Source organism: Peribacillus sp. FSL R5-0717 (assembly GCF_038002945.1).
In the GTDB taxonomy this organism is placed as follows: Bacteria; Bacillota; Bacilli; order Bacillales; family DSM-1321; genus Peribacillus; species Peribacillus frigoritolerans.
In genome coordinates this window covers 115344-160966 of sequence record NZ_JBBOOF010000002.1, presented here as the reverse complement: position 1 = coordinate 160966, position 45623 = coordinate 115344, and the positions used below count along the sequence as shown (strand labels likewise).

At 36.3% G+C, this 45623-nt stretch carries 39 protein-coding genes (1 of these 39 only partly in view); 8 read left to right on the top strand and 31 right to left on the bottom strand.

Annotated elements, in window-relative coordinates; translation table 11 throughout:
- Positions 1-41 precede the first annotated feature (41 nt).
- The 7 genes from NYE65_RS26580 to NYE65_RS26550 form a co-directional block, all read right to left on the bottom strand.
- A complete protein-coding gene (locus NYE65_RS26580; RefSeq protein WP_340860596.1) occupies positions 42-782 on the bottom strand; it encodes an MBL fold metallo-hydrolase in 741 nt (246 codons plus the stop codon).
- 331 nt (positions 783-1113) lie between these two features.
- A complete protein-coding gene (locus tag NYE65_RS26575; protein WP_264640789.1) occupies positions 1114-1710 on the bottom strand; it encodes a TetR/AcrR family transcriptional regulator in 597 nt (198 codons plus the stop codon).
- Positions 1711-1782: 72 nt separating this feature from the next.
- Positions 1783-3249 carry an FAD-dependent oxidoreductase gene (locus NYE65_RS26570; protein WP_328178708.1) on the bottom strand — a complete coding sequence of 489 codons (1467 nt, stop codon included), beginning with the start codon at positions 3247-3249 and terminating at the stop codon, positions 1783-1785.
- Positions 3250-3697: 448 nt separating this feature from the next.
- On the bottom strand, positions 3698-4231 hold the full coding sequence (locus tag NYE65_RS26565) for a GNAT family N-acetyltransferase (protein WP_340862264.1): 534 nt from the start codon (positions 4229-4231) through the stop codon (positions 3698-3700).
- Between the two features lie 1585 nt (positions 4232-5816).
- Complete coding sequence (locus tag NYE65_RS26560; RefSeq protein WP_328176485.1) at positions 5817-6323, bottom strand: hypothetical protein; 507 nt, start codon at positions 6321-6323, stop codon at positions 5817-5819.
- Between the two features lie 523 nt (positions 6324-6846).
- Positions 6847-7104, bottom strand: a complete 258-nt coding sequence (locus NYE65_RS26555) for a hypothetical protein (RefSeq protein ID WP_328176484.1) — start codon at positions 7102-7104, stop codon at positions 6847-6849.
- Positions 7105-7408: 304 nt separating this feature from the next.
- A complete protein-coding gene (locus NYE65_RS26550) occupies positions 7409-8902 on the bottom strand; it encodes an ATP-binding protein (RefSeq protein ID WP_340862262.1) in 1494 nt (497 codons plus the stop codon).
- Positions 8903-9300: 398 nt separating this feature from the next.
- Here NYE65_RS26550 and NYE65_RS26545 point away from each other — a divergent pair, with 398 nt between their 5' ends.
- The gene (locus tag NYE65_RS26545; RefSeq protein ID WP_328176482.1) at positions 9301-9558 is read left to right on the top strand and encodes a DUF2533 family protein; all 258 of its coding nucleotides are present in this window, start codon (positions 9301-9303) and stop codon (positions 9556-9558) included.
- A gap of 134 nt (positions 9559-9692) precedes the next feature.
- Here NYE65_RS26545 and NYE65_RS26540 read toward each other — a convergent pair whose 3' ends face one another.
- From NYE65_RS26540 to NYE65_RS26455, 18 genes are all read right to left on the bottom strand, one after another.
- On the bottom strand, positions 9693-9881 hold the full coding sequence (locus NYE65_RS26540; protein ID WP_328176481.1) for a hypothetical protein: 189 nt from the start codon (positions 9879-9881) through the stop codon (positions 9693-9695).
- A 559-nt stretch (positions 9882-10440) separates the two neighbouring features.
- Complete coding sequence (locus tag NYE65_RS26535; protein WP_340862261.1) at positions 10441-11256, bottom strand: DUF2268 domain-containing putative Zn-dependent protease; 816 nt, start codon at positions 11254-11256, stop codon at positions 10441-10443.
- A 79-nt stretch (positions 11257-11335) separates the two neighbouring features.
- Positions 11336-11845 (bottom strand): GNAT family N-acetyltransferase, encoded by a 510-nt coding sequence (locus NYE65_RS26530; RefSeq protein WP_340862260.1) that lies wholly within the window; start codon positions 11843-11845, stop codon positions 11336-11338.
- A 175-nt stretch (positions 11846-12020) separates the two neighbouring features.
- Positions 12021-12455, bottom strand: a complete 435-nt coding sequence (locus NYE65_RS26525) for an SMI1/KNR4 family protein (protein WP_340862259.1) — start codon at positions 12453-12455, stop codon at positions 12021-12023.
- Positions 12456-12573: 118 nt separating this feature from the next.
- The gene (locus tag NYE65_RS26520; protein WP_340862257.1) at positions 12574-12918 is read right to left on the bottom strand and encodes a hypothetical protein; all 345 of its coding nucleotides are present in this window, start codon (positions 12916-12918) and stop codon (positions 12574-12576) included.
- Between the two features lie 199 nt (positions 12919-13117).
- Positions 13118-13480 carry a cupin gene (locus NYE65_RS26515; protein WP_340862256.1) on the bottom strand — a complete coding sequence of 121 codons (363 nt, stop codon included), beginning with the start codon at positions 13478-13480 and terminating at the stop codon, positions 13118-13120.
- Between the two features lie 226 nt (positions 13481-13706).
- Positions 13707-15191, bottom strand: a complete 1485-nt coding sequence (locus NYE65_RS26510; RefSeq protein WP_340862255.1) for a UDP-N-acetylmuramoyl-L-alanyl-D-glutamate--2,6-diaminopimelate ligase — start codon at positions 15189-15191, stop codon at positions 13707-13709.
- Positions 15192-15366: 175 nt separating this feature from the next.
- Positions 15367-16278 (bottom strand): DUF4240 domain-containing protein, encoded by a 912-nt coding sequence (locus tag NYE65_RS26505; protein WP_340862254.1) that lies wholly within the window; start codon positions 16276-16278, stop codon positions 15367-15369.
- Positions 16279-16491: 213 nt separating this feature from the next.
- Positions 16492-17358 carry an Imm26 family immunity protein gene (locus tag NYE65_RS26500; RefSeq protein WP_340862253.1) on the bottom strand — a complete coding sequence of 289 codons (867 nt, stop codon included), beginning with the start codon at positions 17356-17358 and terminating at the stop codon, positions 16492-16494.
- Between the two features lie 201 nt (positions 17359-17559).
- Positions 17560-18195: a hypothetical protein gene (locus tag NYE65_RS26495; RefSeq protein ID WP_340862252.1), complete on the bottom strand. Its 636-nt coding sequence runs from the start codon at positions 18193-18195 to the stop codon at positions 17560-17562.
- Positions 18196-18587: 392 nt separating this feature from the next.
- Positions 18588-19208, bottom strand: coding sequence for a recombinase family protein (locus NYE65_RS26490; RefSeq protein ID WP_340862251.1), 621 nt, complete (start codon positions 19206-19208; stop codon positions 18588-18590).
- An 831-nt stretch (positions 19209-20039) separates the two neighbouring features.
- Positions 20040-20351: a hypothetical protein gene (locus NYE65_RS26485; RefSeq protein ID WP_340862250.1), complete on the bottom strand. Its 312-nt coding sequence runs from the start codon at positions 20349-20351 to the stop codon at positions 20040-20042.
- On the bottom strand, positions 20348-20542 hold the full coding sequence (locus tag NYE65_RS26480) for a hypothetical protein (RefSeq protein WP_340862249.1): 195 nt from the start codon (positions 20540-20542) through the stop codon (positions 20348-20350). The genes NYE65_RS26485 and NYE65_RS26480 overlap by 4 nt, the downstream gene beginning before the upstream one ends.
- A gap of 347 nt (positions 20543-20889) precedes the next feature.
- Positions 20890-21879: a ferredoxin--NADP reductase 2 gene (yumC, locus tag NYE65_RS26475; RefSeq protein WP_340862248.1), complete on the bottom strand. Its 990-nt coding sequence runs from the start codon at positions 21877-21879 to the stop codon at positions 20890-20892.
- A gap of 146 nt (positions 21880-22025) precedes the next feature.
- A complete protein-coding gene (locus NYE65_RS26470) occupies positions 22026-23174 on the bottom strand; it encodes an aromatic ring-hydroxylating oxygenase subunit alpha (RefSeq protein WP_340862247.1) in 1149 nt (382 codons plus the stop codon).
- A gap of 75 nt (positions 23175-23249) precedes the next feature.
- Positions 23250-24401, bottom strand: coding sequence for an N-methyl-L-tryptophan oxidase (gene solA, locus NYE65_RS26465; RefSeq protein WP_340862246.1), 1152 nt, complete (start codon positions 24399-24401; stop codon positions 23250-23252).
- A 26-nt stretch (positions 24402-24427) separates the two neighbouring features.
- Positions 24428-26860, bottom strand: coding sequence for a GcvT family protein (locus tag NYE65_RS26460; RefSeq protein WP_340862245.1), 2433 nt, complete (start codon positions 26858-26860; stop codon positions 24428-24430).
- A 1092-nt stretch (positions 26861-27952) separates the two neighbouring features.
- Positions 27953-28606, bottom strand: a complete 654-nt coding sequence (locus NYE65_RS26455; protein WP_251432904.1) for a TetR/AcrR family transcriptional regulator — start codon at positions 28604-28606, stop codon at positions 27953-27955.
- A 668-nt stretch (positions 28607-29274) separates the two neighbouring features.
- Between NYE65_RS26455 and NYE65_RS26450 the strand changes: the two genes are divergently transcribed.
- Positions 29275-30801 carry a glycine betaine uptake BCCT transporter gene (locus NYE65_RS26450; protein WP_328176415.1) on the top strand — a complete coding sequence of 509 codons (1527 nt, stop codon included), beginning with the start codon at positions 29275-29277 and terminating at the stop codon, positions 30799-30801.
- Positions 30802-30948: 147 nt separating this feature from the next.
- Here the strand turns inward: NYE65_RS26450 and NYE65_RS26445 are convergent, their stop codons facing one another.
- From NYE65_RS26445 to betB, 3 genes are all read right to left on the bottom strand, one after another.
- A complete protein-coding gene (locus tag NYE65_RS26445; protein ID WP_048883413.1) occupies positions 30949-31362 on the bottom strand; it encodes a hypothetical protein in 414 nt (137 codons plus the stop codon).
- Positions 31363-31557: 195 nt separating this feature from the next.
- A complete protein-coding gene (locus NYE65_RS26440; protein ID WP_340862244.1) occupies positions 31558-32796 on the bottom strand; it encodes an iron-containing alcohol dehydrogenase in 1239 nt (412 codons plus the stop codon).
- A 53-nt stretch (positions 32797-32849) separates the two neighbouring features.
- Positions 32850-34343 (bottom strand): betaine-aldehyde dehydrogenase, encoded by a 1494-nt coding sequence (gene betB / locus NYE65_RS26435; protein WP_328176487.1) that lies wholly within the window; start codon positions 34341-34343, stop codon positions 32850-32852.
- Between the two features lie 200 nt (positions 34344-34543).
- Between betB and cudC the strand changes: the two genes are divergently transcribed.
- From cudC to NYE65_RS26405, 6 genes are all read left to right on the top strand, one after another.
- A complete protein-coding gene (gene cudC, locus NYE65_RS26430; RefSeq protein WP_328176417.1) occupies positions 34544-35119 on the top strand; it encodes a choline uptake/conversion transcriptional regulator CudC in 576 nt (191 codons plus the stop codon).
- A 626-nt stretch (positions 35120-35745) separates the two neighbouring features.
- Positions 35746-37500, top strand: a complete 1755-nt coding sequence (locus NYE65_RS26425; RefSeq protein WP_328176419.1) for a sodium:solute symporter family protein — start codon at positions 35746-35748, stop codon at positions 37498-37500.
- 56 nt (positions 37501-37556) lie between these two features.
- Entirely contained in the window at positions 37557-38024 is a 468-nt protein-coding gene (locus NYE65_RS26420; RefSeq protein WP_328176420.1) for a DUF1641 domain-containing protein, read from the top strand.
- 37 nt (positions 38025-38061) lie between these two features.
- Entirely contained in the window at positions 38062-39240 is a 1179-nt protein-coding gene (locus NYE65_RS26415) for an NAD(P)/FAD-dependent oxidoreductase (RefSeq protein ID WP_340862243.1), read from the top strand.
- A 302-nt stretch (positions 39241-39542) separates the two neighbouring features.
- A complete protein-coding gene (gene katA / locus NYE65_RS26410) occupies positions 39543-41000 on the top strand; it encodes a catalase KatA (protein WP_328176422.1) in 1458 nt (485 codons plus the stop codon).
- Between the two features lie 149 nt (positions 41001-41149).
- The gene (locus tag NYE65_RS26405) at positions 41150-41617 is read left to right on the top strand and encodes a Fur family transcriptional regulator (RefSeq protein ID WP_328176423.1); all 468 of its coding nucleotides are present in this window, start codon (positions 41150-41152) and stop codon (positions 41615-41617) included.
- 1261 nt (positions 41618-42878) lie between these two features.
- Here NYE65_RS26405 and NYE65_RS26400 read toward each other — a convergent pair.
- From NYE65_RS26400 to rpiB, 3 genes are all read right to left on the bottom strand, one after another.
- On the bottom strand, positions 42879-44405 hold the full coding sequence (locus NYE65_RS26400; protein WP_328176424.1) for a glycine betaine uptake BCCT transporter: 1527 nt from the start codon (positions 44403-44405) through the stop codon (positions 42879-42881).
- A gap of 307 nt (positions 44406-44712) precedes the next feature.
- Positions 44713-45381: a ribulose-phosphate 3-epimerase gene (gene rpe, locus NYE65_RS26395; protein ID WP_328176425.1), complete on the bottom strand. Its 669-nt coding sequence runs from the start codon at positions 45379-45381 to the stop codon at positions 44713-44715.
- A gap of 147 nt (positions 45382-45528) precedes the next feature.
- Positions 45529-45623, bottom strand: partial view of a ribose 5-phosphate isomerase B gene (gene rpiB / locus NYE65_RS26390; protein ID WP_328176426.1) — the final stretch only. It continues 346 nt past the right edge of the window; the window shows 95 of its 441 coding nt (coding positions 347-441); its start codon lies off the right edge, out of view; the stop codon is at positions 45529-45531.

Sequence of the window (45623 nt, the reverse complement as noted above, 5' to 3'; positions counted from 1 at the left end):
AAAAAGCGATCTCTCTTAATGAAGAATCGCTTCTGATAGTTCTATAAGTTTTTAATGATATTTTCAATTTGGGTATGAACCTTATTATTACATACTCCCCCGTGGTAGCAAATTACAGATTCAATATCGTACCTTAAAAATTTATCTAAAGAAGAAATCGCAGTGTCCATATCGAGTGTTGTTTGCTCAACGGGTCCTCTTAGATTCCCATCTATACAAATCATTGCATCAGCAGCAACAAGAACTCTACTTTTTTTCAAATAAAGGCTAATATGTCCAGGGGTATGTCCAGGAGTAAATAGAACTTTTATCCCACCGAAATAGGGTAGTTCTTGACCGTCCGATAAAGTAGTATCAATTTTAGCTTTTGGAGGATTTTTACAAAGTTCAAGCATTATTCTTGATTGGTCCTCTGGTAGAGAGTCCAAAATCTTAGCCATACTTTTAGGGTTCGTTTTAATAAGAGAAATTTCCCCTTCTATGTATGGCTTATCAAGTTCATGAGCGAATACTTCAATACTTCCTTTAGTTGCCTTTATGATTTCTGGCACACTTCCAATATGGTCAATATCTTGATGTGTTAATATAACTGCTTTTAATTTATCTAATGATAAACCTATTCTGTCCATTGCTGAGATTATTTGCTTATATTGTCCTGGCATTCCTGTATCTATCAAAATAGCTTCTTTATCATCCCAGAGAAGCGTCGGGTGTATGACTGCTTTCCCTCCAAACGCTTCAGCTTCTAACTCAAGCATTTCAACTCCATTAGCTATTCTCATTAAATTCCCTCCAAAATTATTAATTAATTGCATATCTAAATAACTGTTTAGTTTAATTTACCAATTAACTAAGGAGGTTTCAATAACAAATATTTAATCATAACACATAAAATATTTTTTGTCAATATTTTTATTTGTTGCACTATAGAACTATCCTGCCCCGATAGTTGCATAAAGAAAAAGCTGCCTTAAAGACAGCTCCGATCTTTAGCTAACGCACCCGTTAGAAAAGCGAAACTTCTTCAAGAATCGCGCCCTTTAATGGAATAACTGATAAGCTCTATTGGTCGGTATTGTGGGACAAGAAAACATATTATTTACTACATAACACCTAAAAGGGGGTAATCAACCGCAACAACATATCCACCTTCGGAATCCGGTAGTCATCAATCCCGTTCGAATTGATGACCATGATACCAGAAAGGATTGTCAGATAATAGGCGATAAGCTCTCTGGGATCATCTGCTACCAATTCTCCGACTTGCTGACCCTCTTGAAATAAAGGAAGCAGTACATCAATAAAACTATCCATCGAATACAGTTCAAGCAACTGCTTCACCTTCTCAGGCACACCGTCTGACGTACGCGCTTGGTGGATAAGCATGAAGTATGGAGCGCCGCTTTCGTCGAGAATTTCCGTTGTCAACGCCCTGATTTTTTCAATCGTTGTACCTGGCAGTTTATATACGCTTCGTATGGCCTCCTCTGTTTCAGCCATTGCCTCTTCAACGAGCGACACGAACAATTCGTCTTTCGATTTGAAGTAATGATAAAGCAGCCCCTTGCTGATGCCTGCGGTTTCTGCTATCATACTCATCTTTGCACTTATGATACCTTTACGGGCAAAAACCTGGATGGCCGCCGAATTAATTTGCTCTCTTCGTTCATCGCGTATTTGATGCAATTGATCGTCGTTTAATGGTGCCAATGTTGAGCGCTCCTCCATAAGACAATATAGTTATTTTACAGTATATCAAATAGATCTTTAAATTCGCTAATGCTACTGCTCAAACGGCGTTTCCGAGAATCGCGGTAGCATTTCTTCCAAAATCGCCTCGACGGATCGTTCGTCTTCCACCTTAATCATAGAGAGTAGGCTCATGCCTTCATCCGAAGAGGATAGAACTTGGACCGCCGTCTGTGGGTTGAAGATGTGACGGGGTGATATAGATAACGTATTCACACCCCAGTAGAGCCCGTAAAGTCGCCAATCAGGCTTGCTTGTAGCTTGCTTGAGAAACAGCTCCATATATTCCCGGCTGAAGGCATTCCCCATGTTTGAATCCGTGCCTTTATATTCGACGCCTTCCCACCGAAGATCAGCCGTACAGTTCAGCCAGAAGGCCGGCTCAATTGCTTCTTTAATTCGACGAAGCACGCCTTGCTCCCAATCAAACCGGTCTTCCCCACGTCGTTCCAGCAAACAAGCCTCCAGTATTTCGGCTGCCATCGCAACCACGGTCATACCTTGGCCGAAGATCGGATCGTAGATACAGTAAGCATCTCCCAAAACCAGTAAGCCTGCAGGCCAACGGGACATCTGTTCGTAACGATGGCAGTACAATTCTGGAACACGGAACCCTCTGGGAGAGGTGATCGGATCAAAGTCGTGTACGATTTCCGATATGATCGGACTTGGAAGTTGCTCCAAGGCCAGCTCGAATTCGGCTGCATCCGTTGGAGGATATTTCCCTCCTGGACGGTAAAGCAACACTTCAGCAGTCTGGTCTTCGATAAAGGAGAATACGCCCGTGTAAGTACCGCTGGCAGGCTGCCCCTGGAGGTTGATGACATCCCATTTATCAATCAAATGAGTCAAATGAGAAGGCACTTTATAACGTCGGGTACTGTACCCAAGGAAAACTTTTAGCAGATCTGGTTCTGGAACCTTGTAATTCAAATCCTTAAGCCATCCCGAAAGTTTCGAGGAACGTCCGCTTGTATCAATAACCAGATCAGCTGTCAGGGCTTCCTCGTGCTTGGAGTGATCGCGACCTCTAACTTGAACGCCAGTAACAGCTGTCCGATCAGGGGTCGTTAATAGCCCAATCACGTTGTGCTTGGATAGAAAGCGCACGTTTGGAATAGCCTTAACTCGTTGGCGAATGACCCACTCCAGAACAGCTCGACTGAATTTAAGATCGTTCCGGTCATACTTCATTTCTAAACTCCCGTGCTGGTTCATGAAAAAAACGTCTTTGTTCAGAGATGAAGGGGTACCTTGCTCTACCAAGTCATGCTCAAATCCCGGAAAGAGGCGTTCAGTGATCGTTTTCCCACGAGTGGTGAAGCGATGCGGATGGAATGCCTGTGGAGTCCCAGAACGGACGTCTGGCCCTGATGGAAAATCATCTTTCTCAACAATTAGTACCTCGTCGTAATGATTGGAGAGTATACGTGCAGTCATTAATCCTCCCATACCTCCACCAATGACGATGGCCTTACCTTTATTAAAAAAAGTTGTCATGATATCCCACTCCTTATTTTTGACTGACTCAGTCAGTCAATTTATGTTATTATATGGCTGCCCTTAATTCGTTGACAACAGTTTTTTTATACTATACTAATAAGATCATCGCAAAGGACTTGGTAACTAAAGTCTTTGAAACATTATCGGGACCTGTAGCCAGCATTACTTCTGATAAGGCCCTCCCTTTTTTGCTATCTATACTCTTTAAGCATAGCTGCCCTTTAACCTAAATATTCCAAATAAAAAAACTGCCAAAATGACAGCTTTTTTCTTAAACTAAGAAGTTGATAGTTCAACAAGCCTTGTTCCATAATCTGGCCCAATTGTTGAATAAAGATCAAACAGCGACTCTTCAACTAAACTGCCCCTTTAGTTCATTAAGCAAAAAGGCCACCAAATGGCAGCCCCAGATCTCAACTACCGAACCTCATAGTTGAAGAATTTTCTATTTGGAATTTATGTAATAAACCAGATTATCAGTCCATTCACCAAATTCAAAAATAAATCCTTTTCTTATGCATTCAAACTCCATTCCTACATTCTCTGCTAACTTATAAGAAGGTGTGTTATCAACGTTTATATGAGCCTCAATTCGGTGGAAATTCAAGTCTTTAAAGGCGATATTAAGGGCTTCTTTTACTGCCTCTTTACAGTAACCATTTCTCCAATATTGATTATGTATAGTGTAACCTATCCTACCCCATTGAAAGTCATTTCTCTCTAAGGTGGAGAAGTCTATCGTTCCAAGATGTGTACCGTCTTCTTTCCTAAAGACACCAAAAACATATGCTATATCATTCACTGCTAATTCTTGATGTTTTTCCACTAAGTTGGTAAACCATTCCTCTGTACATTCACTCATATCAATCTTCCCTTGATCATACCTGTGTTGAGATGGAAGCCAATTTTTAAAATCATCTTCTTTTAATGGTCTTATTACTAATCTTTCCGTTTCTGAAATGCAGTCAAATTTGTTCAAATAAAACAACCTTTCTATTTAGGTCTTTTCTTAACTCTTAAAATCTCTCCATTTCAAAAAAAATCCAATTATTAACTATTCGCCTTAATAGTAATAATCCCTTTTTGCAACGTATTCAATCTTCAACTAACCTGCCCCTTTAGTTCCATAAGAAAAAGCTGCCTTAAAGACAGCTCTGATCTTCAGCTAACGCATCGTTCATTAGGGATAAAACCTCATCCTCCTGTTAAAATCTCTATAAAAATAATGGTAAAAACAAAAGCTATCAAAGAAAGTAAAACTCTATTAAATAAATGAATAGGCATTAGACGTTCCTTTAGCTTAAAGTATCCATTTAACACGACGATTAGTATAGCAAAATGAATAATCATTGCTATTAAATCAGTGTAAGTAAAGGGCTTGCTTATGTAACTATCTGAGTAAAACCCTGTTAGGATTATTACAGTAAAAAGAATAAATTGGATTCCAAAATATTTAATAAGATTCAATCTGCATAAGCTCCTTCTCAATTTCACATTGTGTTTCACCATTATTGTAGCTGTAAGAAATAACTTTGGGAAACAGTACATATCGAGAAAACTTCTTCAACTAACCTGCCCCTATAGTTGCATAAGAAAAGAGCTGCCTTATAGACAGCTCTGATCTCAACTAACGCACCCGTTGTGGAATAAGAAATATTACGTATTAGACCTATACTGTACAAGAAAAAGGGAGATAAATATATCGGGGAAGTTATTATCCCTAATTCCCACCAATAATTCTTACTACATCAGTAAAATCAAAAATTTTAGATGAAATATCAGATAATCCAAATGATATGTATACAAGACTTATGGCAATTACACCTAAGAGTACCAATAAACTAATTTTAAAATACATGTCGAATTTATTTCCCATTAGTTTCCTCCAACTTTTTAGACCAATTATACAAGTTTATTAATTTGTATCGCATAAATTTTCTTTTCGTAGTACATCAAATGTTACTTCTAGGGCAGGTTCTAAAATTAAATTTGTTTGAAATAAGGTTCCATCCATTTCAAAAATAATTGCTCTACTCATTGAAAGTTCGTAACGATTATTGCTAATGAAGCCCATACAAGAAAAAGGATTGCAGTAAGATGCGGGGATACCTCCTCTTGGATAGCTTTTATTAATGAAAATATAAAACTATATCCAAAAATGAAAAATAAAATTACATATAAGAAAAACAATATATACATTCCTTTCTAAAAATAGGCTACTGAACTTTGTCTTACGACCCAGAATATTTTACCATATATTTTTCAACTCTTTCCCACTGAACAAGTAAAAATCCACACTAGAGTCATTTAACAATTCCATAACACAATGTTACAATAACACAAATTTATAGTGTGAATTTTGAGTACACTCATAGTAGACAATTAAGAATGCTAATTTAAGTGGATTTTGTTTGTAAAATTTAAGTTGTATAATTCCCTTGATCCATTTTTAAATTTCAGATGTACTTTATCTGACATAAAAACACCCCTTTAGAGGATATTATCCAAAGGGGTAAAACGGTGTAACTTTATTATAAACATCGTGACCTTATTTCAAAGTCACATCATTTTCCCTTTAATTCAGCTAAATAGTGTCTTACGGCACTTTCAACAAGTTCATAAACCGTCCTATCATGAATGATTGCTTGTATTTTTAGTTCCTTCATAAGTTCAACATCCATATCGAATGAAGAACGTTTTCTTATAACATTGGTTCGTTCTATGGTTGGTGCTGATTGTTCGTTCGCTTGTTTGACCTGTTCTTTACCACGTTTTATGCTAACGTTAGAACGTTGGTTGGTATCGTTAATAGGTTCTTTATTTACATTAGTTGAAACGTTCGCCTTTGCTTTTCCTGCTGTTGCAAAGTCATAAATAAGCTGCTCTTGTACCGTTTCCTCGTCACCTTCACCAACGAAATACCAGCCTTTTTCGCCTGAATTTCTATACTCATAACCAGCTTTTTTCAATGCTTTTCTTAGTAATTTTTCTGAAAGATGAACATCAGCCTTTTTGGCAATATTCGCTGGTGTATCAGTTTTAATTAACTCCAAGATTTCCCCGATTTTCATTTAGTGCGCTCACGGGAAAACCAATACTTTGTTTTGATATTTCGATAAGTCCCAATGTCTTTGATCAGATCGGCAATAAGATCATAACCGCAATATGTGTGCCTCATCGTGCTAAATTCATCTAATGTGACATAATCATCACTCTTTAATTCAACGTGACACTCTCCACAACAAATCGCCATATCAACACCTCCAAAAAGTATATTGATATATTCGTCGAAACTTGGTGGCTATCCTTCTTTCGTACAAAAAAACAGGTCTATTGACGGTCCTTTAATGTTTGTTAGTTTTTCAAAGTTATCTGGACCTAATTGTACGAAGACACAAAGATAAGTACATTGGGGACATGAATTTGAGTACATAGAGTTATTAATCCACTCAAAACCGCACCAATTCAATCTCTAAACTGTTTTGAGATACAAAATCGAGTACATTATAAACAATACAGTCATACAAATTTATCTGTAAACAAAAAGGGGAAGGCAATATCTATACCCTCCCCTTTTTCGAACAACATATATTATTATTCACTTTTCTTAGCTCGTGAGAATAAAGGTCTCTCCCACCATGATTCAGGGAGTTTTTTTATTACTTTCACAAAAACATCTACTGTATAATCTTCTTCATCCGTAGTAGGATAGTGTACAATATCAACTACTTCGCACAATTTTAAACCTACCTGAACTTTTTCACCAATTCGCACATATAGATTGTTATAAGAATAACTATTTATATTTTCTTTAATTTCTCCTAATTGACCTTCAATATATTTAACTAACATTTTATAGCACCCTTCTCTTTTTACTCATCTTATTTTCAGTATTGATTTTCCTCTTCTAAAGCCACTTTCCTTCACACTTTTTTGAAAATTACTCCATTTATTCTAAAATAAACTTATCTTTCTGTTGCTTTGGAATAAAGTTTGATCAAAATGGATTCTTTTCCAACAGATTTAAGTTTCGATTTTATAAAAAAGTTTGATCATTTTCTACCTGTGTTGCTCTACAATCGCTCCCTATTGTGGAAGATCATTTCTATATTGATCGTTATTAAAGACACGCGCCTTTTTTGACAAATAGGAAACTTTACTTCTTACTAGAATGCAAAATATTAAGACATTCCTTCAGAACAGCTTCATTATTAAAAATAATGAGATGAAGTTTTTTTCTAGCTCTAGTTACCATCTGAAAAAGCATTTTTGTTGGATGGTAATAAGGCTCAGATCTCCATCCCTGAGTAGATAGCTTACTATCTTGTCCATAGAAAAAATGTTGATCTAAAACAGCAACTACCTTATCAAACTCCTGACCAATAATTTGATGTGAACTTTCGTCTCCACCAATGTGAAATTCATCATATGGGTTACTAGAATATCTAGTAGGAGTGAAATTTATTATTTTCCACCCCTGACTTTTAAGTATTTCCATTTCTTTTATTACACCACGAGAAGTTGTAAAGTATGAGACATCAATATTAGGATACTCTTGATTTGGATTTCGACTGCGTAAATTAAACAAATTTTTTATAAATGATGCTATTTCTTGGTTAGTTCTAATTTTCTCTGTTAATTTGAAATGTTTAGGAGAAACTTGCTCCTTAATATATTGAGGTATATTTCTCTTGATTTCCCAACTAGCAAGACATTGCTGAAAATCATACGAGAAAATGTACATTGCATTGGTTTCCTTAGCCTTTAATAATATTTCATCTATTTCATCCGTACCTATTCGTTGAGTTTCATCTAAAATTATAAGGTCATAATCATTAAAATTATAATTTTTAAGATAATGGCTTTGTGTAATTTTCCATGAATAATTATTTTTTAGTTTTATGTGGCCATTATTTAAAGCACCACAGTGAAAAATGAGAACCCTTTTTGACCTATTACGATATTCCTTCGCAATATCATAAATTAAAAGGGTTTTTCCAGTGCCTGCGTTCCCTTCAATCGAGATAAAGCATGGTTCAGTTTCCCTATTTAACTTTAAAATACTTTTTTTTATGTTCTCTTGATGGTCAGTTAAAAAATACTTATTATTAATAAATTTTTCAGTTGAATTAAAGGGTGAAACTAAGTAATTCGAAGGGTCGAAATGCTTATGTATATCTTCAATTTCAATTAACTTTTGTTCCCAAAGTTCAGATATTAAAAAAGAAATTTCAACTTCAGTCAGCTTTTCACTTTCATCTAAGTAAAATAACTTCTTCTCCTCAGCAACATACGTGAAATTCAGTACCTTTTTATCTAAGAATCCAAGGTAATATTTATTTTTTATGAGCTGCTCCTTGATCTTATCTCCAGTATCCTCTTTTTTTAGTTCAATATTAATAATATTATTATCTCCAAATCTTAAGAGATCGAATTCCTTTCCTATCTGATTTATTGTGTAACCTACATAAAATCTTTCTAGAATATTAACCTCTTTTATCTTACCTAGAAGCTCTGTCACTAGTGATCTTAAATCCTCTAATTCGCTCTTTTTAATCTTGATGTCAAAATGGCTAATATACGAATTGAAGACTTCCGGTGTTAAATTTCTATTTGCATTTAGTAATGATAATAAATTTATGGGTTTCAACGTATTTTTTCCTTTCAATTTGGTGTTACCTAAAGGTTATCGGCAAGGTTTAAACCTTGCTTCATCTTCAGGTAGATTTACACTAACATTTTCCTTTATATGGGTAACTAATCTCATAGCCATGTACTTTTACCCAAGGTAAATTTTATCAATCTTTTTTATAAATTATCGAACTTTTTTACAAATTATCAAACTTTATTTTAAATCAACATTAGTCAATGCCAGGAGATGATAACAAACAAAAAAAGGCCTGGTATTCCAGACCTCTTTCATAATCACATCCGATGCGTGAATCAACTACCTTTTGGATTTATCTTTTATAGTTTTTGCTATTGCTAAAAAAATGATGGTGTTAATATAGAAGTAGCTATTAGAAAAAATTATAGGAGTGAAGGATAATGAGTGTACATAAAGCCCTTACGTTACATGCTCAAAAACAAAATCTACTTTTTACTGAATTTTCCCTATTAGACCAACAACGTGAAGATTATATTCAAGAAGCTATAGAATTATGTAAGGCTGAAAAGGATTTTACAACAGACCATATTAATCAAATCACTATGCAAATCAATGTTCTTGCAAACCAAAGGCTAATACCTACTCGTAAATTAGTTACCCCAGAAATGGTTCATTCATATGTGGAGTCATTAAAGTAAAATAATTTACTGATCTCTTAGTCGTAAGAAAAAGCACCGAATATCGGTGTTAACCCTCGACCTCCTAATCAAATATTAAAGATAATTTATAACCCCCAGAAATGAGGGTTCTTTTCTTTTGAGCATGATCTCGCTCATTTCTTTTCCTTCTTTTCCATTTTATGCAGGATGATAGAGCAAATAATCGTATAGACTGCCAATATCAAAAAATAATAACCTGGATAATCCTCATATTTTTCAATCGCTGAAAATGTATATATTGCATAAAGCACAATTGGAATAAACAATAATAATCGGAGTTTCCACAAATACTTGCCAAACATGACAACCCCTCCTTAAACGCCAATAATTGCGTTGTACTGCGTTTAAACACATTAAATACATAAGCCCTTCCGAATAATATTAGAACACCATGGCGGTACGTTTAAATGGGTCGTTTTCATTTAAAATGTGTTGCTTTATAAAAAAGTTTGATCAAAAATAATCTATAAACCTTGATTTATTAACCTTCATAATATTAGTTTTTGAAAAAAAGATTGATCAAAACTTTAGGTTAGCTATATTTTAGAACACGCATTTTAAAATAACGTTTGATCAAAAATGTTATAGAAACCTTGATTTAAATATTCTCATGAAAAAGAAGGTTGTATTTTAATCAAACTTTTTTCAAAACGGTTCGACTTTTTTATAAACGGTTAAACTTTATTTTAAATCAACACTTTCTATTGAACTATTCTGCCCCGATAGTTCTATAAGGAAAAGCTGCCTTAAAGACAGCTCCGATCTTCAGCTAAAGCACCCGTTAGTTCTATAAGAAAAAGAGCTGCCTAAGCAACTCCCTTATTGAAGTAACGTACATTTGAACAATATTATACTATTTTTTCACTTTACTTCACTTTTATAGCTTTCAATGAACTTTGATGGTTCTACAAAGAATAAATCTCTTATATCTGAAACTGGGTTAGTTTTAACATAGTTAGATACTATGTTTAGAGCAAAAGAATATCCAGCAAAATAAGGTATACCTTTCTTAGGGTTTCCAAAACACAACCTGCCCTTTATTTTATCGTCAGCCGTTTTTAGGAATTCTTTACATTCACTCCAATAGGCGAACTCTACTGCCTCAGTAAAGCTATCTTTCCACCATCTCTTATCCGGGTATAATGAAAGGCTAAAAAATTCAGCTGTCCCCTCCATCTTATACCATTCTTCTAATGTAAATGTATCTAAAGTTAAATTATAAATTGGATTTTCTGGACTGGCGTGATGGGTTTCGTGAGCTAACAAATATTGTAGGAAATCAAGATCTGGTTGAGGAGGAATGGCGATAATGATGTTACCAGGACTGTTTGTAAATCCGTTTGTCCAAATAGCTTGGTCGTAGTTTTGAAACCAAGGAAAAGGGAGTGCAGGTAAGATAGTAACTTTTATTTCATCAAATTTAAGATGTTTAGATACGGTTAGAAAAGTTTGTTCAACTACTTCATCAATATAGTTCTTATCCCATTCGTAAGACAATATTTCTTCATTGGATAAGTCTTTCAATTTAAATAATTGAAACCGTTGTGCTATTTGTTCCCATTCCGTCATCCAGTAATTTTTATTTACTAAATTTCTTAATTTTCCCTTTAAGAATTCATCCAAACGATGTTGGTTTGACAAGATTTCGCTTGGAGTAATTTGTTTTATTTCGAGCATACTTTAAAATCCTCCGTACATTCTTTATTTCAATTCTTATAGTAAAGCACCTTTTAGTCTAATATCTAAATATCTTAGTTTAAAGTAGTGTTCTAATATTATCCCATCCATATACAAGTTCATTGAGTTTCTTCCCAGAAATGTTAACCTCAATGGTGTCAATTTTTTTACCCCCAAGAGTCTCGTAAAAAAGACGAGAACTATTATCTTCAAGCACTAGGACTATCATTGAAAAAAATTTTTTTTGTTGTAGTTCTTCAATTATTGGTTTAACCAATAATTTTCCTAACCCATTTCCTTGATACTCTTTTAAAATATAAATAGCATATAATTCACCAGTGTAATCAGAGTATTTTCCAGATCTTTCTTTACCACCAGATGAAAAGCCAACAATTTTCCCTTCCTCATTTTCTGCTACAAATACATCACTATTTGGAATGTTCCCTTTCCATACTTGCTCTCGTCCTTCATAAGCCAAATTATTTAAGTATTCGTCTGGAATGATATTTGCATATGTGGTTTTCCAACTATCAACATGTACTTTAGCTATCCCTTTGGCATCGGTTAACACAGCTTTTCTTATCCTCATTAAAACACCTCTTTTTTTCTATATTTTAACATTTTCATTTTTACTAATATATAATTTTGAAATTCTTTCCTTATGCAACTAACCTGCCCCGTTAGTGCCATAAAAAAAAAGCTGCCTCAGCAACCTTCCTTATTGAAGTAAAGCACCCGTTAGTTCATTAAGATTAGCTTATTATTTATTCATCCTCATCAATCTCATCTACAAAATCAGAATTCGATACAATAAATTCTTTTAAGTTAGAAGCTAATTCTTCTAATTCTTCGGTTTCGTGATACCAAATATATATTTTGTCATCCATTACCGTATCAACAATCCGAAAACATAATTTGTCCCCTGTACCATCTTCCCCAATTGATATTAGGTCATCTGCCATGCCTTCATCTCTCACATCTTGATTTTGTCTTACAACATCATCCCAGGTTCTCTTTAAGTTTTTGGAGTCCTTAATAGGAAACAGAGTCCATTCATCAATCTGAGCATTGTTAGATAGTTTAAAAAGTTCTTTGTATTGTTCTGGAAAAACAACCCCTAATTTTTCTTCTGCTGATTTTATATCTAAATCCGTAACTCCAGGTTTTCTTGTGTCAATCAAATCGATTACATCATTCATTTAAAACGTACCATCCCTTCACATTCTTTTACATAAAACTTCGTGATTTATATTCAAAAACCTTCTTCAACTATCCTGCCCCGATAGTTCCACAAGAAAAGGATTCAAATAGGTTAGTTTAACCTGTTACCACGGTTACTTTTGGTTCTTCACAAGAAATAACATCAATCGTGTGATTTAAGCAGGGAAACTGATAATGGATGTAATTTTCAGAGAGACATAAATCTTCTCGTTCATTCGTGGCTATTTTTATAAAATCCAAATACCTTGACTTGGTATATAACCGAAATAGCTCTCCTTTTGATATTTCAGAGTTATCTATATAATATGAAAAACATTCATCGATAACAGAATATGAAATATATGATTCAAATTCTAATTGAACCATAGGTAAATCTTTGTTGATCGTGCTTCTATTTATAAGCAATCGTAATGAATTTTCTTTGGGTTCTATTTTTTCCAAATAAATATACCCCTTCTCTTGCATCAATTGATTAAAATTCACTTCATTATCACTCATTTCTTAATTTGACTATTTAAATTATACTTCATTTCCCAGTCGTCTTATTGAACTATCCTGCCTTGATAGTTCCATAAGAAAAAGCTGCCTTAAAGACAGCTTGATTTAAAGCTAACGCACCCGTTAGTTCAACAAGATTTTTTTATTTATGTTCTTTAATTGGCATAAAATTAGAAGGGGTTAATTCTTCAGACTCAATTACAATTGCAGTTAGTCCAGTGGCAGTTGCTGTTTCGTGTCCTTCACCTTTTTCCCAAAAGACCACATCATTAGCTTTTATATTTACTTTTAATTGATCATTACCACGGACCCATCCTTCCCCATCTACAACAATGAGTAATTGTGGAATAACAGCTTGATGGAAACCTACAATTCCGTTAGCTTCTAAATGCATACAACCAATTTGTGTAGGTTTTTCTGTTTTTACAATTCGAGACATAATGAAATTTGAATTAAAATGAGAAATATTTTTCCCTACTTCTTTGTCAAATCTATAAAATTCCAAAAAGATTAACCCCCTCTTTTTACTTTCTACTTTGTAAATACTACGTACTTAATTAATAGTCCTGTTTAAAATTTATTCTTAAACTAACCTGCCCCGTTAGTTCCATAAGAAAAAGCTGCCTTAAAGACAGCCCCGATCTTCAGCTAACGCACCCGTTAGTTTAAGTACAATACTTCACAAACAAAAAGCAGATGCCTGGTTAAAGCATCGTTAAGACCTAAAGTAATTAATACTTCTTCTCAGATATTGCTTTTCTCGCTATTTCTTTATCATCAAAATGAATTGTTTTATCTTTAAATTTTTGATAGGTCTCATGACCTTTTCCAGCTATTATAACAACATCATTTGAAGTAGCCTCTTTGATAGCTTTATATATAGCTTCTTCTCGATCAGCGAGTAATTCATATTGTAATGAATTAGACTTTTTAATTCCTTTTTCTATGTCATTCATAATTTTAATAGGGTCTTCTGAACGTGGATTATCAGAAGTAACAAAAACATTGTTACTGTATCTGCTAGCGATTTCTCCCATAATTGGTCGTTTTCCTTTATCTCTATCCCCACCACAACCAAAAACAGTAATTACTTTTCCTTTTGTGAATTCTTTAATTGATTTTAATACGTTTTCTAAAGCATCTGGTGTATGAGCATAGTCAACTAAAACAAGATAATCTTGTCCTTCATCCACTATTTCCATCCTGCCACTTATACTTGTTAACAAGGAAAGACTACTTTTAATATTCTCAAGGGGTATTCCTTCAATTAACGCTGCTGTTATACCAGCTAATGCATTATAAACATTAACCCCCCCTACTAATTGTAGGTGTATTTCAATTTCTCCTTTAAAAGTATTAAGGAAAAACCGAATTCCTTGCGATGTCATGGTGATATTTTTTGCAGAAACATCAGCTTCATTGTTGATTCCGTAAGTAATAACTTCCACTGCTGATAATTTACGAAAATGTTCAAAACTTGGGTCATCTGCATTTAGGACAGCATATTTTTCATCTTTAGATTTAAATGTATTTCCGAGCCTAGAGAATAGAAGCCCTTTTGTATTCCTATATTGTTCCATTGTGCCGTGATAATCTATGTGATCTTGAGTAAGGTTTGTAAATATGGCTGTTCTAAAGTTACACCCCATTACACGCTTCATGTCTAACCCTTGGGATGTAACTTCCATAACACAATATTCCGTGTTGTGTTCCCTCATTTTCCGGAGGTTTCTTTGTAAAATTGGGGGTTCCTGTGTATTTATATCTGTGGGATACATGATTCCGTTAATCTGAATGCCGTTATTACCCATCAGACCAGTTTTAAGTCCGTAATCAGTAAAAATTTTTTCAATAATGTAAGAGGTAGTGGTTTTGCCGTTCGTTCCTGTTATTCCAATAAGTTTCATCTCATGTGAAGGATGATTATAAAAATTCGAAGTAATAACAGCCATTGCATGCCTTGCATCTTTAACAAATATCTTTGGTACATCAATATCAACATCACGTTCGACTAAAAGGGCTACTGCACCATTCCTAATGGCATCTTTAGCATAATGGTGTCTATCTTCAAGAAATCCCTTAATGGCTGGTACACAGATAAACAAATTCCCCTTTTCCACTTTCCTTGAGTCCATTTGTAATCCTGTAATTTCGACATCCATATTCCCTTCTATTTCTTTGACCATAAAAAGGTCAGTTATCTCTTTTAACTTCAAGTTAGAACCCCTCTCAATTAATATGTTTATAAACTTTTATTGGAAATTTGTGCAATTTGTTCTTATATTCTACATTCTTATGCAACTAACCTGCCCCGTTAGTGCCATAAGAAAAACCTGCCTTAAAGACAGCTCCGATCTTTAGCAATGCCCTCGTTGGTTGAAGATTGCAACATTATTTCCAACCATCAACATTTGAGAAAGTCTCATAATCACATCCAGTGATATACTGAAACTCTTTTCCTGTAAGCCTTTCATATGCTTCAGTTGCTATGGAAAGCAATGGTTCGAATGTATTCTCCTTAGGCATAAGTGCAGGGTATTCTAGAACCGCATTGAAAAAGCCTTCTCCTTTAGCAATTACTTCACACCGAAGGTATAAAAACACATCAGGTGAGAAGTAATCATCCTTGTTTTTACTGTATGAATATTCGCCTATGTTTTTTGCGTGTTCCTTTGTGTCTAATAAATAAAGTTTGTAGGACATGGCTTCTTCAAATTGCTTAATATTCCTTACTCCCATTTTCTCAAGCTCTCTAACAGCCACTTCTATAACTTCATCCTCATCATTAACTGACTCCCAATCTAGAAGAGATATTATGTACCAAAAGGATTCATCTGTCATCATCTTCCTTGGTTTCTGCGGTTTTTCCATTAGTTGTTCAATCTTTCGCTCTTCCTCTAGTATTTCTTTCTCAAAGTTATCTCTGTCATTGATCCAACGCCACTCATAAAAGGCTTCCATACCTGTTGTTTCATCCCAGGTGCCACCATAATTACTTAGTCTCATTTTTTTAGTCCCTTGAATGTTCCCAATGTAAAAAAAAATTCCAGGAATTTTACCATCAAACCAACAAATTGCAGGGGCGTTTTCAAAATAAAAACGGTTTTGCAGGAGAGTTTTACTTAAAACATTATTTTCAATCATTGGGATGGTCTCCCCTATATATGGGGTGGTAGCAAGAAGATAAGAGTTTCGATCACAGTTAACAATTCTTAATGCTCCATATCTCCCATCAGGGAGTTTTACCGCATATACATCCCCAATTGATACTTTTTGTTTTTTTATCTTTTTTTGATTCTCCAATTACTCTTCCTCCTGATTTACAAAAGATGAATTATATGAAGTAACAAATGTTTATAAGAATCTTGATATGTTTATATCCATAGGTATATATTTCACCATTTAATTGGGGATTCCTTGTTGGCCTAAACTGCCCCGTTAGTGCAATAAGAAAAAGCCACCAAGTATGGCAGCTGGATCTTAAACCCTTGCAGTCATAAACTAATACATAATAATTCAAAACCAATCAGGTATTTTAGTATAAGATGCTTCGAGCTGATTTAAATCGTATCCAAGTTTTTTAAAGTGATTAATCTTTTCTTCCCTTGTTAAAAATAAAAGGTTGTCTGGTTTTTGATAAGATGGCACTAGCATTTTATCGAAATAGTTCCCGTCTACATTTTCATTCCAGGGTCTTATTCCATTTAGAGCTTCTGCCAGTTCTTTTAAAGAGCTATCTGAATAGGTTTTACGTGTTATTCGACGTACATAATTTTTTGGTTGCCCCTTGATTACTTCTTCAAACTGAACAATAGCATTTTTGTTTCCGATTATTTTCCAAGTGTGATTATCCAGGGATTCTGAGGAAATAGGTAATATCGAAACAACAGTTTTATTTATAATATTATCAATTTCTTCTATTTCATTAGAGACCAACTCGAACAAACAACCAATCGGCAATCCAAGTTCATTCTTTTTTATTATCTGACCAAAGCTATAAGAACTGTTGCTTAATGGGATGAAAAAAATACCCCCTACAACCCATTTTTGTTTTTTAGGTCTTTTAAAATTTTTTGCTAACTCATTTACCTTGGCTAATTCGGATTTGTTGATTTCAAAACCAATCAATTCATTAATTATGTTTGCTACCTCAACTATCACATCACCTTTTATTGACGTTATAAAAATGCCGTTAGTTTCATAATCAATCTTTAATTTTTTAAAAGACGACTCCATTTTATCTTTTAAAGTTTTCTTTATGTACTTAGCTGCTTCGTGACTGGTTTCTAATCCGAACAATTCTGCAAGGTCTTCATTTATAAAAAAATCGCTCAAACTAGCATTAGGAAAATAAATTGTTATTACCCCGACCTTGACTTCCAAGTAAAACAATCCTTTCTACTTTAAACTCATATTTCTTACATATTCGCTTTGTTTATAAGATAATCCTTGTTCAACTGAACTGCCCCGTTAGTGCCATAAGAAAAGCTGTCTTAAAGACAGCTCCGATCTTCAGCTAACGCACCCGTTATTTTTAAAAGAAAAGCGAAGAAGATTCCTCAAACCATATAGGTTGGTGACCTTTCAAATCCTCGCATACTTTTCAGCCAATTTCATAATCTCATTTGCAACAACCACTTCAGTGCCAGAAAGTCCCACGGAACAAAACAATGTAACATCATTGATTGAAGTTCTGCCCGGTGTTTTTCCAGTTACGATGTCCGAAAGCTGTATAATATTCTGTTCATAAGGAGTATTGGCTAAGAAGTGAGGTGTTGAATAGGCACGTAACTGTTCAAGGGAGTCTGTACTAATTACGGAGCTTTTACCAGCTACTTCTATGGGCAACTCATGTCCATTCATCGATTTTGGTCCTACAGTATTGATATGTACACCCGGTTTTAACCAATCCGCATCAATCACTGGTGAACGACTATTTGTAGCACAGATGATGATATCTGCCTTCTCCACACACTTTTTGGGTGAATCCATAGGAATTACATCCAAATCAAGTTTTTCAGACATTTCTTCGGCAAACTTCTTTCGATTTATATCATTACGACTGTAAACCAGAACCTTTTTAATATCACGAATAGCTATAGCTGCTTCTAACTGAGTACGAGCTTGTATACCTGTTAACTTAGGAAGTGGAGGAAAAAAAACTATCTTTAAATGTTGTTTTGTATTAGCGATACATCGCTTAGCAACCGAAAGAAACATTCCACTTCCTAATATGTTAATGATAGATACACCTATGAAGAATATTAGCGAACGGGAGAACGAGGATATTTTTAAAGGATTTTATAAATTTTTATATAAATTGTTTGAAAATGAACTTATAGATACTCAATTAATATTAGTAGACAAAGAGTATTTTGCTCCTCCTGAAGACGTTAGCAATATTATTGTGAAAAGTAAACATATGACTCCTGATAATCCAAAGTACCCTCCCTTAATTACATATTACATTTAAAAAGGACATTAATATTAAGTTTTATATAATATTTCTAGTTTAAAATAAATTAAGGATTAATGTAATGAATTATATTCCACTTCTAAAAAGACCTTTGTTCAAATAGAGCAAAGGTAATTTTTTTGACGAGTTTCTTCTATTATATAGAACTATTTTGAAAGTCTCTTTCATATTCTTTAACCAGCTTATAAAAAGTCGTCTTTTTAACGCCTAATTCTCCCCTAGCCTTCACAGCTGTTATCTCTCCCGATTTCCATCGATTATAGACATGTTTAAACTCTTCTGTTACAGTAGCTTTCGGTCGGCCGAAGGGTACACCGTTTTGCAAAGCCACATCAATTCCTTCACGCTGCCGTTTTCTGATGCGGTCCCGTTCCTCTTCTGCCATCCAGGATAGGATTTGTAAAACAAGATCTGCGATGAAGGTCCCTAAACTATCTTTATATTGAGTGGTGTCCAACAAAGGCATATCCATCACCACGATATCTGCTTGAATATTTTTTGTGATGTCATTCCACTCCTGGAGAATCTCTTCTTTATTTCTTCCAAAGCGATCTAATGAATGAATGTAAAGGACGTCTCCTTTTCGAATCATGCGTTTTAATAATTGATATTGAACACGGTCAAAATTTTTTCCACTTTGTTTATCTATAAAGATATCTCGTTCATTGAGACCATTTTCTAACATGGCCTGAAGTTGTCGTCCTTCATTTTGATCTTTGCTACTCACTCTTATGTATCCAAATTTACGGACATCCATTTTTTTACTCCTTCATCTACTTTTCTCTCTCTTATTCTATCAAAAGCGTTCGTAAAAGTGTATGCAAAATAAAGAACGTTCGTAAATGTCTTCCTAACTTTTACGAACGTTAAAACGAGAGATTTTTATAGAAAAAATACCCGTTCGTAAAAGTGTACTTTTGCGAACAGCAGTAACAATGCTATACCGCCCATTCCAGAATATACGCTAAGAGAATTCCAATCGAAAAAGTCGATCTCTAGAACTAATTGCACCCGTTAGTTGAACAAGGGTATTTTTTTCTAAAGTATGATAATGCTTTTCTATACCGGAATGAATTTGAATATGTATTGGTCTCGGTCAGTTATCTGATGGCATATTTAATTTTATGGTTATAACAAATTAGTCCGTAAATTTATTTTATTTAAATAAAGGGTCCTTTAATTCTACAAGGGTCACAAACGGCCCCTTTGGGATGTCTTATAAAACTTATATTCTACCGAGGTCGTTTAAAATAAATAAAACTTTTATAGGAATTCTTCCGACAGCTCAGATTTCTCCAATATTTTTGAACTAGTACGGATAGTTTTCAGTAAACACATTTTATTATTACAAGGAATAAACCATGGTTCCAAATAATAATACGGATAATAACCTAATACAATCTAATTTATATTGAACAGAGGTCTCCAAAACCTTCGGTGTGGATTCCTTACTGTCCTTGCCAATATATATGGCGGAATAGCCCAGTGTTAAACAGGTCTGCAAAACCCATCGGTTCGATCCCGATTGCCGCCTCTAAAATACACCTCCTACTGTTCCAGAGATGTATTTTCACTTTTATAGTTTTATTTACCACTCATAATCAGGATTAAATTCTTGCGGCTCCATTTCTGCTTCTTTATATGTAACGGGTTTTTCATTTGGAAACGTGACAGTTATTTCCGTTTTTTCTTTATTTAATTCTAAGGTTAGAAAAGAAGTCTTGTTCGATTCTTTGTTAGATATTATACCAGTTAGTTTTGATCCAGTTGATTCTGGTAACTGGAAATGCTTTAGGATTTTCCCTTTTCCCTTTTTCGGGATTTTTTCCAGTATAAACTTGGATCTATCCTCCCCACCGTCACCATCACTTTTGATAAGTATATAAGATTCATCGTTCATCCAACCTCCATATATATGATACTTGGTGCTTCGTAAGATGGCACATTGTCTTGTGGTTTAGACTTTTGCACCTCATTTCCCTCTCGTACATCTACCCTTTCAGGTTTGATGACCATTTCCTGTTCGTTGTCACAAGCAGCGAGACCCCATATAACCAGGAATCCTACTGTGATTTTTTTAAAAGTAAACAAATTTTTTCCTCCTAAAAGTGAATAACTGACTTTAATTCTTCTTATCTATTTATTTTGGATTATAATTCCATTATAACTCCCACTAAATTTCCAGTAAATCAATTACTTGAAGGAAATCAACTTTATTGTGTTTATAAAATGCAAAAAAAAGCGTATTATATACGCTTTTTTAAAGTCCTGAATACCTGTAAACAATGATTGGTATTTTCATCTTTTGATTTTTTAGCTCTTCTGATTCTAAAAATCCCCTAATAGGATTTTCAATTTTTCATTCCAAGTCGTTTACTATCCGGATAGAGAACGGCATAGTGGTTTAATAATTAAAGTAGTAAATCAAATCACGGATTTCAAAACAAACTTGTGCTGTGAAGCGGTTGGAGGCGTGCTTTCGGATCCATATAAGCCTTTGCGTTGTTAACGGCAGTAGGTGCTTCACCAAAACCACTTGCGATTAGCTTCACTTTCCCTTCATATGTACAAATATCTCCTGCAGCATATATTCCCGCAATGTTTGTTTCCATTTTGCTATTTACGACAATAGAATTTTTCTCGATTTCTAGGCCCCAGGTTTTGATGGGTCCTAATGAAGAAACAAATCCATAGTTCACAATAACATGATCAACATCTATTATTTCTTTACGATTGCCTTTTACTTCTTCTAAAACTACTTGCTCAATTCTTTCACCACCAGTTAATTCCTTTGGAATGAAAGGAGTGCGTACGTCCACTTTTGAGTTATAAAGATTTTCAATACTATGTTCATGAGCACGGAACTTATCTCGCCTATGAACTAGTGATACTTTTTCGGCAATCGGTTCAAGCATAAGAGCCCAGTCCACTGCTGAATCTCCGCCTCCACATACAAGTACTCTTTGTCCAGCAAATGTATTCAGGTCATTTATAAAATAATGGAGGTTACTTTTCTCAAAATGAGCAGCTTCCTCAAGTTCAATTTTTCGAGGTTGAAATGCACCGTTTCCAGCAGTAATCACAATCGTTTTTGAAAAATGCACTTCATTGTTTGTTGTTAATTTAAATACCCCATCTACTTGTTTTTCAACCGTTTCTACAGCTTGTTCAAGGCAGATTGTGGATTCAAACTTAGCCATTTGCTCCTTTAAATTGTTAATTAATTCTTGTGCTCGGACCTTAGGGAATCCAGCAACATCATAAATGTACTTTTCAGGATATAATGCTGTAAGTTGCCCACCAAGTTGTGGCAAGCTTTCAATTATTTTTACACTCGCTTGACGCATTCCACCATAGAAAGCAGTAAACAATCCTACAGGTCCACCACCTATGATTGTTATATCGTATACTTTAGTATCTTCTTTCACACATATCCCCCCATTTAAAAAGTATCTTGATTAAATCTCAGTAACAATAAGGAACCGTACTCCACCAATTCAACCGTTGGATTCACAAAAGGCACCTGTTTTCAGCAGGTGCCTTTTTTATTACATCACCAATTTATAAGTATCTGTTATTCAACTTCCGTACCGATTGACTCTAAAACGTAATTGTAAAATCGGGAAACATGATGTTCAATCGGAACTAATATTCCACCATCTCTGTATGCTTTTGATCCCATGTTTTCTTGACACCATTGACAAGCTTCAAAATCCTGCTCATTTACACGATGGAATAATTCAACTGCGTCCAGTGGATTAAAATCTGGTTTGGCCATTTCTTCTGGATCAAATAGCCAATCACAAATCACAATCGATCGATCCGTACTAATCGGAATGATCCGGTGAGTTATCACATGATCCGGCGTTAAGTTGATGAATACATGAGGAATAATGGTCATTCCATAATAGATACGATCATCTTCAGGAAGCAACCCTTTTAACATTGGCCGAGATCCTTTTCCACTTATGGAGAAAGCCTCCAAATTTTCATTGAATTCTGCCCCTATACCGACTGCGTTTTGTGTTCCAATTCCTGTTTTGAATTCAGGAAGTGCCGCTGTCAGTTCAGGGTGAATGGCAGAGCAATGGTAACATTCCTGGAAGTTTTCTACAATGATCTTCCAGTTTGCTTTCACATCATACTCTTTGCGATGAGCGACTCTTAGATTTTGAATTTGATATCTACCAAATGTCTCAAGCTCACCGAAACGATCAAAAATTTGTGTGTCTAATTGTTGTTCAACCGGCATTGGATTTTCAGAAAAGTTCAGCCAGATCATACCATGCCATGTTTGAAGGTGCACTTCTTCTAAACCGTAGCTATCATTATTTATTAACTCTTCACGACATTCACTCGATTTGGGTACTCCAAGTAAGGAACCGTCAAGTCCATAACTCCAAGAATGATATGGACATCGGATAATCCCTGTCTTTCCAGAAGAGTCGCTGCAGAGTGTTGCTCCACGATGACGACATACATTTAAGAAAGCTCGCAGCACACGGTCTTTTCCCCTAACAATCAGAATATTTTCGCCTTCAACCTTCGTTGTAATGTACTGGCCTGGCTCCGCTACCTCATACTCATAGCCAACGAAAAGCCAAGATTTCGCAAAAATATTCTTTTTTTCTAGTTCAAAAACTTCCGGGGATGTATAAAATTCTCCTTTTAAGGTAGATCTGACTTTCCCTTTATCATTTAAGATACTCTGATCCATTGCCATCTATTATTCCTCCTTGGTCCTTTTGGAATCATGTAACGTCAGTCTGACACAAGGTGTTTTATTATTGTCAAAAACTTACTGATAGGCAAAACGCTGCGGGCTGAATAAATCAATGGGGTGATTTGTTTTTCCATCTATCACTAAATCCGCTAATATTTCCCCTACAACACTTGCAAACTTAAATCCATGTCCAGAAAATCCAGCTGCAACTGCCACTTGCGGATGATTGGGATGTGCAGAAATTACAAAATGTTCGTCCGGTGTGTTTGTATACATACATGTTTTTCCTTGTAAAAAGCGACCGTTTAATTGTGGAATGCCTTGGGCCAGATACTCTCTCATCATATCCACTTCATCGCTATGCACGTTTCGATCAATAGTTTCTGGTGTACATGGTTTTCCCTTACGGAAAAAGGCGACTTTTGCTCCTTCTGCACCTATTCCTACAGAAGGGAAACCATATAATTGCACATTGTCATCTGCTTCCCATATATAAATCGGTTGATTTCCAACACGGAACGGCTCAATTCCTCTTGTTGGCTCAAAGAACATTTGAATATGACGCTCTACTTGTAAGTTTACCCCTAAGTCTTTCAAAATTTGTGGTGCCCAGGCTCCTGCAGAAATGACCACTTTTCCAGCTTCGTATGTCCCGTTATTTGTTACAACACGGACACCTTCACCAGAAGGATGTGCTTCCCACGATTGAACAGATTCGAAGAATCGAAGGTCGGCACCATGCTTCTCTGCATGAAGAAGATGGGTGTATACACTACGTTCTGGTCTGACAAATCCAGCCTTTTCTTCGTATAATGCGATTGTGTTAGGTGATGGGTTAAACACCGGGAAACGTCCGCGAATATCAGTTGCCTCCAGCACTTCGTAAGCAAGGTCCCACTGTTTCGAACTTTTAATACTACCGGATACAGTTAAACTATCTGGAGGACCCATCATTAATCCTCCCGTAACCGTCATAATCTCTTCTCCGCTTTCTCGCTTAATCTCATCCCATAATTCATAGGCACGAAGTAATAATGGAACATAAGCTGGATCTTCAAAATAAGATTGTCGAATGATCCGTGATCCGCCGTGACTGGATCCTTGATCATGTGCTGGACCAAACTGCTCAAGCCCAAGCACACGTTGACCTCTCTTTGCTAATTGATAAGCAGCTGTACTGCCCATGGCCCCTAAACCGATAACAATAACATCATAATGTGTTGTCATATATAAACCTCCTGGCTGTTTTGATTTTATTGATGAGCCCTCACAGCGGATTGGGTCATTCTTGTTGCTGTATAGCGTTTCCCAAAGTATTCAATACTCAATTGGCTACTTTTATGGACAGTTTCAGGTGATAACAGGGCATACACAATCCCCTTACCAAAGTTGTATGCATAGCCAGCACTTGTTACAAAACCAGCTACCTTATCTTCATCAAATACTGGTTCATACCCCATAACAACCATTGAAGGATCATCCAGTAGTAATGGAGTTAACAATAGGTTAGGTCCATTTGCCTTGCGGTCAAGCAATGCTTGTTTCCCTATGAAAGTTGGTTTGTTAAGGTCGACCAAATGGTCGAGTCCTACTTCATAAGGATTATGTTCACTCCAAAAGTCCTTACCGTTTCTTAGTGAAAGTGATTCGATTCGAAGACTTTCAAGTGCACGGTCTCCTGCAGCAATGATCTGATAGTGCCGTCCTGCTTCAAATAGGACATCCCATAACTTTAATCCTTGATCGGATGTTGTGAAGAGCTCCCATCTTTCTGTTCCGGCATAGGAATCGTACACTGCGAGAACTGGAACATTTCCGATAAATCCTTCTTTAGCTTGCCCAATCTCCCATTCACTTTTAACAAAAGCTTGGGAATCAAGAGAATTCATTATCTCGCTCGCCTTACCACCTATTACACTAAGACCACACATTCCGTTCGTTAGATCTTGGATTACAACCTGGCTGGATACAGGTACTTGTTTTTTAATCCAGCTAGCTTCAACTGCTCCTGTGCAAAGAACAAAGAATGTTGAAGCTGCGGTACGAATCACTTTTATTTCATCTTTTATACCAGCTAATTCATGAAGCATCAGTGTACTCGTCACCTGTCCGATTGGAATATCAATCGTGCTTGTTGTGAGGTGTTGTAGAAACTCAAGCGCTCCTTCTCCACTGATTTCCAACCGTTTTTTTACTGCTGTCACATCATAAAGTCCAGCATATTGACGAGTATGAAGATGTTCAGCTTCGATAATTGGTGACCAATACTGGGCAGCCCATCCTTTACGATCCAAGATGCTTTTTTCATACGTTGCAACAAGCGAATCATTTGCTTCAAACCATTGTGGCTGTTCCCAGCCCGATTTTTCGTTAAAATAAGCCCCTAGTGATTGTTGACGCATATAATATGGACTTACACGCATGTCGCGTGATGTTTCTGGCTGCATGAACGGATGATGAATATCGTATACTTTTTCATAATTTTCAATAGAGCGTTTCTTATAATAAGCGGGGCTTTGTGCATAAGTGTCAAAACGATTAATATCACACAACTCCAAATCAAGGGTTGGTGCTCCATTTACAATCCATTCGGCCATTTCTTTCCCAACACCGGCAGAATGAGTTACCCATATAGCTTCTGCAGCCCAAAAACCACGAACTTTTTGTGATTCTCCTAGCAGCGGCATCCCATCTGGTGTAAAGGAGAATATCCCATTTATTCCTCTTTTCACGCCGGCTTGTTTTAATGCAGGAATGAGTTCCTGAGCATCTTCCCATGGCTTTTCAAAATCTTCAGGTGTAAAAGGCTTTACAGATGGCATTTCTTTCGCTTCGCCATATTTCGTAATTTCACTGACCTCAACAGGCAATGGACGATGTTGATAAGAACCAATTCCTATCCCATTGAATACTTGGCGATAATACATAGCACTATCCTGATGACGGATAATCGGCATTGATACTTCTTCCGTTTCAGCAGCAAGTTCTTGTAAGTCATTCGAAAATACATATTGATGAGCGATTGGTTGAAGAGGAATGGTGACGCCTACCATTTCTCCAATACGAGGTCCCCAGAATCCGGCACAGCAAATGATCAAGTCCGCTTCAAACCGTCCTGCACTTGTTTCCACTGCCTTTACCTGGTCGTCCACTACCTCGATGTCCGTTACTTCTGTGTGACCATAAAACTTAGTTCCGCAAGATTTAGAAAAATGAGCCATTTGGTCAACAGCCCGAAGAGGTTTGGCAATTCCATCTGACGGTACATAAAGACCACCATAAATGGTATCTGAGTTGAGTAACGGGTTTTTTTGGGCACATTCTTCTGGTGAAAGAATAAATGTCTCCATTCCCCATGATTTAGAAACGCCTGCTTTTCGTTTCAAATCGTCTAAACGTTCCTGAGTATTTGCAACTTCAAGACTACCTACCGAATAGAAAGAGGGTTGACCTTCATGACTTAACTCTTTGAACGCTTCTACTGTTTGAGAGGCCAATTTTGTTAGCACTTTGGAAAAACCAAGTTGAAACACAAGCCCCGGAGCATGCGATGTGGATCCCCCTGTTTCAAATAACGGTCCTTGTTCAATAACAGTTATGTTTCGCTGCCCCATTTTATTTAAATAATAGGCTGTACTACATCCAACAACACCTGCACCTATGATGACAATTTTCTTTTGTCCCATAACTCTCCGTCCCACTCCCCTCTTTTACCTACATAGTAACTAGTTGGGTTATGCTTAATATGTTATAAGGATTACTATGTTCACATTCAATAACGATTGCTCCTTGTATACCAAAAGAAGTTGAAAATTGATATGCGAAAAACGTTGACCGATTTTTCTAATTGACCTACACGATTACACTAAAAAAATAATTGTTGTACAATGTTCCTTCTTAAACGTTTAAATAGTAGCATTGTTTACAGATTGATAAGCTGAAATTTAAGATGGGGCAGTTTTTTGTAATCTTGAGGAAGTTGCAAGATGTATTCTAGGAGGATGGTAAACTTTTTTACTTTGAAAATCTGCATATGGATGTACTTACATTTCTAGTTCTTTGAATCTTAAATCACCAAGAAAAATTTCTGAATGATATGATAAGTATATAAATTTAATCTTCTGTACAGAAAACCCCCTTATTTCAACTCCATAATTTTATTAAATAAACATGATTACTTAATAATTAAGATAATTATATTACCGTTTTTTAACAAAGTAAATAATATTTTAAATATTTTAAAAATTTAAAATATAAATTAGGTATATTATTGTAAGCGTTTACTAAAAAAGAGGGTGAATTAGTTATAACATTGATTAGGGAATGAAAGTTATATCAAATACTAATATTTTTGCTACCATTTCGCTTTTGATCATTTAAGTGATAGTAGGACGACAGCTCAAATTTTTAAGTGTTTACCAACACATTAGGAATCTATCTTGACCAATTTTATGTACAAGCTTAAGAAAAAACCTATTAGGAAAATTCTTAAGCTTCAATCTAGACATTATTTTATTAGGTTATTAAGTATGGTGGAAAGCATGGGGACCGTTTTTAGGGAGCTTCAGGAAGTGCAATCAAAGGGTTTGTTTTAGATGCATTAATTTATTCCAGGCTTATCCTGCCGATTCGGCTAAGGAATTGCTCTAGTTATTATATCTGTCCTGCAGTTATTAAGAAATACCCTGCATGATTTGCAGCAGCATTTCCATTTATCATTCTTATGATTTATGTCCCAAAAGTCGAAACAAGAAGTCGTTTGATTTATCAATTATTGTTTAAAGAATGGTATTACGAATATGATTAACAGTTACTTCTGCTGCTTCATCAACAGTATAAGTAGATCTATTATTGATAAACATGGTAAGCATGCCCTGCCAGATTAAATAATGACTTTCTGCGATCCGTTCAGCATTCTTCTCTTGAATGTATCCTTCGCTGATACATTGATTAAAGGCAATAAGAGTTCTCTTAGATAAATTAGATTCTAAAAGCATTGGCTTTATATCATCTGGAAATGCTACCAAATCAGTCGGGGAATATTCGTAATATTTTGTCAGGTTAATCGGGTGGGTACCTAAATTAGCCGAAAATACCGCATAGTAGATTTGTGGAGATTCAAAAGAATATTTACAAAAACATTCCCAAATCAAAAAATATCTTTCCAAGGGTGTTCTTGCTCTCAAAAGATAAGTTGGTAAAGCATCCGTGTATTTTTTTACAAATCTCATAGAAGCAAAGAAAATGAGATGGGATAAGTCTTCAAAGTAGTTATAAATCGTTGCACTGTTATAACCTGCTAAATCAGCGATTTTTCTTATAGTAACTCTATCAATTCCCTCATCTGTGATAATATCTGCAGTTGCATTAATAAAGTAAGACATCATTCGGACAGTTTGCGTTTCTTTATTTTTTTCTGTTTGTTTTTTCATATTAACCACCTCGAATTTAATGATAATTAATTTTGAGTGTAACATAAAAATGCATTCTATAGCAGCAATGAAGGATCCTTCATTTATGAGAGGGCATATGGAAATTAGCGGATCTTAATTTTTACCTATTATTCGAATATATCCCAAAGAATGTTTGGATATTATTATTCTACTTTTATTTGTAACTGTAAATCTTGCTATTTTTAAGGATTTTAAAGGGTCTTAACTTGAATCCTTTTTATTTTGTAGTAATGTTTATTTTTAGGGATAGCCTATTAAATAGACTTTCTGAAGGGTAGTATAATCATACGGATAAGAATAATTAAGCTTATTATATTTTTTTGAATTTTTAGATATTTTAACATAATCACATTTTCTTCTAATTTTGATTATGGTATTATCATGATTAGACATTGTTAAAAAATAGAAATAAAACAACATAAGCGTTTACTTGTTGATAGGAGGAAACAGAGAATATAAAAATAATGTTTTCAATACTCCACAATAGATTTTAAGAGTTTTAATTTTACTTACTACATTATTTACTAAAGTAGTAATAAACCTTGAGTATCTTTAGAATAATTTGATTAAAAATAAGCAGAAAACGGAATGCAGCCCACAACCGAATTCTCAGGAGCCACTTTTATCGAAGTAAAGGAGGAGCTAGTATGAGTAAAAAGAGGATAAACGAAAATATCGTTTTTTATGTTTCAGTCCTATTAACGGTTGCTTTCATTATTTGGGGGATCTTTTTTACAAAGAGCCTCTCAACGATTACCACTACCTTTTTTAATGGTACCATAGACTACTTTGGCTGGATTTATCTTGGTTCAGCCCTCTTTTTTATTCTATTTTCTGTTTATTTATTATTCTCTAAATATGGTCATATTAGGTTGGGGAAGGAAACAGACAAACCAGAATTTAAGACAGCATCTTGGTTGGCTATGCTTTTTGGTGCAGGTTCGGGAGTAGGAATTGTCTTTTGGAGTGTTGCTGAACCTGTATTTCATTATACGAGTCCACCTACTGGAGAAGGACAAACAGAAGCAGCAGCTAATTTAGCGATGCAGTATACATTTTTTCATTGGGGTTTCCATCCCTGGGCTATTTACACCCTCATTGGTTTGGCCCTTGCTTTTTTCCAATTTAACAGGAGTTTACCGGCATCAATGAGTTCTGCATTTTATCCTCTTTTAAAGGAAAAAATTCATGGTCCAATTGGTAAAACCATTGATATCCTTGCGGTTTTTGCCACCATCTTCGGTATAGCTACCTCTCTTGGTTTGGGTGCCATGCAAATTTCAGGTGGACTTAATGCCTTATTTGGTATTCCAAACACTCTTCTGGTTCAAATCACCGTTATTGCCGTTGCAACTATTCTATTCTTAATCTCTATAACCACTGGATTAGAAAAAGGGATTCAATTTTTATCCAACACGGCCATGATCCTATCGTTTTTGATCATGTTCTTAGTCTTAGTACTGGGCCCGACTTCTACAATTTTCAAAGTGTTTTTTAGTACGATGGGCGGCTATGTAAGTGATTTCGTTGATATGAGTTTAAACTTAGAGCCCTTTGGTGACAGCAAGTGGATTGGGAGTTGGACGTTATTCTATTGGGCATGGTGGATTGCTTGGGCACCTTGTGTAGGCATGTTTATTGCCAGAATTTCTAAGGGAAGGACGATAAAGGAGTTTGTCATTGGCGTATTATTCGTTCCTTCACTTGGTACGTTTGCTTGGCTCTCCATCTTTGGTGGGTCAGCTCTCCATATGATCCATAATTTAGGTCAAAAGGAATTAGCCACGCAAATTACTTCAAATGTTGATTTATCCGTGTTCAGTTTTTTTGATTATCTTCCTGCAAGTTCTTTATTAAGTATCGTAGGTTTTACAGTCATGATGATTTATTATATAACGGTAGCTGATACATCCACTTTTGTGTTGGGGATGCTAAGCGAAAGAGGGAATTTAAACCCTTCAAATAAAATTAAAATTACATGGGGGGTCATTCAGTCAATGGTTGCCGCCGTATTACTTTTGGCTGGTGGTTTACAGGTCCTTCAAACTGCCTCCATGGCAGCTGCATTTCCTTTTTCTATTATTATGGTTATCATGTGTTGGTCTTTATTCAAAGCTTTAAAGGAAGAGGTCAAAGAAGACTATACCTCGATCCCAAAAGAAAAAATTTCTTAAGCAGTAATTCCTTCTTTATACTTTAAATAGACTCTCGGTAATTACCGAGAGTCTATTATATAGGAATTTATTAATCTTCGTATTTGCTAGAAAGAAAAAACTAAGGAAAGACTACACTCCAAGTTTTCACTTAGTGGGGTGGGGTTATCATAAATAAGAAGGATTGGCTGCCACATTCTTAAAATAAACTGCTTCTCCATCACTTTCTCCATCGAAAATAACTGTTGTCTTAGGAGAAAAGATTAAAACATCTCCAACTTCTGCTACATATTTATTCCCTTCGACATCACGCACTACCATTTTCCCTTTTGTAACTACTTTTATCTCTATAAAATTAAATTCTGCTGAATAATCTACTGAAGGTTGCAATGCAAAGTAACCCATTGTTAATACTTCTTTTTTGTCTGTGACAGGTGCATCAATAATTTGTCCCTTTAAATCCGGTGTTCCTCGTAACTCACTCAATTCATTTAAAATATAAGAACCTGCCTTAATTAACTTAATACCTGGCTTTTCATCTAGAAATTTCAACTCGTTTTGGGTCAAAGTTTTTTCGCTCATTTTAGCACCTCAAATGTTTTAGTTTTTTAAAGTTCCTAATTTTTAACCGCCTTAAACGTAGTTTCATAAATCTTACACAGGAAAGTATCTAATGGTACTGAGTGGCTTTCAGGAGTTCACTTTCCATCCTCGCTCGCCACAATGGCATAAAAAGAGGAATATGGCAAATATACGCCGCACCCCTCTTTTTTTAATTTAACCGACTTCTACTGGAATTTTAGTAGTTTTAGTTTCCAATGTAGGTTTTTCCAAATTAAAGCAACGACGGTATATCCATTCATATCCCTTTACATTAATATCTCGTGGATTACCAACAGTTTGCGGATCATTAAATGCTTCCTTCGCTAAGCGCTCAATCTCTTCAACAGGTACCCCTTGTTCCGCAAGTGTTGGAATTTCAACGTCTTCAACAAGTTGATATACTGCTGTAACTGCGGCTTTTGCTGCTTCTTCCAAACTCATACCATGAATATTCACACCCATAGCCTGAGCAATACGAGCAAATTTTTCTGGCTCTCCCATCCAGTTATACTCCATTACTGGTCCAAGCATGGCTGCAACACAAGGTCCGTGAGCAACAGGATGAATTCCTCCAAGAGTTTGTGCCATTGCATGTGCAGCACCGGCAGACTCACTGCCGTATGATAAGCCTGCAAGCATCGCTGCTTGTGCCATTCCATAACGAGCTTCAATGTCTTTTCCATTTGAAACAGCGCGACGTAAATATTTGGCTACGTATTCGATTGCAAGCAACGCGACTGCATCAGTTATTGGTTGGGCATAGTGACATGTATAACACTCGATTGCATGTGAAAGGGCATCAACACCAGTGCCGGCAGTAATATGCGCTGGCATTGAGACATGTAGTTCAGGGTCAATGATTGTTAAATGTGCAGCGATTAATGGCCCGCCCGTATTAAATTTAAATTCACGAACAGGATCAGTAATAACCGCCCACTGAGTTACCTCACTTCCTGTACCAGCTGTTGTTGGAATTGTCGTTAATGGAGGGATACGTTTTTCCAGCGGTTTTTTACCTTCCGCTGCTTCATAATTTAATACAGGCTCGCCATGAACGACCTCCACACCAATAGCTTTTGCTGTATCCATGGAACTCCCTCCACCGACAGCAACAAGCCCATCACAAGATAATGATTTATAAATAGATGTTCCTTTTTCCACAACATGAACTGAAGGATTCGGTTCAACTTGGTCAAAAATAACAACTTCAATTTGTGCCTCTTTTAAACTTTTAACAACTGGATCTATTAATCCTACTTTTTTTACACCAGGATCAGTGACAAGCAATACTTTGCTGACGCCAAGATTCTTGACCTCTTCACCTGTATGTTTGGCTGCACCTATCCCGTGTTTTAAAACGGTTGGAACTTCAAAGCTTTTTAATCTTCCCATTCTCTCAAATCTCATAAACATCTAGATCACTCCTTCATCTATTTTTATAAAATTAAGTATAGTAATCTTCTTATTTAAACTAATTCGACTTTTGCATTTTCTTCTTTAAACCAGTGCATAGGTTCAGGATTTGTATTCATATATATATGTTTAATTTCTGTATATTCTTCAAGGCCCACATGGCTCAATTCGCGGCCAATACCGGATTGTTTATAGCCACCCCATGGCGCTTGCGGAAAGTAAGGATGATAATCGTTAATCCAAACAGTTCCCATACGCAGTTTTTTGACTATCCGTTCAGCACAATTCATATCATTTGTCCAAACCGCGCCAGCTAATCCATACAAACTATCATTAGCTAGTTGTACAGCTTCTTCTTCTGTTTCAAAAGTTTCAACTGTAATGACAGGACCAAAGGACTCTTCTTGCACAATCCGCATTTTCGTATGACAATTTGTAAAAATCGTTGGTTCGATAAAATATCCATTTTGTAATTCAGGTGCAGTCGGACGTTTTCCACCGACGGCAAGTGTAGCTCCTTCTTGGATTCCAAGTTGAATATATTGTTCTATCGATTCTAAATGCTCTGCTGAGATAACAGGACCCATTTCGGTTCCATCTTTGAAACCGCTTCCAATATTTATTTTCTTTGTTCGTTCTACGATCGCTTCTATAAAACGGTCATGAATTTTCTTTTCAACTAACAAGCGGGCGCCCGCAGAACACACTTGTCCAGCATGAAAGAACACAGCATTAAGTGCATAGTCAACAGCAGTATCAAAATCTGCATCGGCAAACACAATATTTGGATTTTTCCCTCCAAGTTCCATCGAAATCTTTTTAAAGTTACCGCTCGCTGCTTTCATAATATGTCGACCTGCTTCTCCTCCACCTGTAAATGATATAAGGTCGACGAGAGGATTTTCAGCCAATTCCGAACCGACCGATGAGCCCGGACCCAGCACAAGATTCACAACACCTTTTGGAAAGCCTACTTCTTCAAAAATCTCACACATTTTAATCGATGTAAGAGGTGTAATTTCTGCTGGTTTTAACACAACTGTATTCCCAGCAGCTAATGCCGGAGCTAGTTTCCATGAAGCCTGAAGCAATGGGTAATTCCAAGGTGCAATCAAACCACAAACACCAATCGGCTCACGTACCACACGACTGACCGAGTTTGGATTAGGTGATTCGATCATCAGACCGCCGTCTTTATCAGCAAGCCCGGCATAATATTGAAATACACCTGCAATCCCATCCATATCTGCAAGACTTTCTGTCAACGTTTTCCCTGTATTTAGTGACTCCAACTCTGCCAACTCTTGTTTATACTCTTTTATTTTTTGAGCAACTTGATAAAGAAGATCTCCTCTTTCCGCAGCCGTGAGGCTACCCCAATCCCCTTCATCAAAAGCACTTCTTGCCGCTTGAATTGCTTCTTTAGTATCTTCCCGGCTCCCCCGCGGAACCGTTTCAATGACTTCTTGATTAAAAGGATTGATAATCTCCCTTTTTTCACTACTCTTAGCCTCAACCCATTTACCATTGATGTACATTCGTTTCATTGCCAAATCAGCACCTCCAGAAATTGGAATTCGTTAAAAAAATTTTTAACGTTTTTAATATACTGAAAGTATAGTACATAAAATATTTTCAGTCAATACGGAATATTCAGATTATTTTTACGTTGACATTCAATCTTTCTCTGTTTATATTAAATTTATATTTTATGTATTATTTTGATGAAATAAGGAGGTGATATAATATGGTAGAGAGGGCGTGTGTCTATATGGAAGAACAGAAGGATCACATAGAAATTCTCGAAGAAGCGGAATCACTTGTGATTGATGCTATAGCAGAAACGATGGACCTATATGGGGTAACACATTCCATTGGCAGGCTTTACGGAGTTCTATATTTTAGTGAAGAACCGATGACATTAAATCAGATGAGCAATAGTTTAGGAATGAGCAAACCAAGCATGAGTACAGGAATCCATTCTCTTGTTGATATAGAAATGGTCCAAAAGGTTTGGCGAAAAGGGGAACGAAAAGATTTATACAAAGCAGAGAAAGACTTTTTTGTATCGTTTCTTTCATTTTTTTGTAAAAAATGGGATCGGGAGCTCTCTGTCAATATGCAAGCCATTGAAAAAGCAACTGAAAAATTAAATTCTCTATTGGACAACCCCGATGTCCCCGATGCTATACAACAAAAAGCAAGAAAAGATCTTCAACAACTTCAAGATTCAACCCAATATTACTTGTGGTTAAAAAAATTGGTCCATGCATTTCGATCGAAAGAATTGTTTAAAATGATTGAAGAAATTGATTGTGATTAATAGGTTCTCTACTCAAAATAGAGGAAAACAACGATGTGGTAAGACATCTAATCTTTACCGATCTTTAGTGTTACTATCCAGTAATGCTTGGTCGGTAAAAAAATGCTGAAATCACCAAAAACAACTATCAAAACCACTTACCATCTATAGAAGAATGTATCCTATTTCTCCTTTGAATGTGAAGCCTAAAAGCCCCACGTTCATTAGGAAGAAAATGAAAGAGCAACTAAACAAAAAACCTCTAGTAGGTAAAACCTTACCCCTATAGAATATACTCCAATAGACAAAAAAGCTCCCACACCTTAAAGAGGCAACCTTTATTTTTCATTTCTTAAAAAATAGTTTAGTAGTTTGATTCATAGAACTGTTTATTAGTCGAACCTTCCTGCATAAAAACAAATTCTCACTCTCAAAATTTAAATACAATTTGGTGGGAAAACAGTTCTTGTGATATTAGTTGATACTATTAAAAAGAAATTAGAGCAAAGGGTCGAACGAAGTAACAGTTTGCAGTATACACGTTCACGCCCTAAATAAGATGGTCCTTGAGTCAAGACCGTCTTATTTTAATATCAAGGTCTCACATTTTCTCCTATCCTTTCAAAAACATACTGAAAAGTAACAAGATGAAAGCGCTTGCACTATTAGGCACTATACCTAATTTCAAGAAAGCAGGGATGCATTTGAATGGAAATCAGGCCAGACAAGACCAGGAGCAGATAACTATCGATCCTTCAGAAAGTTCAAAGCGACAATTTTGGACTCCTTTAAAAACAACGATTGCTGGTTTTATCGTTTTTACCAGCTTTACGATCTTTTATTCTCTTATCGTTAAGAAAAGTATTTATTGGCCTGGTCTACTAATCATGCTGGGTTTATATTGCATTTTCTATTACATCGGGGCGAAGGCAGTCGAGAAAAGGCGAGGGAAAACAGATGATATGCTTGTTGCTGGAAGGTCGATGCCGCTATGGTTATCCATGTTTACGATGACAGCGACCTGGGTTGGCGGAGGTTACATTGCCGGAACCGCTGAAACGATTCATTCTTCCGGAATTGTGTGGACACAAGGGCCATGGGCATATGGGCTTAGCTTGATTATTGGAGGGATTTTTTTCGCACGAAAAATGCGGCGTATGGAATTTATGACCATGCTGGATCCTCTTGAGTCTCGTTTCGGATATAAGATGACTGGACTTCTCTACTTCCCTTCTCTTCTTGGTGAATTGTTTTGGAGCGCTGCGATGCTAACGGCTCTTGGGACAACATTCAGCGTTATTCTCGGTTTAAGTTTCACTGTTTCAATTATTATTTCAGCGATCGTAGCAATTGCCTATACCGTAGTCGGTGGTCTTTGGGCGATCGCTCACACTGATGTCCTACAGCTTTCTATTATGTTCTTCGGTTTGATAATAGTCTTACCATTTGCCTTTTCCAATGTTGGAGGCTTTCAAGTGGCTTTTGATAATTACGCCGAAAACATGCAAGGAATGATGAGTCTTTTTCCTCCTCTAACTGGATGGAATGATCCTAACTGGGGAAATTCTTTCTGGTATTGGTGGGATTACACACTTTTATTAGTGTTCGGAGGGATTCCTTGGCAAATTTATTTCCAACGCGTTCTATCTGCAAAAAGCGAAAATGTGGCGATGTGGTTATCGATTTGGGCTGGAATTCTATGCTTCTTCTGTGCGATTCCACCTGCGTTAATCGGAATTGCAGGTTTTAATGCTGATTGGGCATCACTCGGGACTGCAGCTCCGGAAAACTCTTCAATGATCCTAACCTATGTATTTAAATATATGACACCTAGCCTGGTTGGTGCCATTGCCCTTGGTGGATTGGCTGCAGCAGTTTTGTCAGCAGTTGCCGCATCGCTCTTGTCGGCATCAGGCATGGCAGCTTGGAATGTGTATCGCCCGCTTGTAAAACCAAAAGCTAGCCCTCGTCAACTGCAACAGATTATTAAACGCAGTATCATCTTGATTGGTATTGGTGCAACATTGATCGCCTTAAACGCTAAAAGTGTCTATGCGTTATGGTACTTATCGAGTGACCTGGTCTACTGTATCTTGTTCCCTCAACTTACCTGTGCCCTGTACTACAAATGGGCGAACTGGTACGGAGCACTCTCGGGATTTATTGTCGCCTTATTATTACGAGTCGGTGGTGGAGAACCGTTACTGGGATTACCTCCTGTCATTCCGTACCCTTTGATTGAGGACGGGACAGTATATTTCCCTTTCCGTACCGCTGCCATGCTTGCGGGCTTGATTACGATTCTCGTCGTTTCTTATTTAACACGCCATAAATGTCCGCCACTACCACTGAGCAACTTACATGAAAAAAAGGAAGTACAAAGCCCGTTAGATAATATGTAGTTATTAAAGGTGACGTTTTGTCACCTCTTACTAAAATGGTAAAGGAGATTCTATCTATGTCACAAGCAATTAATCAACAAGCAACTACATTAAAAGCTTCTTCTATTGAGAATCAATTCACATCTTCAGCAGTAAGCCAAGCACAAATAGACGTGCTTAATCAATTATTAAAACCGGAAGTACAAGAGTCTTTGACTGTCCTTATTGAGAATTTACCGAAATTGGCAGAAATGGTTCCCTATCTGACCAAATCATATGATGTAGCGCAATCTATAATGACAGATCGCGTGCTCATTAATGATTTAGTAGGTGGTATGCAGGAATTCGTAAAACCGCTGGAAGGAAAGATAAAGGAGTGCGCAGCAACAGCTATAGAAGCCAATGAAAGGGCCCAGGCAAATCAGGGAACTACTATCGGTGTGTTTGGTTTATTGCGAATGTTAAAAGATCCGCAAATACAAAAAGTGTTTCGATTTGCACAGGCTTACTTAGATTTAACATCTGAAAAACAGGAGAAACAGTAAAAATTTCTGAGGATAAAGCAATGAACGGAGGAAGATTATGGGTAAAAATATTTTAATTTTGGGCGGAGGTTATGGCGGTTTGCTAAGTGCCTTGACAGCACGACAACATTTAGGAACTGATGAGGCCTCCATTACACTTGTCAATCGCTTTCCAACCCACCAAATTATTACGGAATTACACCGTCTGGCTGCAGGGAATTTGTCCGAAAAAGCAGTAGCATTGCCGCTAGAAAAAATACTACGTGGTAAAAACATTGATTTAAAGATTGGTAGTGTTCAAGAGATATCCCCTGACGATCATCAAGTTTTTCTTACAGATGGAACGAAACTGACATATGACTTGCTAGTGATTGCGCTCGGTAGTGAAACGGCGTACTTTGGTATTCCGGGCCTTCAAGAGTACTGCTTTATTCTAAAGTCAGTAGAAGATGCCAATCGTTTACGTGACCATGTAGAATCCTGTATTCGCACATATAGCAAAACTCATAGTAAGGAATATGCAACGATTGTGGTAGGAGGTGGCGGACTTACTGGTATTGAATTGATAGGTGAGTTTGCTGATTTAATGCCACAATTATGCCGACAATACGGCGTAAACTTTCAAGAGATTTCCTTGCTATGTGTCGAGGCCGCACCGACTATTTTGCCAGGATTCCCAGCTGAATTAGTGGAACGTGCACAAACTAGTCTAGCGGCACGTGGTGTAGAGTTTGTAACCGGGACACCGGTTACAAAGATGGAACAGTCCACTGTAGAGCTGAAAAATGGAAGAACGATTGAAACGAAGACGATGGTCTGGACAGGTGGCGTTCAAGGTAATTCTGTAGTTGCTAATTCGGGAATAGAAGTAAATCGCGGACGTGCGATCGTAAATGAATATCTTCAGTCTACATCTCATCAAAACGTGTTTCTTTCCGGCGACAGCGCCGTTGTTATGGGACCTGATGGACGTCCGTACCCCCCAACTGCTCAGTTAGCTTGGCAAATGGGCGAAACAGTTGGCTATAATTTATTCACTTACATTACAGGCAGTGTGATGGAAGAGTTTAGTCCTGTCTTTTCCGGAACATTGGGCAGTCTGGGTCGTAAAGATGCAATCGGCACGATTGGGGAAAATAAAACCCAATTGAGAGGCTTGCCCGCATCATTAATGAAGGAATCTAGTAACATTCGTTATCTGTCCCAGATTAATGGACTATTCAGTTTAGCGTATTAATAGAGAAAATGATCTTAATCGAAGCTATATTTACCCATCAACTAAGCTGCTTGAAATAAAAATTAATGATGCTCTTGATACAAACAAGCCTTATTTCTGAATAATAAACTTAATATGCAAATTTAAGACTTGTAGTGAGAACAATCTCTATTATTACAAGACATGAAAACTCTCAAAACATAACTCTAGTAAAAATTTATAATTTTTAGTTAATTATGCCTATTTCAAAATAATATTAAATATTTAATAATAATTATTATCGTTTTATATAGTTACTATAAAAACTTCATGAGGTGATTCAATTGAGTAATAATAATAATAGACTTACAACTAGCTGGGGTGCTCCGGTTGGGGACAATCAAAACTCTTTGACAGCAGGTTCTCGTGGACCAACATTAATTCAAGATGTTCATCTTTTAGAAAAATTAGCCCATTTCAACAGAGAGCGTGTTCCTGAACGTGTTGTTCATGCTAAAGGGGCTGGAGCCCATGGTTATTTTGAAGTAACAAATGATTTAACAAAATATACGAAAGCTAACTTCTTATCAGAAATGGGAAAACGCACTCCGTTATTTATTCGTTTCTCAACGGTAGCTGGTGAAAATGGTTCTGCAGATACTGTACGTGACCCACGTGGTTTCGCTGTGAAATTTTATACAGAAGAAGGCAATTACGACATTGTCGGGAACAACACACCCATTTTCTTTATTCGTGATGCGATTAAATTCCCTGATTTCATTCATACACAAAAACGGCATCCACAAACCCATTTGAAAAACCCTAATGCTATATGGGATTTCTGGTCTTTATCCCCTGAATCTTTACACCAAGTAACCTATTTAATGGGTGACCGTGGTATTCCTGCCACTTTGCGTCATATGCATGGATTTGGAAGTCATACATTTAAATGGACGAACGATGAAGGCCATGGCGTTTGGATTAAATATCACTTTAAAACAGAGCAAGGTGTTAAAAACCTAACAGAAGAAGTTGCAGCACGTATTGCTGGAGAAAATCCTGATTACCATACTGAAGACTTATTTAATGCGATTGAAAGAGGCGACTTTCCAGCATGGAAACTGTATGTACAAATTATGCCATTAGAAGATGCAAATACTTACCGTTTTGATCCATTCGATGTTACAAAAACATGGTCTCAAAAAGATTATCCTTTAATTGAAGTAGGTCGCATGGTGTTAGACAGAAATCCAGAAAATTATTTTGCTGAAGTAGAACAAGCAACTTTCTCTCCTGGAACATTAGTACCTGGTATCGATGTTTCGCCAGATAAAATGCTTCAAGGCCGTTTGTTTGCCTATCATGATGCACATCGTTACCGTGTGGGTGCTAACCATCAAGCATTGCCAATCAACCGAGCTCGTAATGAAGTGAAAAACTATCAACGCGATGGCCAAATGCGTTTTGACAACAACGGTGGTGGTTCTGTCTACTACGAACCAAATAGCTTTGGAGGCCCGACAGAATCAGCTAATGCGAAGCAAGCTGCTTACGCAGTTTCTGGTGTAGCCGAAAGCGTGGCTTATGATCATAATGACCACTATACTCAAGCTGGTGACTTATATCGATTAATGAGTGAAGAAGAGCGTACACGTTTAGTCCAAACAATTGTTGGTGCGATGACACCTGTTGAAAGTGATGAAATTAAATCTCGTCAAATTGGGCACTTCCATAAAGCAGATTCAGAATTTGGATCACGTATCGCAGAGGGACTTGGTTTATCAGTATCACAAGAAGTTTAAGATGAATTCATGTTTAGAAAATAATTTTTAAACCGTAATACTTTCTCAATTATTCTCTAATGTATTAACAATTCAATTCTAACGAAAAGATCATCTTAGTGATGGTCTTTTCTACTACCATACTTAAAATATGACTAATGAGGTGTTGTATGTGTTATCAACATCGCGTGGAAAAAGTTTTAAAGCTTTTTAAAACAAATGGTTTAAAAATGACAACCCAACGTAAAGCCATCATGGAATATTTAGCAATTTCAAATTCTCATCCAACAGCTGATGAAATCTTTAATTCATTAACAAAGAAGTTGCCAAATATAACAATTACAACTATATATAATAATTTAAAATGCTTAAAAAAATTAGGCATCATAAATGAACTCACTTTTGGCCAGGCTTCCAGCCGTTACGAATGGGCAACCTCTCTTCATTACCATGTTGTATGTTTATCTTGTGGAATATTACATGATTTTAACTATCCTACTCTAACAGAAGTAGAGCTATTGGCTGAAAAAAAAACGGGCTATACTATAACCCGACATCACTTTGAGGTTTATGGAAACTGTTCAGACTGTAATCATACAAATATAGCCCTTGAAAACAGTGAGAAAATATCGAACTAATTACTCTTAAAAAATCTTCATAGAAATCTTATGCTTACTAACTCATGAGAATAGAAAAAAGATTATGCGGTTCTAGTGACTGAAGAACCAGTTGATAATTAGATCAACTTTTATCACAAGTTTGAAGAATCTAGTGGATTGTCATTCTCTAGTTCCTAGTTGTTTCATCCAATTTCCTTTAGAAGAACATGACCATCTATCTGTCAAACTAGTAATGTTATAAAATATAATAAAATATATCCTTATACTAAAAAATCCATCTACCTCTTTTCAGAGGTAGATGGATTTTTTAGATGTGTTTTTTCCTATTAATTAGGAAAGAAGATTATAAATTCTATGGAAGGATAAACAGCATTAGAAAAAATTAACAAACACAGCTTTAAAAAGGACATTTTTATTGCCCTGTTCCCTGTATCGGCCCCACCTACGCCAAATACTATGACGGCCACTCATGCCATCCAACCCACTTTCAGTATAAATGAAAGCGCTTACAAACACAATACCTAACAGGTAAAAAAAGTTATTTATTTTAAATTTTGTATGTTGCATATTGTTTTCTAGGGATATTGAAGATAGACAGTTAGAGGGCTAGTGCGTGTACTTACGGACAATTTGTGTTTATTTCTGTTGAGTAAAGCTTCTTCTTGACGAGTTTCTTCTATTATATAGTAATTCTATTTATTGGTTCATGCTGTTTGCGAAAAGGAAATCTGAAAAACTCTCCCTTCCTCGTTTACTGACTTCTTTAGTTTGTTTAAGCTTGCTGTGTATTTGTTAATTGTTCATCGTAAAATCAACACTATTATTATTTGAAACTAAAAGTATATAAATTTGTATAACTATCAATACTGATAAAGTATTCCCTCTATTCATAAAAGGCCTTTGCTCCAGTTGAGCAAAGGCCTTCTTGTGATGAGTTTCTTCTATTATATAGGTTACTTTAAACTCCCTTCCTACCATTGCCAAATAGAGTGCAACCTATTACAACTTTGCTGCCTATTGCCCAGTCAACTATTTAGAGATCCAGATGGAGAAAACCCCCATAAGAGATGATGAACATTGATAGTAAGCTACGCTTTATCGAATGTTGTCCTGTTTTACGAATTTTAGCCCTTTATTTTAGTTAGTTTATTGGATAAATCAAAAGAGTGAAAGCCCTTTTAAGAATCCTTACTCTACTCGTAAATAAGTCATGGGAATCAGCACTGTTCGATATGACTTATTTCAACAAACGCATCACTAATTTTAAATGAATTACTGCTTAAGAAATTTTTTCTTTTTGAATCGAGGTAAAGTCTTCTTTGACCTCTTCCTTTAAAGCCTTGAATAAAGACCAACACATGACAATCATAATAATCGCAAAGGGAAATGCAGCTGCGATGGAGGCAGTTTGTAGTACCTGCAAACCACCTGCCAAAAGTAAAACAGCGGCAACCATTGACTGAATGACCCCCCACGTAATTTTAATCTTATTTGAGGGGTTTAAATTCCCTCTTTCGCTTAGCATACCCAACACAAAAGTGGATGTATCAGCTACGGTTATATAATAAATGATCATGACTGCAAAACCTACGATACTTAATAAAGAACTTGCAGGAAGATAATCAAAAAAACTGAACACCGATAAATCAACATTTGAAGTAATTTGTGTGGCTAATTCCTTTTGACCTAAGTTATGGATCATATTAAGAACTGATCCTCCAAAGATGGAGAGCCAAGCAAACGTACCAAGTGAAGGAACGAATAATACGCCAATGACAAACTCCTTTATCGTCCTTCCTTTAGAAATTCTGGCAATAAACATGCCTACAAAAGGTGCCCATGCAATCCACCATGCCCAATAGAATAACGTCCAACTCCCAATCCACTTGCTGTCGCCAAAGGGCTCCAAGTTTAAACTCATATCAACGAAATCACTTACATAGCTGCCCATTGTATTAAAAAACACTTTAAAAATCATAGAAGTCGGGCCCAGCACTAAAACCAAGAACATGATCAAAAACGATAGGATCATGGCCGTGTTGGATAAATATTGAATTCCCCTTTTTAATCCAGTGGATAAAGAGATTAAGAATAGAATGGTTGCAACAGCAATAACGATGATTTGAACCAGAAGAGTATTTGGGATTCCAAATAAGGCATTAAGTCCACCTGAAATTTGCTTGGCACCCAAACCGAGAGAGGTAGCAATACCGAAGATGGTTGCAAAGACTGCAAGGATATCAATGGTTTTACCAATCGGACCATGAACTTTTTCCTTTAAAAGAGGATAAAAAGCGGAACTCACTGATGCTGGCAATCCTTTGTTGAATTGGAAAAAGGCAAGGGCCAAACCAATGACCGTGTAAATAGCCCAGGGATGGAAACCCCAATGAAAAAATGTATACTCCATAGCTAAATTAGCAGCTGCTTCTGTATGTCCTTTTCCAGTGGGTGGACTCGTATAATGAAATACAGGTTCTGCAACACTCCAATAGATAATTCCTACTCCCGTACCTGCACCAAAAAGCATAGCCAACCAAGATCCAGTCTTAAATTCCGGTTTGTCCGTTTCCTTTCCCAACCTAATATGACCGTATTTAGAGAATAATAAATAAACAGAAAATAGGACAAAAAAGAGGGCAGATCCAAGATAAATCCACCCGAAGTAGTCAATGGTACTATTAAAAAAGGTAGTGGTAATAATTGAAAGGCTCTCTGTAAAAAAGATCCCCCAAATAATGAAAGCGACTGTTAGTAGGACTGAAACATTAAAAACGATATTTTCGTTTTTCCTCTTTTTACTCATACTAGCTCCTCCTTTACTTCGATAAAAGTGGTTACTGAGTATTCTGGGGTGCGCTTCATCCATAAAACGTTATTGGATCCCTACAGAGGCCTGTTTTGTAATTAAACCGGCATTAGGATATAAATTTCCACCACATTATTTTTGGTTTTAGCTTTACAGTCTACAAATTTGATTGGTTTATAGCAAGCACCCCAGACCCATCCATAAGATAAAACGTTGGTTACATAACATCTACCAATCAGGGATGGGCCCTTGCAATTCTCCAGAAATTATTGAATCCTTGGGTCTAAATTATTTACGTTCGCTTTTAACGTCTATTTAACACTTGATTTTCATTTCTAATATTTGCAATTGCCTGACTTCGATCCTTTTGATTATATATGGCTGAACCTGCAACAAGGACATTTGCTCCTGCTTCGATACAAAGTTTTGCCGTTTCAATATTTACACCACCATCTACTTCAATTTCAACATTCAATTTTCTCTTTTCCACAATGGCAGCAATTTGTTTTATTTTTGGTAGAACAGAATGAAGGAAAGATTGTCCCCCAAACCCTGGATTTACTGTCATAAACAATACAAGGTCAACATCTTCTATCACATGCTCGATCATTGAAACCGGAGTATGAGGATTTAATACCACTCCAGCTTTCATGCCTTCAGATTTAATATGTTGAATGGTTCTGTGTAAATGATGACATGCTTCAACATGAACCGACAATATGTCGGCACCTGCTTGGGCGAACGCCCCAATATATTGATCTGGATTTTCTATCATTAAATGGACATCTAAAGGTAAGTTTGTAACTGGTCTAATTGCCTCGACAATTAATGGACCAATTGTAATATTTGGCACAAAATGGCCATCCATCACATCTACATGGATGTAATCGGCTCCGCCCCGTTCAACATCTTTTATTTCTTCTCCAAGCCGTGCAAAATTAGCTGATAGAATGGAAGGTGCAATCTTAATCATAATTTAATACCTCTACTTTCTTTAATTTGTATGAAAAATTCACCATGATAGAGGGTGTTACCAATAAAATATTTTTTGAATATACTGACTATTTAATTTCTACTTCTCTTTAAATAAAACCCAGTATAATTCCCGTGCTTATTTTACTTATAACGCTTCATACGATGCTATTTTATTGACACGCCTCTCGTGCCTACCAGCTTCAAAGGAGGTTGTTAACCATGTTTTTGCAATATTCCGAG

Excerpts from the sequence above, each read along its gene's own strand:
- NYE65_RS26470 (WP_340862247.1), bottom strand. The coding sequence starts at position 23,174 with ATGGCAATGGATCAGAGTATCTTAAATGATAAAGGGAAAGTCAGATCT.
- NYE65_RS26525 (WP_340862259.1), bottom strand. The coding sequence starts at position 12,455 with ATGAATGATGTAATCGATTTGATTGACACAAGAAAACCTGGAGTTACG.
- NYE65_RS26450 (WP_328176415.1), top strand. The coding sequence starts at position 29,275 with ATGAGTAAAAAGAGGATAAACGAAAATATCGTTTTTTATGTTTCAGTC.
- NYE65_RS26540 (WP_328176481.1), bottom strand. The coding sequence starts at position 9,881 with ATGTTTGGCAAGTATTTGTGGAAACTCCGATTATTATTGTTTATTCCA.
- NYE65_RS26530 (WP_340862260.1), bottom strand. The coding sequence starts at position 11,845 with ATGAGGATAAGAAAAGCTGTGTTAACCGATGCCAAAGGGATAGCTAAA.
- NYE65_RS26555 (WP_328176484.1), bottom strand. The coding sequence starts at position 7,104 with ATGTTAGTTAAATATATTGAAGGTCAATTAGGAGAAATTAAAGAAAAT.
- NYE65_RS26545 (WP_328176482.1), top strand. The coding sequence starts at position 9,301 with ATGAGTGTACATAAAGCCCTTACGTTACATGCTCAAAAACAAAATCTA.
- solA (WP_340862246.1), bottom strand. The coding sequence starts at position 24,401 with ATGACAACACATTATGATGTTATTGTTATCGGTTTAGGGGCCATGGGC.
- NYE65_RS26535 (WP_340862261.1), bottom strand. The coding sequence starts at position 11,256 with ATGCTCGAAATAAAACAAATTACTCCAAGCGAAATCTTGTCAAACCAA.
- NYE65_RS26415 (WP_340862243.1), top strand. The coding sequence starts at position 38,062 with ATGGGTAAAAATATTTTAATTTTGGGCGGAGGTTATGGCGGTTTGCTA.
- NYE65_RS26420 (WP_328176420.1), top strand. The coding sequence starts at position 37,557 with ATGTCACAAGCAATTAATCAACAAGCAACTACATTAAAAGCTTCTTCT.
- NYE65_RS26460 (WP_340862245.1), bottom strand. The coding sequence starts at position 26,860 with ATGGGACAAAAGAAAATTGTCATCATAGGTGCAGGTGTTGTTGGATGT.
- NYE65_RS26440 (WP_340862244.1), bottom strand. The coding sequence starts at position 32,796 with ATGTTTATGAGATTTGAGAGAATGGGAAGATTAAAAAGCTTTGAAGTT.
- NYE65_RS26495 (WP_340862252.1), bottom strand. The coding sequence starts at position 18,195 with ATGTTTCTTTCGGTTGCTAAGCGATGTATCGCTAATACAAAACAACAT.
- NYE65_RS26570 (WP_328178708.1), bottom strand. The coding sequence starts at position 3,249 with ATGACAACTTTTTTTAATAAAGGTAAGGCCATCGTCATTGGTGGAGGT.
- NYE65_RS26560 (WP_328176485.1), bottom strand. The coding sequence starts at position 6,323 with ATGAAAATCGGGGAAATCTTGGAGTTAATTAAAACTGATACACCAGCG.
- NYE65_RS26455 (WP_251432904.1), bottom strand. The coding sequence starts at position 28,606 with ATGAAAAAACAAACAGAAAAAAATAAAGAAACGCAAACTGTCCGAATG.
- NYE65_RS26485 (WP_340862250.1), bottom strand. The coding sequence starts at position 20,351 with ATGAACGATGAATCTTATATACTTATCAAAAGTGATGGTGACGGTGGG.
- NYE65_RS26580 (WP_340860596.1), bottom strand. The coding sequence starts at position 782 with ATGAGAATAGCTAATGGAGTTGAAATGCTTGAGTTAGAAGCTGAAGCG.
- cudC (WP_328176417.1), top strand. The coding sequence starts at position 34,544 with ATGGTAGAGAGGGCGTGTGTCTATATGGAAGAACAGAAGGATCACATA.
- rpe (WP_328176425.1), bottom strand. The coding sequence starts at position 45,381 with ATGATTAAGATTGCACCTTCCATTCTATCAGCTAATTTTGCACGGCTT.
- NYE65_RS26445 (WP_048883413.1), bottom strand. The coding sequence starts at position 31,362 with ATGAGCGAAAAAACTTTGACCCAAAACGAGTTGAAATTTCTAGATGAA.
- NYE65_RS26490 (WP_340862251.1), bottom strand. The coding sequence starts at position 19,208 with ATGGATGTCCGTAAATTTGGATACATAAGAGTGAGTAGCAAAGATCAA.
- NYE65_RS26425 (WP_328176419.1), top strand. The coding sequence starts at position 35,746 with ATGAAAGCGCTTGCACTATTAGGCACTATACCTAATTTCAAGAAAGCA.
- NYE65_RS26405 (WP_328176423.1), top strand. The coding sequence starts at position 41,150 with ATGTGTTATCAACATCGCGTGGAAAAAGTTTTAAAGCTTTTTAAAACA.
- betB (WP_328176487.1), bottom strand. The coding sequence starts at position 34,343 with ATGAAACGAATGTACATCAATGGTAAATGGGTTGAGGCTAAGAGTAGT.
- NYE65_RS26400 (WP_328176424.1), bottom strand. The coding sequence starts at position 44,405 with ATGAGTAAAAAGAGGAAAAACGAAAATATCGTTTTTAATGTTTCAGTC.